Origin of the sequence: Streptomyces sp. NPDC001744, from assembly GCF_042892575.1 — a bacterium.
Classification (GTDB): domain Bacteria; phylum Actinomycetota; class Actinomycetes; order Streptomycetales; family Streptomycetaceae; genus Streptomyces.
Genome location: NZ_JBIAUG010000022.1, coordinates 54,779 through 112,269, shown reverse-complemented (window position 1 = coordinate 112,269; position 57,491 = coordinate 54,779). Strand labels below are relative to the sequence as shown.

Here is a 57,491-nt window from a genome sequence, read left to right as displayed (position 1 = left end):
CCCGACCCCTACTTCGGCGGTGCGGGTCCGTCCCGGCGGGCCTGCTCCGAGTGCGGCGAGTGCATGACCGGCTGCCGGCACGGCGCCAAGAACACCCTCAACGAGAACTACCTGTACCTCGCCGAGAAGGCGGGCGCGACCGTCCACCCCATGACGACCGTCGTCACCGTCACCGAGGACTCGCGGGGCGGCTTCGCGGTGAAGACCCTGCCCACGGACAACCGCAAGAAGGGGAAGGGCCGGACGTTCACGGCCCGCCGGGTGGTGATCGCGGCCGGCACGTACGGCACGCAGACCCTGCTCCACCGGATGAAGGACACCGGGCTGCTGCCCCGGATCTCGAACCGGCTCGGCGAGCTCACCCGCACCAACTCCGAAGGACTGGTCGGCGCGCAGACCACCGACCGCCGCTACCGGAAGAAGCACGGCGCGGAGAAGGCCGACTTCACCCGGGGCGTCGCCATCACCTCGTCCGTGCACCCGAACGCGAACACCCACATCGAGCCGGTGCGGTACGGCAAGGGCTCCAACTCCATGGGCAGCCTGACCGTCCTCCAGGTGCCCTACGGCGCCCACCGGGTGCGCGGCTGGTTCCTCAACCTGCTCCGTCACCCGGCGCTCGCCGCCCGCTCGCTCTCCAACCGGAAGTGGTCGGAGCGGACCATCATCGGCCTGGTCATGCAGTCCCTCGACAACTCCCTGACCACCTACCGCAAGCCCGGCGGCATCGGGAAGGGCCTGCTCACGGCCCGCCAGGGGCACGGGGCGCCGAACCCGGTGCAGATCCCGGAGGCCACGGAGGCCGCCACCCTCCTCGCCGAGGAGATCAACGGCTTCGCGGGGTCCAACGTCGGCGAGCTGATGGGCACCCCGCTCACCGCCCACTTCCTGGGCGGCTGTCCGATCGGCGCCGACGCCGGGTCCGGCGTCATCGACCCGTACCACCGGCTCTACGGCCACCCCGGGATCTCCGTCGTCGACGGAGCGGCCGTCTCCGCCAACCTCGGCGTGAACCCGTCCCTGACGATCACCGCCCAGGCGGAACGGGCCATGTCCTTCTGGCCCAACAAGGGCGAGGAGGACCCGCGCCCGGAGCAGGGCGGGGAGTACGTACGGCTCGCGGCGGTCGAACCGAAGTCCCCCGTCGTCCCGGCCGGGGCGTTCGGCGCCCTGCGGCTGCCGTTCCTGGGGATGCCGGCGGTCCCGCCCAAGCGGGCGTGACGCACGCCGTCCCGGCCGGGACGGCCCGCCCGTGCGAAAGGGCGCTGCACCCCCCTCCGAGTGCAGCGCCCTTCCAGTTTTTGGTGGTGCCGCATAGATGACCCGTGATCCCCGGGATTGGTTGTAGCGGATGCGCGGGACATGCTTGTGAGGTGAGTCACACCCGCTTCGGGTGCGAACGAGGGCCCCGTGGCGCGATTCCGGTCGCGGCACGGGGCCCTCGGGGTCGGCACCGGTGTCAGGGCAGCGGCGGTGCCGAGCGCTGCGGCGCCGGGAGGACGCGCCGCCGGGGAGGAGGAACGGGGGAGGATGCGGGACGGAGGGGACGGGCGGAGGGGACGGACGAAGGGGACGGGCGAAGGGGACGAGGGCGCGGGACGGGGTTCCGTACGGGCTCGGGGCTCCGTGCGGGCTCGGCGGTTCCGTGCGGTGCCGGAGCCGTCGGGGTGCGGCCGGGAAGCCGGTTGCGGTCGGTCCCGGGCGTCCCCGGGACCGACCGCCCTTTCTTGGCGACCGGACCGCTGTCCCCTGCTGCCCGGTCACACGCGCTGGTGCGAGGTCCCACGACGTACCGGAGGCACGCCACACGCCCCAGCGAAGCCACGCGTGGTTTTCTTCGGGCCCGCCCCTGGCTGGCACGGACACCCGGACCAACGAAGCCCCCGCGGAGCCGGTCACGCGCCGTACGGGTGAGAGCGGGCCCGAACGCAGATGCGGGCACCCACCCCGTCCGTCCGCTCGCCCGCCTGTCCGTCTGTCCGGTCGCCCGTGCCGCGCCCGTGCCTCAGACGCGTCCCCGGCACAGCTCCAGCACCGTCATCGCGAGGGTCGTGCCCGGCTTGCCCAGGGCGTCCCGGTAGTGACCGAGGACCTCCATCTCGCGGGCGAGGTTCACCCGACGCCCGCCGGAGGAGATCCGGGCCTCCTGGATGACGGCCGAGACGGCCATCCGCTCCTGGACGAGGCCGATGATCCGGTCGTCCAGGGCGTCGATGCGCTCCCGGGCGTTCCCGATCAGCGCCACCGCCTCGTCGGTGCGGGCGCCGGTCCTCTCGGCGCCGGTCTTCCGGAGGGCGGCCTTTCCGGCGGTGGTCTCTCCGGCGGTGGTCTTCTCGCCGGTGGTGGTGTGCGTCGTCATGAGGGGGCTCCTGTACGGGATCGGTCGCCCCGGAGCGGCACGGCCCGGAGACAAGCAGAACGCCCCGGGCCTTGTCGGCCCGGGGCGCCTGGGAAGTCGCTTGTCAGTTGCTCAAGCAGCACGACCATGGCAGCCGGTGGGCCGGTTGCCATAGGTAAAGACGAAGGTCGGGTGCTCGCGCATGCCCCCAGTATGGACCCCGTCGCGGCGCCGGGGACAACCCGGGCCCGGATGGTGAGACGAAAGGTTCGTCCGGCACGCCGGTAGAATCGACAAATAGCACCCCTTGCAACAGCCCCCCTTTCGAGGGACTCCCTCCTACCGCCGGAAGGCCGCCGTAGTGTCATCAGCGACCCCCGCTGCCGCGCCCGACGTCACCAACCCGGACGTAGTCCTCGTTGTCGACTTCGGCGCCCAGTACGCCCAGCTCATCGCCCGCCGCGTCCGTGAGGCCCGGGTCTACAGCGAGATCGTCCCGTCCACCATGCCGGTGGCCGAGATGCTGGCCAAGAACCCGAAGGCGATCATCCTCTCCGGCGGTCCGTCCTCCGTGTACGCGGAGGGCGCCCCCCGCCTCGACCGCGCGATCTTCGAGGCGGGTGTCCCCGTCTTCGGCATGTGCTACGGCTTCCAGCTGATGGCGACGACCCTCGGCGGCACCGTCGACAACACCGGCGCCCGCGAGTACGGCCGCACCCCGCTGTACGTCTCCCGTGCCGGCTCCACCCTCTTCGAGGGCACCCCCGTCGAGCAGTCGGTGTGGATGTCGCACGGCGACGCCTGCTCCGCCGCCCCCGAGGGCTTCGCCGTCACCGCCTCCACGGACGTCGTGCCGGTCGCCGCCTTCGAGAACGACGAGAAGAAGCTGTACGGCGTCCAGTACCACCCCGAGGTGCTGCACTCCACGCACGGCCAGCAGATCCTGGAGCACTTCCTCTACCGGGGCGCCGGCATCGAGCCGAGCTGGACCACCGGCAACGTGATCGAGGAGCAGGTCGCGGCCATCCGCGCCCAGGTCGGCACCAAGCGCGCCATCTGCGGGCTCTCCGGCGGCGTCGACTCCGCCGTGGCCGCCGCCCTCGTGCAGAAGGCCATCGGCTCGCAGCTCACCTGTGTGTACGTCGACCACGGTCTGATGCGCAAGGGCGAGACCGAGCAGGTCGAGAAGGACTTCGTGGCCGCCACCGGCGTCCAGCTGAAGGTCGTGGACGCGCAGGAGCGCTTCCTCACCGCCCTCGCCGGGGTCTCCGACCCGGAGACCAAGCGGAAGATCATCGGCCGCGAGTTCATCCGCGTCTTCGAACAGGCCCAGGCCGAGATCGTGGCCGAGGGCGCCGCCGACGGCGAGGAGGTCGCCTTCCTCGTCCAGGGCACGCTCTACCCGGACATCGTAGAGTCCGGCGGCGGCACCGGCACCGCCAACATCAAGTCCCACCACAACGTGGGCGGCCTCCCCGAGGACCTGGAGTTCGAGCTCGTCGAGCCGCTGCGCCAGCTCTTCAAGGACGAGGTCCGCATGGTCGGCCAGGAGCTCGGCCTGCCCGACGAGATCGTCCAGCGCCAGCCCTTCCCCGGCCCCGGCCTCGGCATCCGCATCGTCGGCGAGGTCACCAAGGAGCGCCTGGACCTGCTGCGCGAGGCCGACGCCATCGCCCGCGAGGAGCTGACGGCCGCCGGTCTCGACCGCGACATCTGGCAGTGCCCGGTCGTCCTGCTCGCCGACGTGCGCTCCGTGGGCGTCCAGGGCGACGGCCGCACCTACGGCCACCCGATCGTGCTGCGTCCCGTCTCCTCCGAGGACGCCATGACGGCCGACTGGTCGCGTCTGCCCTACGACGTGCTCGCCAAGATCTCGACCCGCATCACCAACGAGGTCGCCGACGTGAACCGCGTCGTCCTCGACGTCACCAGCAAGCCCCCGGGCACCATCGAGTGGGAGTGACCCCTCCCCTCCCGCCGGTCGCCGAAGCCGTCGTCCCGTGCCCACCCGCACGAGACGGCGGCTTCGCCGCGTCCGGACCCCGCTGACTCACCGGCCCACCGGCCCACCGGCCCACCGGCCCACCGGCCCACCGGTCCACCGGTCCACCGGTCCACCGGCCCACCAGTCCACTGACCCGTCGGTCCGTCGGCCAGTGGACTGGTGGGCCGGTCCGCCGGCTCATCGCCCCATCGACCCACCGGCTCATCGACCCACCGGACGGAACTCCTTCCGTCACACCATCGCCTCACCTTTCCGTACGTCAATGTGACGACCCGGCAATCACTCCCCGGCGGGGCGCGGACGGCGGACGAGAGGGTCCCCGGTACGGCACAATTCCGTGGAGCCAATGGCTTGTTGGCTCTTCGGGACGCGGCGGAACGTGTCGTGGAGCGAACTCGGGGAGTGACCACCGTGGCGGTTCGAGAGGCGCGACAGTACGACAACCATGCGACGGCCTGCGCCGACCGCGCCCACTGCGCCCACAGTGGACGGGCCGGTCACCGACGCGCCGTCGCCGCCTTCCTCGCCCGGCGCGACGAACTCGCCGCCGGTCACGGCGTCCCCGCGGCCGTCGCCCACTCACCGGTCGCCGCCCGCCAGTGGGTCTCCGACGAACTCGCCCAGACCGCCCGCGCGGTCGCCGCGCACGGCCGGGAGGCCGAGACCGCCCGGCTCGACCGGGTACGGCGCGGAAGCCTCTTCACCGTCTGGGGCACCGTCCTCGCCCTCCTCCTCGGTCAAGCCCTCACGGCGATCGGGACCGGCTGGACCGGTGCCCGCACGGCCGGCCTCTGCGCCGCCCTGACCCTTGCCGTCCTCCTCAGCGCCGCCGCCCACGCCCACCGGGCACGCGGCGGCCTCCTCGCGCCCCTGACCGGCGAGGACAACAGGCTCTCCACCCCCCCCATGCCGTCGCCGCCGCCTGGCTCCTGCTTCTCACCTTCTCCCTCCTCTCCCCGGCCTTCCTGCTGCTCCGGTCACCGGTCGCGACCGCCTTCGGCCTGTCCCGGGGTGCCGGCCTGCTCACCGCCCTCGCCCTGGTGGCGGCCGTCGTCGTCACCGTCCGCCCCGTCACCACCGCCGGGATCGCGGCGGGCCGCCTCCAGAAGGTGCGCGCCGACCGCCCGCGCGCCGCCGACCTGCTCTGCGACGACAGCGGCCGGGCCGCCCTCGCCGACGTCCAGTACCTCCTGGTCTCCGGCGCGGTCCTGGTCCCGGCGGCCGTGGGGCTCGCCCACGACCCCGCCCGGCTCCCCGCGGTGCCCTGGTCCCTCGTGCTCCTCCTCGGTGTCTCGGCCGCCTGGTACCTCGCCGCGAAGCGCACCGAGGGCGTCCGCCCCGTGATCCACTCCGTGGTCCGGTCCCGGGAAGCGGGTGACCTCGACGCCCCCATCCGCACCGGTGACGACATCGAGATCCGTGGCCGGGGCTTCGTCCCGCCCGGTGCGAACGCCCCCGACTCCCTGACCCGCCTGGTCGTCCGCATCGGCCCCGTCCACGCGCACGTCCCTCTGGTCCCGGTTCCGGGCGGCTTCGCCAACCCCACCGACACCGTGCTGACCGTCCCCCTTCCCGCGGACGTGGAACCGGGCCGGGTGGAGGTCTCGGTCGTGACGGCGGCGGGCGTGGAGACCGGCAAGGTCACCATCGACATCGTGGACTGAGCGTCCTGCCACCCTCCCGCACCCCGGAGCGACGGCGCCCCGGGGCGGCGAGGCCGACGGTGCCGCCGGAGCGGCTGTGGGACCGAAGCGGCAGTGGGAGGAGAATCGTTCGCGGACAGTCGCGCGGGTGTGGAGAGGTGACCGACGATGACGGGAAAGACGGGCCGGACCGACGGACCGCCCCACGGCGCGGACGGCGGAAACAGGACGGTCGGTCCCGGTGGAGACGGCGCAAGCGGTGCTGAGGGCGCGGGTGGGGCAGGCGGATCCGGTGACGCCACGGACAGCGCGGGTGGCCTCGGTGGGTGGGGGAAGGCGGTCGCCTCCCGTTGTGCTCTCCTTCCGTTGCGGATCTTCCTCGGGATCACGTTCCTCTACGCCGGACTCGACAAACTCGCCGATCCCTCCTTCCTCGCCGCCACCGGTGACGGCTCCCTCGGCGAGACCATGCGCGGGGTTCGGGACAGTTCCGCGCTCCCCGCCCTCGTCGATCTCGCCCTCAAGAGTCCCGTCGGCTTCGGGTACGCCATCGCCTTCGGAGAACTCGCCGTCGGGATCGGGACCCTCTTCGGCCTCTTCGCCCGGGTGGCGGCGCTCGGCGGTGCGCTGATCTCGCTGAGTCTCTGGCTGACCGTGAGCTGGCAGGTGCACCCGTACTACCTCGGCAACGACCTCGTCTACCTGATGGCCTGGCTCCCGTTGCTGCTGGCCGGAGCGCCGGTGCTCTCGCTGGACCGGCTCCTGGCCGAACGGCGCCGTATTCGATAGGCGACCCAGGTCGCGAGGACGGCCGTCCCCAGGCCGCCGCAGAGCACCGGGACCACCGCGTACCACGGTGTCGTCCAGGCTCCTGAGGCGTCCCCCGCGTACAGGGCGGCCAGAACGAGGGCGGTGAGGCCGACGAGGAGCCGGCCGGGACGGAACTCATGAAGCAGCACGGGTGACCTCCACCTGTCCGAGTGCGACCTCCAACGAGAGGTCCAGGGTGCCCGCCGGGGTGGTCCCGGCCGGCGGAGCGAGCGTGCGGATCTCCTCGCGGTCCTGCGCGATGTCGATGTCGTGAGGGGGCTGCCCCGGCAGCTGAAGGTCGCCCAGCGCCACCTTGACGTGCACCTTCACGACCGTGTTCTTCGGGACGATCACCATGAGCCGTCCGGCACCCACTTCGGCGCCGGTGGTGACCGTCGTGCCCGGGGGCACCGGGAGCCGTGACAGGTCGAGCGTGCCGACTCCGGCTCCCAGCTCGTAGCGCGGCTGCACGGCGCCCGCCGATGCCGGTGTCCACGTCTCACGGGCCCACTCCGTGCTGATCCGTTGGGGCAGCGCCGTCGCCAGGGCGAGCAGTCCCGCCGTGACCACGGTCAGGAAGACCGTGCCGAACCCGGTCCGCCCGAGGAAACTGCTGACGACCAGCCCCAGCCCGAACACCGCGAGGGCGGCGGCCAGACCGATCTGCAGACTGGTGCCCAGCGGCTCGGTTTTCCAGGTCAGAGCTGTTCCGAGGCCGCCCGCCACCAGCGCGAGCAGGAAGACGAGGCCGCCGATGGAGAGCGGGCTCCGCCGGACGGAAGGCGTCGGGCGTCCGGACTCCCGGGGCGCGGGACCCCACTGGCTGCCGGGTTTCGGCACCTTGCCGTCGACCTTGCCGTCCTCGTCCAGGACACCGTGCGGGCCCCACAGGTAACCGATGGCCAGTCTGCCCGTCGAGCCGTCCTTGACGATCGGGTCCTTCCACCACGAGGTGTACTCGATCAACGGCGGAGCTTTCGTCTCCGGCGGGGCCTCGGCCACGGCGAGCGCGGCCGCCGTGTCCGTTCTGCCCTCGGTCTCGACCGCGCCGGTCTGTCGGCGCCGCGACCAGACCGCCGCCCCGCACACCGCGAACGCCACCATCAGCGAGGAGCCCAGCATCGGTCCGCTGTGCAGCATCGACAGAAAGAGTCCACAGCCGATCAGCGCCATCAGCAGAGCGGCGAGGGAAGACCCGGAGACCCGGCCGGTCAGCAGCCTTCGTCCCTCGTTCTCCTCCTCGCCCGCGAGCGGGACCAGCAGCCACGCGAAGCCGTAGAAGATCAGACCGAGGCCGCCCGTCACCGCCAGAACGGCCACCACGACGCGGAAGATCACCGGATCGAGGTCGAAGTGCCGGCCGAGACCGCCGCAGACACCGCCCACGACCTTGCTTCCGCGTGTCCGCCGCAGCGGTGCGGCGGGAACGGCCTCCGCCGTCGGCGGGGCCTCGTCCTGCGAAGGCATCGAACTCGTCATGCGTCCATGGTGACGGCCCGTGACGCCGTACGGCACCGGGACCGACCCTGGCCCGCCCCTGATATTCGGAGCCCCCTCGTCCCTGAGGCCGTACCGGGGAAGATCTCAGGGCGGACCCTGATGTCCGGGGCGGACCGAACGTGTGACGATCGGTGCATGTCCGCATCCACCCGTGTCACCGAGACCGACGAACCGCCCGTACGCAGGCTCTACCGGAGCGCCGACGGGCGGTGGCTCGGCGGTGTCGCGCGCGGTCTCGCGGGACACCTCGGCCTGCCGGTCGTCTGGGTGCGCGCGGCGTTCATGGTGCTGGCTCTGCCGGACGGCCTCGGCGCCGTGCTCTACGCGGTCTTCTGGATCGTCGTCCCGCTCGGTGTCGGCGGACGGGCCGCCCCGCGCCCCGTCTTCGAGACCACCCCGGACGGGCGCCGCAAACTGCGCAAGCCCGACCGGGGCCAGGTCTTCGCCCTGGTCGCCCTCGCCACAGGCGCGGCGGTCGTCGCGGGGAACGTCAGTTTCGACAACGAGACCGGCCGGTACGTCTGGCCCCTGCTCCTCACCGGCATCGGTGTCGTCGTCTTCTGGCGCCAGGCGGACAACGCCCGCCGCGCCAGCTGGACCGACCCGGGACCCCACAGACGCGCCTTCCAGCTCGCCCGCGGCCTCGTGGGCGTCGCCCTGGTCGGCACGGGCCTCGCGGTCTTCGTGGTGGTCCGCGGCTCCGTCGCCCAGCTCGGTACGGCCCTCACCGCCGCCGTCGCGGTCCTCACCGGCATAGCACTGCTCGCCGGCCCCTGGCTGGTGCGCATGTCGCAGGACCTCACGGAGGAGCGGACCATGCGCATCAGGGCCCAGGAAAGAGCCGAGGTCGCGGCCCACGTCCACGACTCGGTGCTGCACACCCTCACCCTGATCCAGCGCAACGCCGACGACGCGGGCGAGGTGCGCCGCCTCGCCCGGGCCCAGGAGCGAGAGCTGCGGAACTGGCTCTACAAACCGGAGGGCACGGGCAGGGACGAAGAACCCCGGACCCTCGCGGAGGCGGTGAGGAGAGCCGCGGCCGAGGTCGAGGACAAGCACGGCGTCCCGCTGGAGGTGGTCGTCGTCGGCGACTGCCCGCTCGACGAAGGACTGGTCGCGCAGATACAGGCCGCGCGCGAGGCGATGGTCAACGCCGCCAAGTACGGTGGCGAGGGCGGTGCGGTGCAGGTGTTCGCCGAGGTGGACGGCCGCACGGTCTTCGTCTCGGTGCGGGACCGGGGGCCGGGCTTCGATCTGGACGACGTGCCCGAGGACCGGATGGGCGTACGAGAATCGATCATCGGTCGGATGCAGCGCAACGGCGGTACGGCCCGGTTGCGGTCACCGCAGGGCGGCGGCACCGAAGTGGAGCTTGAGATGGAGAGGGCGGACGGATGAGCGACGAGACCGGAGCGACGGCCGGGACCGGTGCGGGGGCGGCGCCGTCGGACGGGGGGCGCCGGGTCCGCGTGGTGCTCGTGGACGACCACCGCATGTTCCGTACCGGGGTGCAGGCCGAGATCGGCCGGACCGAGGTCACGGGCGTCGAGGTGGTCGGCGAGGCGGCCGACGTCGACCAGGCGGTCACGGTCATCACAGCGACCCGTCCCGAGGTCGTTCTGCTGGACGTGCACCTCCCGGGTGGCGGCGGGGTCGAGGTGCTGCGGCGCTGCGCGAGCCTGCTGGGGGCGCCCGAGAACCCGGTCCGCTTTCTGGCCCTGTCGGTCTCGGACGCGGCCGAGGACGTGATCGGGGTGATCCGGGGCGGGGCCCGCGGCTACGTCACCAAGACGATCACCGGCACCGATCTCGTCGACTCGATCTTCCGGGTCCAGGAGGGCGACGCCGTCTTCTCCCCCCGGCTCGCCGGCTTCGTCCTGGACGCCTTCGCCTCGACGGACGCGCCCCCGGTGGACGAGGACCTGGACCGTCTCACCCAGCGGGAGCGGGAGGTGCTCCGGTTGATCGCCCGTGGATACGCGTACAAGGAGATCGCCAAGCAGCTCTACATCTCGGTGAAGACGGTCGAGTCGCACGTGTCGGCGGTCCTGCGGAAGCTCCAGCTCTCCAACCGCCACGAGTTGACCCGCTGGGCCACCGCCCGCCGCCTGGTCTGAGACCGCCGCCCGGTCCGAACGCGTCGTACGAGCCCGACGTGTTCGGACCGGACGTGTCCGGCCGGGTCAGCCCACCCGGGTCGCCCCGGCGAAGGGCATCTCGTCGATCGGGGCGATCCGGATCGGGGCGCCCGGACGGGGGGCGTGGATCATCCGGCCGCCGCCGATGTAGAGACCGACGTGGCTGATCCCGGAATAGAAGAAGACGAGGTCACCGGGGGCGAGCTGGGAGCGGGAGACTCGCCGGCCGGCGTTGATCTGGGTGTACGTGGTGCGGGGCAGGGAGACGCCGGCCGCGCGCCAGGCTGCCTGGGTGAGGCCCGAGCAGTCGTACCCGGAAGGGCCCGTCGCCCCCCACACGTACGGTTTGCCGAGTTGGGCGTGGGCGAAGGAGACGGCCTGGGCGGCCCGGGCGTTCGGGGCGGTCACCGGTCCGCGCCGGTCGGCGCCCGACGAGCGGTCGGCCCGAACGGGGGCGGAGTCACCGGAGGAACCGGTCGTGACCGTTCGCGCCGAGGCGTCGGGACCGGAGCCGTTCCGGACGGTGGCGGCCGCTTCGTACCGCGCCCGTTCCTCCGCGGTCAGCCGGTCGAGCAGGGTCCTGGCCGCCGCCAGCTTGCCGAGTACGGTCGCCTTCTGCCGCCTCAGCTCCGCCTCGTGCCCGCGCAGGGCGGCCAGGCGGCCCGCCGACTCGTCGCGCAGCTGCTCGATCGCGCCGATTTCGCGCCGCACGGTCCGGATCGCGGCCGCCTGCCGTTCCCCGGCCTTCTCGGCGAGCGCGGCCCGCTCCAGGTACTGGTCGGGGTCGGAGGTGAGGGCGAGCCGGAGGGCGGGGTCGAGCCCTCCGGAGCGGTACTGGGCGGCGGCCACGGCCCCGAGGGCGTCCCGCGCGGTATTGAGCCTCTGGGTCCTGCGGGCGGCCTCGTCGCGCAGCCGGTCGAAGGCCGCGCGGGCCCGGTCCGCCTTCTCCTTCGCCCCGTTGTACCGCTCGGTCGCGGCCTCGGCCTCCTCGTAGAGCCGGTCGACCTTCGCCCTGGTCTGGGCGGTGGTGGGCCGGGGGTCCGCGTGTCCGGACCCTTCGAAGAGCGTCGCCGTCGCCGCGGAGGCGAGGGCGAGGGTGGCGGCGGTGCGGACCGCCTGACCGCCGAAGAGAGACTGCCTGGCTTTGCGGTGCGCTGCCACGAGGGCGGTTCACATCCTCTTTCCCTGGGGGACGGTGTCCGCCGGGTCGGCGGCGGCCCGCACAGGGAAGACGGACCGCCGCCGTTTTCAGCGGGGATGGCCGACAACCGCCGGAAGACCGGCGGCGGTGGGGAGCCGGCCACCTGGGAGAGGACGCTAGGCCCGGGGTTGCGTCCGGGCGGCCTGTTGACCGCTATTGGCGTCGGATGACGGGACGGAGATCGTTCTTTTTCGTCGGATGGCGAAGCGGGGAACGGACCGGACACCGGATCGGTGCCGGACCGGGTGCCCGGCCGGAGGACGTTCCGGTGACCGCCCGCGGACCCGGTGCCGGGGAGCCGGACCCGGCCGGAGGACGGTACCGGAGGCCCGGTTAGGCTCCGCCCCATGGACGTACTCATCAATGTCTTCGTCGCCCTGCACATCATCGGTATCGCCTCCCTGCTGGGCGGTTTCCTCACCCAGATGAAGGCGATGGGCGCCGGTACGGCCCGTTTCAGCCCCGCGATGCTGCACGGCGCGCTGACCATGCTGATCACCGGCATCGCGCTCGTCGGTCTCCACCAGGCCGAGGACCACCCCGTGAACAACCTCAAGATCGGCATCAAGCTGGCGGTGCTCGTCGTGATCCTCGCCCTCGTCTACGTCAAGCGGGACGAGGAGAAGGTCGGCAAGGGCCTCTTCGCCACCGTCGGCGCCCTGACCGTGGCGAACATCTTCATCGCGACCCTCTGGACCTGATCCGGATCGGGCCCGGGTCCGCCCCCGTCCTGTCCGGACCCGCACGGATCCGCCCTCCCGAGTCCCGCCCGGATCCGCCCCGGATCCGCCCTCCCGAGTCCCGCCCGGATCCGCCCCGGACCCACCCTCCCGAGTCCCGCCCGGAACCGCCCCGGACCCCCGCGTCCGCTCCGGACCGGCCCCGCGCCGCCGCCCTCGCCACCGGGATGTGACCCGTTCCGCAGCCCCGCGGCGAAGGCGGCTTCCGAAGGCGGGCCCGGATGTCGGTGCGGCGTCCTAGACTCGTGAGGCGATGAGCAGCCTCTTTGACGACAGTTTCCTGGCCGGCCTCCAGAACCACTCCCCGGAGGAGCCCCCGCCGCCCCCCGAGGACGACGAGCACGGCTCCCCGGCTCCGGAGGAGGTCCCGCACGACCTCTTCGGAGGGCGCTTCGACGCGCCCCCGCCCGCCCGGGACACCCACTACCGCGACGGCGCCCCGCGTCCCGTCGTGGACGCCGCCGCGCTCCTGGAGGGGCTGAACGAGCAGCAGCGCGCCGCCGTCGTCCACACCGGCACTCCGCTGCTCATCGTCGCCGGCGCCGGTTCCGGCAAGACCCGGGTGCTCACCCACCGCATCGCCCACCTCCTGGCCACCCGGCACGTCCACCCCGGCCAGGTACTGGCGATCACCTTCACGAACAAGGCCGCCGGCGAGATGAAGGAGCGCGTCGAGCAGCTGGTCGGCCCGCGCGCCCACGCCATGTGGGTCATGACCTTCCACAGCGCCTGCGTCCGCATCCTGCGCCGCGAGTCGAAGAGGCTCGGCTTCACCTCCTCCTTCTCGATCTACGACGCCGCCGACTCCAAGCGCCTGATGGCGCTGGTCTGCCGCGACCTGGACCTCGACCCGAAGAAGTTCCCGCCGAAGTCGTTCAGCGCCAAGATCTCGAACCTCAAGAACGAGCTGATCGACGAGGAGACCTTCGCCGACCAGGCCGCCGACGGCTTCGAGAAGACGCTCGCCGAGGCGTACCGGATGTACCAGGCGCGGCTGCGCGAGGCCAACGCCCTGGACTTCGACGACATCATCATGACGACGGTCCACCTGCTCCAGGCGTTCCCCGACGTCGCCGAGCACTACCGCCGCCGCTTCCGCCACGTCCTCGTCGACGAGTACCAGGACACCAACCACGCCCAGTACACGCTCGTGCGGGAGCTCGTCGGGGCCGGTTACGACGACCTCGGCCCGGCCGAGCTGTGCGTCGTCGGCGACGCCGACCAGTCGATCTACGCCTTCCGCGGCGCGACGATCCGCAACATCCTCCAGTTCGAGGAGGACTACCCGGACGCGACGACGATCCTCCTGGAGCAGAACTACCGCTCCACGCAGACGATCCTCTCGGCCGCCAACGCCGTCATCGAGCGCAACGAGTCCCGCCGCCCCAAGAACCTGTGGACCAACGCGGGCGAGGGCGCGCGGATCACCGGCTACGTCGCGGACACCGAGCACGACGAGGCCCAGTTCGTCGCCGACGAGATCGACCGGCTCACGGACGCGGGCGAGGCGAAGGCTGGGGACGTCGCCGTCTTCTACCGGACCAACGCCCAGTCCCGCGTCTTCGAGGAGATCTTCATCCGCGTCGGGCTGCCCTACAAGGTCGTCGGCGGTGTGCGCTTCTACGAGCGCAAGGAGGTCCGGGACGTCCTCGCGTACCTCCGCGTCCTCGCCAACCCCGAGGACAACGTCCCGCTGCGCCGCATCCTCAACGTCCCCAAGCGGGGCATCGGCGAGCGGGCCGAGGCGATGATCGACGCCCTCTCGCTCCGCGAGAAGATCACCTTCCCGCAGGCCCTCCGGCGGGTGGACGAGGCGTACGGCATGGCCGCGCGCTCCGCGAACGCCGTCAAGCGCTTCAACGCGCTCATGGACGAGCTGCGCACCGTCGTGGAGTCCGGCGCCGGTCCCGCCGTCGTCCTGGAGGCCGTCCTGGAGCGGACCGGTTACCTGGCCGAACTCCAGGCGTCGACCGACCCGCAGGACGAGACCCGGATCGAGAACCTCCAGGAACTCGCCGCCGTGGCCCTGGAGTTCGAGCAGGAGCGCGGCGAGGAGCCCGCGACCCTCGCGGAGTTCCTGGAGCAGGTGGCCCTCGTCGCCGACTCCGACCAGATCCCCGACGAGGACGAGGAGGGCAGGGGCGTCATCACCCTGATGACCCTGCACACCGCCAAGGGCCTCGAGTTCCCGGTGGTGTTCCTCACCGGCATGGAGGACGGCGTCTTCCCGCACATGCGCGCCCTCGGCCAGACGAAGGAGCTGGAGGAGGAGCGCCGTCTCGCGTACGTGGGCATCACGCGCGCCCGCGAGCGGCTCTACCTCACCCGTTCGGCGATGCGCAGCGCCTGGGGTCAGCCCTCGTACAACCCGGCGTCGCGCTTCCTGGAGGAGATTCCGGCCACGCACCTGGAGTGGAAGCGGACCGGTCCGATGGCGAAGCCCGCCGGGCCGACCTCGGGGATCACCTCCTCGCTCTCCTCCTCGCGCTCGCGTTCCGGCCCCTCCGGGTTCGCCACCCGGCGCGCCGGCGAGAAGCCGGTGGTCTCGCTCCAGGTGGGGGACCGGGTCACGCACGACCAGTTCGGCCTCGGCACGGTCATGGCGGTGACCGGCGCGGGTGCGGACGCCCAGGCGACGGTCGACTTCGGCGACGAGAAGCCGAAGCGGCTGCTGCTGCGGTACGCACCGGTCGAGAAGCTGTAAGGACGTACGCGCACGGAGGAGGGCCCCGGCTCCGGCCGGGGCCCTCCTCCGTGCGCGCGGGGAAGCGGTGGGCTCAGCCGGCGGTCGGGTCGAGGCCGTGGCTGCGGAACCAGGCGAGCGGGTCGATCGCGTAACCGCCGTTCGGCCGCACCTCGAAGTGGAGGTGGGGGCCGGTGGAGTTGCCGGAATCGCCGGAGTACGCGATGACGTCGCCGGCCTTCACGTGGCCGGAGCGGATCTTGGCGCTGCTGAGGTGGCAGTACCAGGTCTCGGTGCCGTCCGGGGCGGTCACGATCACCATGTTGCCGTAGGCGCTGTTCAGCTGGGTGCGGACGGTGCCGTCCGTCGCGGCCATCACGGGCGTGCCGCCGAACACGGGGAAGTCGATGCCGGTGTGCACGGACATCCAGTTGAGGCCCGCCTGGCCGAACCGCGCGCTGAGCCGGTGGAGCTTCACGGGCAGCGCGTACTTGGGACGCAGCGCCTCCTTGCGGGCCGCCTCCTCCTCGCGCTTCTTCTTGTCGGCCGCCTGGCGGACCCGCAGGTCGATGCGCTCCTGGGTGCGGCTGGCGCGGGCGCCGAAGTCGCGGGCGTCCTCGCTGAGCGCGGCGAGCTGGGTGTCGAGGGCCTTGTTGGCGGCGACCTGTTCGGCCGGGACGGTGTCGGCGGCGGCGAGCGCGGTCGTGCCGCCCTTCTGCTCGCCCTCCGCGCCGGAGCCGGTGAGTCCTCCGACGGAGGCGGCGGCGATGCCGGCGGCCCCCACGACACAGGCGGAGGGGACGGCGACGGTCAGCAGCGCGGACCGCTTGGCGGGGGTGCGGCGGCGGCTGCGGCCTCCGGCGGAGGAGCGGCGCGCGGGGCGGCCGGCGGCGGGAGGCGCGGTACGGAGTTCCGCGGCGGGGCCTTCGTGGGGGGCCTCGGCGCAGTCGTAGGGGTCTTCGCCGGACACGTCGGCCTCGTCGTCCCCGAAGGGGGCTTCGGCGCCGTCGGTCTCCGCGGTCCCGTCGGAGGGGAGGTCCGCGTACGCCTCCGTCTCGGGGTCGTACGGGAAGGCGAACTCGGCGGTGTGCTCGACCGGGCTCTCGGCCGGGTGCTCGGCCCGGCCCTCGGTCCGCGGGGCGTACTGGTGGGGGACGACCGGTCCGGACTCCGGAGCGGCGTGGTTCCACGCGGTCGCGTCGTAGGCGCCGGTCTCGGTCGCGAAGGCGGGCGCGGCCCACTGGCCGGTGGTGCTGTAGGTCTCGTAGCCGTACGCCCCCTGGGCGGCGTACGCGCCGGAGTGGAGGGTCTCGTACTGCCCGGTGTGCTGGGCCTCGGTCCAGGCGGAGGCGTCCCACTGGCCGGTCGTGTCGTACGGCGCCGCGGCGGTCGCGTACGAACCGGTCGCGTCGTGGGGGAGGGCGACGTTCCACTGACCGGTGGTGGCCCACTGGCCCGTGGCGTCCCACTGCCCGGTCGTGTCGTACGACCCGGTGCCGTGCTGTCCGGTGTCGTACTGCCCCGTCGTGTCGTACGTGCCGGTGGCGGCGTGCGGGCCGAGGTCCCACTGGCCGCTGTGGTCGGCGTGGCCGTCGGGGTAGGCGCCGAACAGCGGGTCTACGGCGAAGCTGCCAGTGGTGTGGGCGTCGTCTCCGACGTACCCGGCGTGGGGGTGCTGGTCGTTCACCAACGTCTCTCTCGCCTCGGCAGCAGGACCAGTCCGGGGCGGGCCCGACGAGGGGTGTCCCGGGGGTAAGCAGTGGCGCGACTGTACCCGGCGGTATGCGCGGCGGACAATCTTCGGAGGGGTTTGCGCCCGCAGGAAACGGGCAATCGGTCGTGTTTCGCCAGCTCACGGAGAGAGCCTTGGCCTTGTGTTCGAGAAAAGTTCGAACGGGAGTGTCGCGCGGTCAGGCGACGGAGGACGTCCCGGGCTCCTCCCGCCCGGCCGGGACGTCGGCCCCGTCGGCGTCGAGCGCCTCGCGGACCCCGGCGGCCACCGCCGGATGCACGGGCAGCGCGAGGTGGCCGATGCCGCTGACGCGCACGTTGTGCGCGGACAGATCGGGGTGGTCGAGGCGCGCGGTCTCCACCGGCACCATCACCCGGTCGAGGTCGCTCCAGAAGCTCACGAACCTGGTCCGGCAGCCGGGCGCGGGTCCGGCCAGGTCCCGCAGCACCTCCGAACCGGGGCGCATCTGCCGTACCAGCGGGTGGGCGTCGGCGAGCCGGGCCACCGTGGTGCCGGAGTGCGGGGTGCCGAGCGTGACCAGGGTGCGCACCCGGCGGTCGCCGCCGAGACGCTGTACGTAATAACGGGCGATCAGCCCGCCCAGGCTGTGGCCCACGAGATCGACCTCGTCGTGTCCCGTACGGGCGCGGATCTCCTCCACCCGGCGGCCGAGGAGGGCGGCGGCGGCCCGCAGGTCGCAGGTGAGCGGCGAGTAGTTGAGCGAGACGATCCCGTCACGGCCGTGACGGACGAGGGAGCGGCGCAGCAGGACGAAGACGGAGCGGTTGTCGGCGAAGCCGTGCAGGAGGACGACGGGGCGGCGGTTCCCGGTGATCCCGGCGGGAGGATCGGCGGCGGTGGCGGGGGAGAGGCGCTCGGCCACGATTCCGGTGGGATACAGGACGAGGTGGCCGGTGAGGATCGCGCACTCCAGCGCGGTGGCCTTCATCAGGGCGGTGGCCCTGGTGAACTCCGCCGTGACCCTGCCCAGCTCCGCCGTGACCCTGGTGAATTCCATGACCGGCCTCCCGGGCGGCGCGCGGGGCCGGACGGAAATGCCGGCGCACCGCGTTCCCCGCACCGCGGGCGGCGGTGCGGAGACACGACGGCCACGTCGCGGCTCCCTTCGCGACCGGCCCCGCCTGCGGCTGGTGGGCCCGGGAGGGCCCGGAGGCGGGGGACGGCGCGGAGCGAACATGTCCCACGTGTGATTTCCCCCTCTGTCGCCGCCGCGAAACAGCCGCTTGCGGGATGCTGGGGATAACGTTCGTTCACCTCCCCGGCAAAGAGGCGCGGGGGTCGCATGTGGAGGCAGTGATGGGTGTGACCGGTCCGATCCGCGTGGTGGTGGCCAAGCCGGGTCTCGACGGCCACGATCGCGGGGCCAAGGTGATCGCGCGGGCCCTCCGGGACGCCGGCATGGAGGTCATCTACACCGGGCTCCACCAGACGCCCGAGCAGATCGTCGACACCGCGATCCAGGAGGACGCCGACGCGATCGGCCTCTCGATCCTCTCCGGGGCGCACAACACGCTCTTCGCGAAGGTCCTGGAGCTGCTCAGGGACCGTGACGCGGAGGACATCAAGGTCTTCGGCGGCGGCATCATCCCGGAGGCGGACATCGCGCCGCTGAAGGAGAAGGGTGTGGCGGAGATCTTCACGCCGGGCGCCACCACGACGTCCATCGTCGACTGGGTGAACGCGAACGTCCGCGTCGCCGCCTGACCCGCGCCGCGTTCCGCCCCTCGCCGCCAGGGCCCTCCCCCCGGGAGGGCCCTTCGCCGTTCCACGTTCCACCACCGTCCTCCGGCCGTTCCCTGCGGACCGCCCCGGACGGTTCAGGGGGGCGGTCGGTTCAAGGGGACGGACGGGTCACGGGGGCCGGTCGGGGCGCGGAGTCCGGCCGGCGGGGCGGGGCAGGTGCCGGAGGCGCCGGTTCGGGGGTTCCGCGGGGTGGTTCGCAGGCGCCGGGAGGCGTCAGTTCGGCGCGTATCGCCGCGCGCAGACGGAGAGTGGAGACCAGGCGCCGGAACGCCTCCGCCCAGTAGCCGTCCGCGCCGGGGACGATGTCCTCCGCCCCGTCCGGCCGGGCGGCCAGGGGTTCGAGCCGCCGGGCCGCCTCCGGATCGAGGCAGCGCTCCGCCAGTCCCATCACCCCGCTGAAGCTCCAGGGGTAGCCGCCCGCCTCGCGCGCGGCGTCGAGGGCGTCGACGACCGCCCGGCCGAGTGGTTCCGCCCACGGCACGGCACAGGCACCCAGTAGCTGGAACGCCTCCGGCAGTCCGTGCGCCGCGACGAACCGGGCGACCCAGAGGGCCCGCTCCTCCGGGGGCAGCAGCGACAGGAGCTGGGCCCGTTCCGCGAGCGACGGGGTGCCGGGGCCCGTGGCGGGCGGGACCTCGGGCGGACCGAGCAGGGCGCGCGACCAGGCCGCGTCCCGCTGCCGTACGGCCGCCCTGCACCAGGCCGCGTGCAGTTCGTCCCGCCAGCCGTCGGCGACCGGCAGGGCCACGATCTCCTCCGGGCCGCGCCCGCCGAACCTGGCCGGCCAGCAGGAGAGCGGGGCGGACTCGACGAGCCGGCCCAGCCACCAGGACCGCTCGCCCCGGCCCGCCGGAGGGATCTCCACGACGCCGTCGCGCCGCATCGCCGCGTCGCACTCGTGCGGGGCCTCGACGCCGATCGTCGGCGTGTCCGCCGTCCGGTCGGGGCCGACGCAGGCCACGGCCCGTGCCGCCATCCGGTCCGCGAAGGCGGAGGCCGGCAGCGCGGAGAGCAGTTCGGCGGCGGTGGCCCGGACGTTCCGGCTGCGGTCGCCGAGGGCCTCCTCCAGGAACGCCTCGTCCGCGTCGGAGAGCCCGGTCCGCAGCGAGTCCAGGAACATCAACCGGTCCTCCGCCCGCTCGGTGGTCCAGGTGGAGGCGAGCAGGGCGAGACCGGCGGCCGGATCCTCGGTCCGTACGGCGGTGAGCAGGGCGACCCGTTCGGCGAACAGGCCCTCGCCCCACAGGGCCCGCACCCCCTCCGCGTCCCGGGGGGACGGAAGGCCGCCGCCCGCCCCCGTACCGCGGAGGGCGAACTTCCACTCGGGGTTGAGCCGGGCCAGCCACAGGCCGCGCGGCCCGGCGAGGCGGAGGGCGTGGGGCCGCAGGTCGGTACGGGCCCGGGCCGCGTCGAGCAGGGCGGGCAGAACGGCGGGCGGCGCCTTGTACCCGTGCCGGTTGGCGAGGACCAGCCACTGCGGGAGCAGTTCGGCCAGGTCGGGATCGGTCCCGCGCCGCCCGGTGGGCGCGGTCCGTCCGGCGAGCAGCAGCCCGAGGCGCCGCCGGGCCGCCTCGGGCAGCGGTTCGCGCGGGTCCTCCGGCGCGGGCCCGGGCGGCGGCACGGCGGGACCGGGGCGCAGGCCGGCCCTGCGCCGCACGGTGTGCAGCGCGGCGGCGTCGAGCAGCGCGTGCGCCGCCGCCTCCCCGTCCGCCGTCCCGCGCGCGAGCCCTGCGGGCGTCCGCCGGTCCGTCCCGAGCAGCGCCGCGGTGACCAGCTCCTCCCAGGCCGTCGCGGTGGTGTCCCCGCCGGGGGCGGGGGAGTCGGTGGTCGTGGTGGTGTCCATCAGGCTCCTCCGGGCGGTCGGTGGTGCGGTGGGCGGTGCCGCGCCCGTGGGCCGGCGGTCGGCGGGCGGCGGGCGGGGGACGTCATACGAGGGGGACCGTCTCGGCCGGGGCCTCCGGCGACCAGGCGGCGAGCGGGGTGAAGCCCCGGTGCCCGCACTCCCCGAAGACGGTCACCGGAGCACCGCCCGACAGCGCGACGAGGCGCCAGAGTCCCGGCCGGGACTGGGCGGCGGGCGTCAGGGGCAGGGCCTCGCGGCCGTCCGCGTCGGCGAGCTGCCAGCCGTACTCGGCCCGTGCCGGTACGACCCCGCTCAGCGTCACGGGCCACGCCTCCAGCCACGGGTCCTCGCGCAGCGCGCGCCCGTAGGCGTCCAGTCCCTCGCCGACCGGGCCGCCCGGCGGCGGTCCGGCGGGACCGGCGACCGGGACGAAGCGCTCGCCCGGCTCCGCCCGCAGCTGTCCGGAACCGGCGTGCGGGGTCAGCTCGCCGTCGAGTACCGCGCCCACCGGGAGTTCCAGCCGGGGCGTCCGGCCCGCCGCCCCGTAGGAGAGCAGGAGCGCCGTGCGTCCGCCGGTCGTGCCGTGCAGCCAGGTGCGCCGGGTGATCAGCCGGGTGTCTCCCGTGTCGTACCGCGCGAGGACCAGCCAGTGGTCGCGCACCGGGGCGCCGGCGACCGGGGCGGGGAGGCCGATCCGGGTCCGCACGGTCGTCGCGAAGGGCGCGGGCAGCCGGTCGGCGGCCGGCCAGGCCCGGCCGAGGAGGTGGGTCAGCGCGCTCTCCTCCAGGAGCCGCACGGGCCAGCCGGGACCGGACCCCGGTATCGCCCCCAACTCCCTCGCCCTGCTCGCCAGTCCGGGGGCCTGGGCGTCGACCATGCGGGCGGCCGTCTCCTCCCACGGCCCGGCCCCCGCCCGCTCGGCCGTCGCCAGGCCGCCGCGTATCAGGTCGGCGAGCCGTTGCTCCAGCTCCCGCGCGCCCGAGGTGATCCGGGCCGCCCTCCGCTCGGCCCGGCGGCGGGCGGCCGCCGGGTCCGCCGTGTCTCCGGTGGATTCCCCGGCGTCCCGGGCCGCGTTTCCGGGGTGTTCGCGCCGCTCCTCCCGCCACCGCTCCACCCAGTCGGGCGCGGCGGCCTTCCCGAACGCGGTCCCGTCCGACGCCAGGAGCCGGAGCAGGCCCAGAACGTGTCCGCACGGGGACGTGCGGCCGGGGCAGTCGCACGCGTACGAGGAGCCCGTGGTGTCGGCGGCCGTCCGGTACGCCGGACCGCCGCCGTCCCGGCACACGCCCCACACGGCACCGTCGCCGCGCCCCGTGTCCGACCACGGCCCGGCCGTGCCGAACTCGCTCTCCGCTCCGCGTGAAACCTCGTCAGGAGCCGGTTCCAGCACCTGATCGACCGCCCGACGCACCCCCATGCCATCCATGTCCACGACGTTAGGGGGCACCACTGACAACGGCCCCGGTCCCGGCCCCGATTCCGGCCCCTGCCCCTGCCCCGGCCCCGGCCACGATTCCGATTCCGGCCCCGGCTCCAGCCCGGACCCCACCCCGCCCCGGTCTCGATTCCGGCCCCGATCCCTTCCCCGGCTCGGGAGTTCGGGCGGACGGAAGGCCCGGAGGAATTTGACTTTGCCATTTCTTTACGGTTCTCTGCGCGGGACGTACCTCGTTTCCGCATCCAGGGGGATCCTCGTGAAGCGCACCGCCCGCACTGCCCGCACCGCCGTCCCGGCCCTCGTCGTCACCGGCCTCGTCCTCGCCCTCGGCGCCTGTTCGGCAGCCGCCGAGAAGGCCGTCGACCAGGTCGACAAATCCGTGAACGAGACCTACGAGATCACCTACGAGGTCACGGGCAAGGGGATCGAGTCCATCGAGTACCACGCCGGCGGCGGCACCGCGATGAAGCCGGAACTCGCGTCGGAGAAGAAGCCCGTCACCCCGTGGAAGAAGACGGTGACGCTGAAGGGCCTCATGCCGCCGGCCGTCATGCCGGTCTCGCTCGACCCCACCGACCTCACCTGCAAGGTCCTCCACGACGGCAAGGTCATCAAGGAGGCCAGGGGCGAGCGGGCGATGGCGGGCGGCTGCGTCGCCGTCTCCCCCGTCGCCGGCTGACCTCCCGTCACCCCGGGCGGCCCTCCCACCCCTTCCACCCCTTCCGACCAGTGACGACGCCTCACTGTCAGTGCCATGGTGCACGGTGGATCGCACAGCAGGTCGAACGATCTGGAGGGGGAGTCATGCCCGTGCCCGAAACCATCGCGCAGCCCGGTTCCGGTGTCGAGACGGACGCCGGGGCGGGACGGCCGCAGGTCTCCGCCGAAGTCCTGCGTCCGCACGCGGAGCACGCCTTCGCCGGTGAACTCGCGGCGCTCGCCGCGGCCGACGACCGGCCGAGGCCCGCCCGCTGGCGCCTCTCGCCCTGGGCCGTCGCCACCTACCTCCTCGGCGGCACGCTTCCCGACGGGACCGTCGTCACACCCAAGTACGTCGGTCCGCGCCGCATCGTGGAAGTCGCCGTCACCACGCTCGCCACCGACCGGGCGCTGCTGCTCCTCGGTGTGCCCGGCACCGCCAAGACCTGGGTCTCGGAACACCTCGCCGCCGCCGTCAGCGGCGACTCCACCCTCCTCGTCCAGGGCACCGCGGGCACCCCCGAGGAGGCGATCCGGTACGGCTGGAACTACGCCCGGCTCCTCGCCCACGGCCCCGACCGCGACGCGCTCGTGCCGAGCCCCGTCATGCGCGCGATGGCGCGGGGCATGACGGCCCGCGTGGAGGAACTCACCCGCATCCCCGCCGACGTGCAGGACACGCTCATCACGATCCTGTCCGAGAAGACCCTGCCCGTCCCCGAACTCGGGGAGGAGGTGCAGGCCGTCCCCGGCTTCAACCTCATCGCCACGGCCAACGACCGCGACCGGGGCGTCAACGAACTCTCCGGAGCGCTGCGCCGCCGCTTCAACACGGTCGTGCTGCCGCTGCCCGCGACCCCCGAGGAAGAGGTCGACATCGTCGCCCGGCGCGTCGAACAGCTGGGACGTTCCCTGGAACTGCCGGTCCCGCCGGACGGCGCGGACGAGATCCGCCGGGTCGTCACCGTCTTCCGCGAACTGCGCGACGGGGTCACCACCGACGGGCGCACCAAGGTCAAGTCCCCCTCGGGGACGCTCTCCACGGCCGAGGCCATCTCCGTCGTCACGGGCGGCCTCGCCCTCGCCGCCCACTTCGGCGACGGCGTCCTGCGCCCCGCGGACATCGCCGCCGGCGTCCTCGGCGCCGTCGTCCGCGACCCGGCCGCCGACCGGGTCGTCTGGCGGGAGTACCTGGAGACGGTCGTCCGGGAGAGAGACGGCTGGAAGGACTTCTACCGCGCCTGCCACGAGGTGACCGCATGACCCCGCCCACCGCCGGGACCCGGGCCCCCGGCCGGACGGACGGCCCCCTCCTGCTCGGCGTACGGCACCACGGGCCCGGGTCCGCGCGGGGGGTGCGGGCCGCGCTGGAGGCGGCGGAGCCCGCCGCCGTGCTGATCGAGGGACCCGCCGAGGGCGACGCGCTCGTGGCGCTCGCGGGGGAGCCGGGCATGCGGCCGCCGGTCGCGCTGCTCGCCCACGCCGTGGACGATCCCGGACGGGCGGCGTTCTGGCCCATGGCCGAGTTCTCGCCCGAGTGGGTCGCGATCCGCTGGGCCCTGGACCGGGGCGCCGCCGTCCGCTTCATCGACCTGCCCGCCGCGCACACCCTCGCCGCCTCCGACCCCACCTGGGGCGACGGCGAGAGCGAGGAGGACCAGGTCGCCGGGGACGGACCCCCGTGCGCCTCCGCCGCTCCCGGACACGCCTCCGGTCCCGCTGCGGAAGGACGGGGGGACGGGTCCGGAGCAGGCACCGGTACCGGCCCCGGAGCCGCCGGACCCGGACCCGCCGGACCCGGACTCCCCGCCGCCCCCGCCACCGGGGTCGGCGGGGGCGGTCCCGGGCCCCGGGCCGATCCCCGGATCGACCCCGTCGCCGAGCTCGCCCGGGCCGCCGGGTACGAGGACGCCGAGCGCTGGTGGGAGGACGCCGTCGAGCTGCGCGGCCACGGCGACCCCGCCGCGCCCTTCCAGGCCCTCGCGGAGGCCATGGGCGCCCTGCGGGAGGCGTACGGGCACGGCGGGTACCCCCGCGACCTCGTCCGCGAGGCGCACATGAGGCTCCGGATCCGGGCCGCGAGGAAGGAGTTCGGGGACTCCGTCGCCGTCGTCTGCGGCGCCTGGCACGTCCCCGCCCTCGCCCGGCGCACCACCGTCGCCGCCGACCGGGCCCTGCTCAGGGGCCTGCCCAGGGTGAGGACCGAGACGACCTGGGTCCCCTGGACCCACCGCAGGCTCGCCCGCCGCTCCGGTTACGGCGCGGGCATCGACGCGCCCGGCTGGTACGCGCACCTGTTCACCGCCCCCGACCGGCCCGTCGAGCGCTGGATGACCCGGGTCGCCGGGCTCCTCAGGGCCGAGGACCACCCGGTCTCCACCGCCCACGTCATCGAGGCCGTCCGGCTCGCCGACACCCTCGCCGCCCTGCGCGGCCGCCCGGGTCCCGGCCTCGAAGAGACCACCGACGCCGTCCGGGCCGTCCTCTGCGAGGGCTCCGACGTGCCCCTCGACCTGATCCGCGACCGTCTCGTCGTCGGTGACGTGCTCGGCGAGGTCCCGGCGGGCGCCCCCGCCGTCCCCCTCCAGCGCGACCTGGGCCGACGGCAGCGCGCCCTGCGCCTCAAGCCCGCGGCGGAGGAGCGCGAACTCGCGCTCGACCTGCGCAAGCGGACGGACGGCGACCGCAGCCGCCTTCTGCACCGGCTGCGGCTCCTCGGCGTCCACTGGGGCGAGCCGGCCACCGGCCGGACCGGCACCGGCACCTTCCGGGAGACCTGGCGGCTGCGCTGGGAGCCCGAACTGCACGTCCGGGTCGCCGAGGCCGGCGTCTGGGGCACCACCGTCGAGTCCGCCGCCACCGCCAGGGCCGGGTCCCGGGCCCTGGCGGCCACCGCCCTCACCGACGTCACCGCCCTCGCCGAGGACTGCCTCCTCGCCGGGCTCACCGACGCCCTCCCCGTCGTCATGCGGGCGCTCGCGGACCGGGCCGCGCTCGACACCGACGTCGTCCACCTCGCCCGGGCCCTCCCGGCCCTCGCCCGCGCCCTGCGCTACGGCGACGTCCGGGGCACCGACACCGCGGCCCTCGGCGAGGTCGCCGCCGGCCTCGCGGAGCGGATCTGCGTCGGCCTGCCGCCCGCCTGCGCCGGACTCGCCCCCGACGCCGCCGCGCCCCTGCGCGAACGGATCGACGAGGTCCACCGGGCCCTCGGCCTGCTGCCCGGCGCGGCCGGGCTGCGCGACCGCTGGGCCGGGGTCCTGCGCGGGCTCGCCGCGCACGACCGGGTGCCCGGTGTCCTCCGGGGCCGGGCCGCCCGGATCCTCCTGGACGAGGGGCGGCTCCCCGGCGACGAGGCCGCCCCCCTCATGAGCCGCGCCCTCTCGCCCGCCGCCCCGCCGCCCGACGCCGCCGCCTGGATCGAGGGCTTCGCCGGCGGCGCCTCCGGCGGCGGGCTGCTCCTCGTCCACGACGAGCGCCTCCGCGGCCTCTTCGACGCCTGGCTCGCCTCCGTACCGGCCGAGGCGTTCACCGACGTCCTGCCCCTGCTGCGCCGCACCTTCTCGGCGTACGAGCCGGGGGTCCGCCGCACCCTCGGCGAACTGGCCGCCCGGGGCCCGGGAGCCGGCGGTCCGGGCCCCGCCGCGCCCGGCGTGCCCGGCTTCGCCTCCTCGCCCGACCGGGAGCGCGCGGACGCCGTCCTGCCCCTCCTCCACCTCGTCCTCGGTACGGAGGTCCCCGCATGAGCACGCCCCCGACCGCCCCCGCCTCCCCGCACCCCGCCCCCGCCCCGCACCGTCCCCCGGACCCCGCCGACGAGCGGCTGCGCCGCTGGCGCCTCGTCCTCGGCGGCGACGCCGACGGCACCGGCCGCGCGCTCGCCGGAACCGACGCCGCCGTGGACAGGACCCTCACCGCCCTCTACGGCGGAAGCCCCGGCGACCGCGCCGGACTCGGCCGCACGGCCGGACTCGGCGCCTCCGCCCCCTCCGTCGCCCGCTGGCTCGGCGACATCCGCGCGTACTTCCCCAGCAGCGTCGTCCAGGTCATGCAGCGCGACGCGATCGACCGGCTCGGCCTCGACGCCCTCCTCCTGGAACCGGAGACGCTGGCGGCCGTCGAGGCCGACGTGCACCTCGTCGGCGCTCTCCTCTCCCTCCGCGGGGCCATGCCCGAGACGACCAGGGAGACCGCCCGCGCCGTCGTGCGCAAGGTCGTGGACGACCTGGAGAAGCGCCTCGCCACCCGTACCCGGGCCGTCCTCACCGGCGCGCTCGACCGGTCCGCCCGGACCGGCCGCCCCCGCCACCGGGACATCGACTGGAACCGCACCGTCCGCGCCAACCTCGAAAACTACCTGCCCGCACACCGCACGGTCGTCCCCGAGCGGCTCGTCGGCCACGGCCGCGCCTCCCGGGGGGTGCGGAAGGAGGTCGTCCTCTGCGTCGACCAGTCCGGCTCCATGGCGGCCTCCGTCGTCCACGCCGCCGTCTTCGGGGCGGTACTCGCCTCGATGCGGACGATCGCCACCCGGCTCGTCGTCTTCGACACCTCCGTCGTCGACCTGACCGACCGCGTCGAGGACCCGGTGGACGTCCTCTTCGGCACCCGCCTCGGCGGCGGCACCGACATCAACCGCGCCCTCGCCCACTGCCAGTCGCGGATCACCCGCCCCGCCGACACCGTCGTCGTCCTCGTCAGCGATCTGTACGAGGGGGGCATCCGCGACGAGATGCTGAAGCGGGTCGCGGCGATGAAGGCGTCCGGCGTCCAGTTCGTGGCGCTGCTCGCCCTCTCCGACGAGGGCACCCCCGCCTACGACCGCGACCACGCGGCGGCGCTGGCCGCGCTCGGCGTCCCGGCCTTCGCGTGCACCCCGGACCTGTTCCCGGAGGTCATGGCGGCCGCCCTGGAGAAGCGGCCCCTGCCGATACCCGCCGCCTGACCGCGCCCGGGCCCCGGGCGGTCGGACACCCGGACTCCGGGTGATCGGGTGCCCGGCCCCCGATCACCCGGTTCGCGGTCCGTCCGTCGTCCGTCCGCCCCGGGCGGCGCCTGCGGAATCCGTCGCGTGACCCGTCCGCACGAGCGTCCGAGGGGCGACTGAGTTCCTTGTCACAGGGGCCTCCGGACGCCCCCCGCCCCGTCCCTCCGCGCGGGGCGGGCGGTCGGGAGGCCGGGCCCCGCCTGGGGCGACCGCCGGAACCGGCCGCCCGGGGGCCCCGGGGACCGCCCTTCCGCCCCCACGGCCTGTGACCCGTATCACCGCTCTCGCGCGATCCGCGATTTAGGGACCCACGGCCCACGGCGATAACCTGCGAGACGGACATGCCGCGTCCACGGACACCGTGTACGCCTCCCTTGTGACAGAGCAGTCACGTTGCCCTTCGCGGCACGCCCACGCAGACAACGAACCGCGATCATCAGAAAAGGGACGGACGCGCGTGGACCTGTTCGAGTACCAGGCGAGGGACCTCTTCGCCAAGCACGGTGTACCGGTGCTGGCCGGTGAAGTCATCGACACGCCTGAGGCGGCGCGCGAGGCCACCGAGCGTCTTGGCGGCAAGTCGGTCGTCAAGGCGCAGGTGAAGGTCGGCGGCCGCGGCAAGGCCGGCGGCGTCAAGCTGGCCGCCACCCCGGACGAGGCCGTCGCCCGCGCGACGGACATCCTCGGGATGGACATCAAGGGCCACACGGTCCACAAGGTGATGATCGCGGAGACCGCTCCGGAGATCGTCGAGGAGTACTACGTCTCGTACCTCCTCGACCGCACCAACCGCACCTTCCTGGCGATGGCCTCCGTCGCCGGCGGCATGGACATCGAGGAGGTCGCCGCGACGACCCCCGAGAAGCTCGCCAAGGTGCCGGTCGACTCCAACAAGGGCGTCGACATCGTGAAGGCCCGCGAGATCGTGGCCCTGGCGCAGTTCCCGGCCGACGTGGCCGAGAAGGTCGCCGAGGTCCTCGTGACCCTGTGGGACACCTTCGTCGCCGAGGACGCGCTCCTCGTCGAGGTCAACCCGCTGGCCAAGGTCGCCTCCGGCGACATCCTGGCCCTCGACGGCAAGGTCTCCCTCGACGAGAACGCCGACTTCCGCCAGCCGGAGCACGAGGCCCTGGAGGACAAGGCGGCGGCCAACCCGCTGGAGGCCGCGGCCAAGGCCAAGGGCCTCAACTACGTCAAGCTCGACGGCGAGGTCGGCATCATCGGCAACGGCGCCGGCCTGGTCATGTCGACCCTGGACGTCGTCGCGTACGCCGGTGAGAACCACGGCGGCGTGAAGCCGGCCAACTTCCTCGACATCGGCGGCGGCGCCTCCGCCGAGGTCATGGCGAACGGCCTGGAGATCATCCTGGGCGACCCGGACGTCAAGTCCGTGTTCGTCAACGTCTTCGGCGGCATCACCGCCTGCGACGAGGTCGCCAACGGCATCGTCCAGGCCCTGGAGCTCCTCGCCTCCAAGGGCGAGGAGGTCACCAAGCCGCTGGTCGTGCGCCTCGACGGCAACAACGCCGAGCTGGGTCGCAAGATCCTGTCGGACGCCAACCACCCGCTGGTGCAGCGCGTGGACACCATGGACGGAGCGGCCGACAAGGCCGCCGAGCTCGCGGCTGCGAAGTAAGGGACGAGGGACACCAGAGCCATGGCTATCTTCCTCAACAAGGACAGCAAGGTCATCGTCCAGGGCATGACCGGTGCCACGGGCATGAAGCACACCAAGCTCATGCTGGGTGACGGCACCAACATCGTCGGCGGCGTGAACCCGCGCAAGGCCGGCACGACCGTCGACTTCGACGGCACCGAGATCCCGGTCTTCGGTTCCGTCGCCGAGGCCATGAAGGAGACCGGCGCCAACGTCTCGGTCCTCTTCGTGCCGCCGGCCTTCGCGAAGGCCGCCGTCGTCGAGGCCATCGACGCCGAGATCCCCCTCGCGGTCGTCATCACCGAGGGCATCGCCGTCCACGACTCCGCCGCGTTCTACGCGTACGCCGTGGAGAAGGGCAACAAGACCCGCCTCATCGGCCCGAACTGCCCCGGTCTCATCACCCCGGGCCAGTCCAACGCCGGCATCATCCCGGGCGACATCACGAAGCCGGGCCGCATCGGCCTGGTCTCGAAGTCCGGCACGCTGACGTACCAGATGATGTACGAGCTCCGTGACATCGGCTTCTCGTCCGCCGTCGGCATCGGTGGCGACCCGGTCATCGGCACCACGCACATCGACGCCCTGGCGGCCTTCGAGGCCGACCCGGAGACCGACCTGATCGTCATGATCGGCGAGATCGGCGGCGACGCCGAGGAGCGTGCGGCCGACTTCATCAAGGCCAACGTCACCAAGCCGGTCGTCGGCTACGTCGCGGGCTTCACCGCGCCCGAGGGCAAGACCATGGGCCACGCCGGCGCCATCGTCTCCGGCTCCTCCGGCACCGCCCAGGCGAAGAAGGAGGCCCTGGAGGCCGCGGGCGTCAAGGTCGGCAAGACGCCGACCGAGACGGCCAAGCTGGCGCGCGCGATCCTCGCGGGCTGACGCCGCCGCACCGCACAGCGAGTGGGCCCCGCCCCTCCCGGCCCGTCCGGGCGGAGGGCGGGGCCCACTCGCGTGTCCGTACCACGGCGGGCGCCCCGCGACGGCCGTCCCGCCGCCGGGGCCCGCCCGCGCCCGCGGCGGCTACCCGGGCACCGGGACCAGCCGTTCGGGGCCGGGGTGGGGCTCGGAGCGCAGCTTGTCGCGGAGCTCCAGGTCCTCCGGACGGAGCTTCTCCGGGCCGCCGCGCACCGGCACGCCGCCGACGCTCTCGCCGGGGGCGTTCACGGGGATGTACCGGGTCGGCGCGGTCACCACGGTGAAGCCGGTCATCGCGACGAGGACCGCCGTCGCGCAGACCACCGCGCGCGTCCAGGCGCGGGCCCGGTGCTCCCCGCCGGTCCGGACCGAGCGGGCCGCCGGGAGCTCCGCCGTCGGCGCCTCCGTGACCGGCGCGCTCAGCCGCCGGTGCAGGTCCTCCGGCCCGGCGAGCCCGGGGACCCGCTTCCCGAGGACCGTACGGGCGTGCAGCAGCCGGTGGGCGGCGGCGGGGGTGCTCGCCTCCGTCTCGGCCGCGGTGTCCGGCAGGTCGAGTCCGAGTCCGTCGTAGAGCAACACGGTGCGGCGGTACGGCGGCGGCAGTTCGAGGAGGGCGGAGAGCAGCGCCCGGCGGTCCGCCCCGGCCGGCGGCGTGTCGGGGTGCCGGTGGGCGCGGCGCAGCCGGTGCCAGGGGGAGAGGGCGTACTCGTGCGCCGCCGCCCGCACCCAGCCCACCGGATCGGGATCGACGGCGACCTCGGGCCAGCGCTGCCACGCCTGCTGGAAGGCGCGCTCGACGGACTCGCGGGAGAGCGCGCGACGGCCGGTGAGCAGGTACGTCTGGTGGGCGAGGGCGGGCGCGGCGTACGCGTAGAGCGCGTCGAACGCCTCCTCGGGGGTGAGGGCGGGCACGGCGGGGCTCCCGCCCGGCTCCGGGGCGGGGGCTTCCGGGGGCGCCGCTTCGGGGACCGCCGGTCCCGGGCCGGCCGTTTCCGGGGTCGCCGTTTCCGGGGCAGCCGGTTCCGAGTTCGCCGTCTCCGGGGTCTCCGTCTCCGGCGCCGCCGGTTTCAGGCGTTCCGACGGGGCGAGGACGGCGTCCCGCGCGGACCCGGAGAAGGGCCCCGGAGCGGGCCCGGAGGCGGAGACGGCCCCGGGCGTGGCGGAAACGGACGCGGAAGCGACCCCGGGCGCGGCCCCGGAAGTGTCCCCCGGCGTGGGCCCGGAAACGGACGCGGAAGCGACCCCGGGCGCGGACCCGGAAACGGGCGCGGAAGCGGAGACGGAGGCGCCGGCCGGAAGAGAAGTCGGCGGGGTGGGGCCCGAAGGGGTGAGGACCGCCCCCTGGAGTGCCGTCTCCGCCTCCCGGGTCTCCGGGCGCGCGTCCGGCCGCGCTCCCGGCTCTCCGCCCCCGACGGGGCGGGAGAGGGGGCGGGGGCCGCCGGACCCGCACGCGCCGAGCAGCCTCGCGTACGCCTCGCGTTTGCGGCCCCGGGGCGCCGAACGCCCCGTCTCCCACGCCTTCACCGTGGCTTTGGTGACGCCCACGGCCTCGGCGACCTGCTCCTCGCTCAGGGCGAGGGCCTCGCGCAGCCTGCGCCGCTCCTTGGGGGGCGGCAGGGCGGCGGGAGGAGGGGAATCCGCGGTGCTCCGGCTCATGGGCGCTTACCTCCCGCAGAGCTTTTCTGGGCGGAAAAGAACATAAACGTATATTGAGCGACACCACGGTTGTTTGCCTGTTACGCGGAGAAAGCGCGTGTCGTTGGCAGCATGTCCCCCGTGACCCATGCGACCGATCACCCCCTGGTCCAGGGCGGCCGCTCCGCCGCGCTCGCCACCGCCTGCGTCCGGGGCGGGGTCGCCGCCGGACTCGGTCTCGGCGTCCTCGCGGTCCTGGTGGTCGCGGCCTGGATCAGCTCCCCGTTCCCCGACGGCGGTCCCGGCGGGGCCCTCCACGTGGCCGCCGGGCTCTGGCTGCTCGCCCACGGGGTGGAGCTGGTCCGTACGGACACCCTGTCCGGCGTGCCCGCGCCCCTGGGCGTCGCCCCCCTGCTCCTGACCGTCCTGCCCGTCTGGTTCGTCCACCGGGCCGCCCGCGACACCCTCGACACGACCCGCGACCGGGACCGGCCGCGTCCCTCGCCGAGCGGCGCGGTCGCCTCGGTGGCCGGGGGATACCTGCTGGTCGCGGCCGTGGTGGTGGTCTACAGCGAGAGCGGCCCGCTGCCCGCCGAGCTGATCACGGCCGGACTCCGGCTGCCCGCCGTGGCGGTCGGCGCGGCCGGGGCGGGGGCCTGGACGGCGCTCGGCCGCCCGCTGCCCGGGGTGCGGCAGGCGGTCGCCCTGCGCGCGGCGGGACTCGGCCTCCTGACGCTGTTCTGCGGCGGCGCGGCGGCCGCGGCGGTCTCGCTGGTCTGGCACGCGGGCCGGGCGCAGGCGTCGTTCCTGGGCCTCGCGGGGGAGTGGTCGGGGCGGGCGGCGCTCGCGCTGCTCGTCCTGGCGCTGCTGCCGAACGCGGCCGTGTGGGGTGCCGCGTACGGCCTCGGCCCCGGATTCGCCGTCGGTACGGCCGCGCTCGCGACCCCGCTGGGCCTGACCGGGGACCCGGCCGTACCGCCCTTCCCGCTCCTGGCCGCGCTGCCCGCCGAGGGCCGGGGCGTGTGGTTCCACTGGGCGGTCGCGGCGGCCCCGGCCGCCGCCGCCGTGGTGCTGGGCCACCGGGTGGGCCGGGCGGCGCGGGCCTGGACGGTCCGGGACGCGGTGCTGACGGTTCTGGGCGCGGCCGCGCTGTACGGGACGGCCGTGGCCGTTCTCGCGACCGCGGCGGGCGGTCCGCTCGGCTCCGGCCGGCTGTCCGCGTTCGGCCCGGTGTGGTGGCGGGCGGGAGCGGCGGCGGTGGTGTGGGCGCTCTGCGCGGGCACGCCGACGGCCCTCGGGGTACGGGCCTGGGTCCGCCGGACGCCCCGCGCGGAACGCGGGGCGGCCCGCGCGTCCTCGCCCGTGCCCGTCCCCGCCCCGGACGCCCCGGAGACGGGGCGGCAGCCCTCCGGGGCGTGGAGCCCGCTCCGTACCCGGAACCGGGCGGAGGCACGGAGCCGGGCGGGAACGTGGTTCCGGGCCCGTTCCGGGCGCCGGGGCCCGGACCCGGAGCCCGGCCGGGAGCCCGACCGGGACACCGGCCGGTGGACCGGGACGGACTCCGGGTCCCGCCCCGCCGCCCCCGGTCTCCGAGCCGTCTCCGGGCTCCGGTCCTTCCTCGGGTTCGGGTCGCTCCCCCGGGCGAGGACCGGGGCCGCGCCCGGAGCCGGCCCCCGGGTCCCCGGCGCCGGCCCGGGGCCCGAAGACGAGGCGTACGACGATCTGTACGGCGATCCCTTCGACGGGCCCGGCTACGAGCCGTACGACTACCTCCCGGCCGCCTGGGAGCCCTCCCGGGAACCGGGACCGGGCCCGAAGGCGACCCCGGAGCCGGCTCCGGACCGGGCTGCGGACCCGCGCCCGGAACCGGACGCGACCCCGACCCCGACCTCGAAGCCGAAGCCGGACACGGCCCCGGCCCCGAAGCCGACCCCGGACATCACCCCCGGTCCGGGCCCCACCGCCTAGCCGAAGGACCTACTCCCGGACCCCGAGGCCCGCCCGCAGCGGCTTCGGCAGGAGGTCGTTGCAGGCCAGCCGGCCCGCGTGGGTGAGGGCGTCGTCGCGGCACTCGTAGAAGTCGCGGTAGACGAGCTGGAAGGTGAAGCCGGCCGCGACGACGCCCAGGGCCACGACCGACGCGACCAGTCCGCTGATCGCGGCCGTCCGCATCGTCCGCAGCGGAACGGCCGCACCGGGAGCGTCCCGCTCCGGTCCCGTCCGCCGCCCCGGGTCCGCCGGCCGGGACGCCTCCTGTGACGCCGGCGCCTCCCCGTCCCGCTTCGGCCCGGTGCGCAGGGAGCTGATCCCCCAGTAGAGACCGAGGGCACCGAGGAGCAGGGCCGGTTCCGGGAACCCGAAGAGGGCGAAGAAGAAGCCCCACATGCCGGCGAGGATCGCGTACCGCGCCCGCCGCTGCGCCGGGTCCGTCGGGTCCCAGCGGAGCCCCGGGCCGCGCTTCGGCCCGCCCTGGCCCGGACCGCCCTCGGGGTCGCCCCGGCGTTCCGGGCCGCGGCCGAAGCCGTCCTGGGAGGGACCCGGCTGACGCGGGCTCCACCGGCCGTCGGACGGGCCCGGCGAGTCCGGGTCCCCGGACGCGTCGTCGTCCGGGCCCTCCGGTCGCCGCGGCTGCCACGGCTGGTCCGGCCTGCCCTCGGGCGGCGGCGCGAACGGGTTGTTGTCGTCCGTGGACTGGCGTTCCGGCATCTGCTGAACGTCTTCCCTCTGTCGTCTCGACCACGACCGCACCCGTGGTCTCCGCTGCTGTCTCGTACGCCGCGCGTCCGTCGCCCCGGCGTCGTCTCCGGCCGGTACGCCCCACCGTGCGCTCCGGCGTCGGACCCTGACGCTACCGCCCGGCTCCGCCCCCGTCCCGTGGGGGCCGTCCCGTGTGCCGGTATCGTTGCTGCCGGTCGAGCCATTCGTAGGGTTCCCCGTACCGAGCGATGCGATTCGTTCGTACGACCGCACAAACACCACGGAAAGAGTGACCCAGTGGCTGCCGCCCGCCTCGTCGTCCTGGTCTCCGGGTCCGGTACCAACCTGCAGGCCCTGCTCGACGCCATCGCCGCCGACCCCGAGGGGTACGGGGCGGAGGTCGTCGCCGTCGGTGCCGACCGCGACGGGACCGTCGGCCTGGAGCGCGCCGGGCGCGCCGGGCTGCCGACCTTCGTGTGCCGGGTGAAGGACCACGCGAGCCGCGAGGAGTGGGACCGCGCCCTGACGGAGGCGACCGCCGCGTACGAGCCGGACCTCGTCGTCTCGGCGGGCTTCATGAAGATCGTCGGCAAGGAGTTCCTCGCCCGCTTCGGCGGCCGGGTCGTCAACACCCACCCGGCCCTGCTCCCCAGTTTTCCCGGTGCCCACGGGGTGCGTGACGCCCTCGCCTACGGCGCGAAGGTCACCGGGTGCACCGTCCACTTCGTCGACGACGGCGTCGACACCGGCCCGATCATCGCCCAGGGCGTGGTCGAGGTGCGGGAGACGGACGATGAAGCCGCTCTGCACGAGCGCATCAAGGAAGTCGAGCGCTCGCTGCTCGTCGACGTCGTGGGGCGTCTCGCCCGGCACGGCTACCGCATTGAGGGACGAAAGGTTCATGTCGGTGAACACGGACACCGTTAAGCCCATCCGCCGCGCGCTGGTCAGCGTCTACGACAAGACGGGACTCGAAGACCTGGCCCGCGGCCTGCACGAGGCCGGTGTCGAGCTCGTCTCCACCGGCTCCACGGCCGGGAGGATCGCCGCGGCGGGCGTTCCCGTCACCAGGGTCGAGGAGCTGACCGGCTTCCCCGAGTGCCTGGACGGGCGCGTCAAGACCCTCCACCCGCGCGTGCACGCCGGCATCCTCGCCGACCTGCGCCTGGAGTCGCACCGCGAGCAGCTCGCCGAGCTGGGCGTGGAGCCCTTCGACCTGGTCGTGGTGAACCTCTACCCGTTCCGCGAGACGGTCGCCTCCGGCGCCACCCCGGACGAGTGCGTCGAGCAGATCGACATCGGCGGCCCCTCCATGGTCCGCGCCGCCGCGAAGAACCACCCGTCCGTGGCGATCGTGACCAGCCCCGAGCGGTACGCCGACGTGCTCGCCGCCGTCCGGTCCGGCGGCTTCGACCTGACCGCCCGCAAGCGGCTCGCGGGCGAGGCGTTCCGGCACACCGCCGCGTACGACGTGGCCGTGGCCTCCTGGTTCGCCGATGGCTATGCCGCCGCCGACGACAGCGGCTTCCCGGGCTTCCTGGGCGCCACGTACGAGCGGAAGAACGTCCTGCGGTACGGCGAGAACCCGCACCAGGGCGCCGCGCTCTACGTCGACGGGACGGGCGGCCTCGCCGAGGCCGAGCAGTTCCACGGCAAGGAGATGTCGTACAACAACTACACGGACACCGACGCCGCGCGCCGGGCCGCGTACGACCACGACGAGCCCTGCGTCGCGATCATCAAGCACGCCAACCCGTGCGGCATCGCGATCGGCGCCGACGTCGCCGAGGCCCACCGCAAGGCGCACGCCTGCGACCCGCTGTCGGCGTTCGGCGGCGTCATCGCCGTCAACCGCCCGGTGACGGTCGAGCTGGCCGAGCAGGTCGCGGAGATCTTCACCGAGGTCATCGTCGCCCCGGCGTACGAGGACGGCGCCGTCGAGATCCTCGCCCGGAAGAAGAACATCCGCGTGCTGCGCGCCGAGGGCGCCCCGGCCAACCCGGTCGAGGTCAGGCCGGTCGACGGCGGTGCCCTCCTCCAGGTCGCCGACCGCCTCCAGGCCGACGGCGACGACCCGGCGCACTGGACCCTCGCGACCGGCGACGCCCTCTCCGCCGAGGAGCTGGCCGAGCTGGCCTTCGCCTGGAGGGCGTGCCGCGCGGTCAAGTCCAACGCGATCCTGCTCGCCAAGGACGGCGCCTCGGTCGGCGTCGGCATGGGCCAGGTCAACCGCGTCGACTCCGCGAAGCTGGCCGTCGAGCGGGCGGGCGAGGAGCGGGCACGCGGCTCCTACGCCGCCTCCGACGCCTTCTTCCCCTTCCCCGACGGCCTGGAGATCCTCACGGCGGCCGGCGTGAAGGCGGTCGTGCAGCCCGGCGGCTCGGTCCGCGACGAGCTGGTCGTCGAGGCCGCGAAGAAGGCGGGCGTGACGATGTACTTCACGGGGACGCGTCACTTCTTCCACTGAGCCGCCGGCAGGCGATCGGGCGTGAACGGACGGCCCGCCGGTTCCCCGGAACCGGCGGGCCGTCCGCGTCGGTGCCCCGGCGGGCGCATCCGCCGATCGGGTGGTCTCTGTTCTAATGGGTTGCTCTTTTGTCGACCACTGGTGGTGGGGGCGTGGTGTTGGACGTACAGAACAGGTCCGCCGGGGAGGCCGTCACCGGCGCTCCCGGGGCCGCGGCCACCGAGCCCCCGGAGCGGCCCGCCTCCGTCCCGCTCCGTCCGTACCTGATCCTCGCGGCCGTCCTGTGTGCCCTCTTCTTCCTGTACTCCTGGGTGCAGTACGCGCAGTTCCGCACCCCCTCCTGGGACCTCGGGATCTTCGGACAGTCCGTCCGGGCGTACGCCGAGTTCCGGGCCCCGGTCGTCGACATCAAGGGTCCGGGCTTCCCCATACTCGGGGACCACTTCAGCCCGGTCACCGCCCTGCTGGCGCCGCTGTACTGGATCTGGCCCTCGCCGGTCGCCCTGCTCTTCGCGCAGGCCGCGCTCTTCGCCGCCTCCGCCGTGGTCGTCGGCCGCACCACGCAGGAGGTCCTCGGCAGCCGCGCCGCGGGCATCGCCCTCACGGTCGCGTACGGGCTCTCCTGGGGACTCCAGGAGGCGGTGCGGTCCGACTTCCACGAGATCGCCTTCGCCGTCCCGCTGCTCGCCCTGGTCTGCCGGGCCCTGCTCCTCGGCCGCTGGACGGCGGCCGCCGCCTGGTCCGCCCCGCTCGTCCTGGTCAAGGAGGACATGGGGCTCACCGTCGCCATGGTCGGCGCGGTCCTCTTCCTCAAGGGGAGCAGGCGGCTCGGCGCCGCCCTGGCCGGCTTCGGCACCGCCGCCTTCGCCCTCACCGTCCTCGTCCTGATCCCGGCGGCCAGCAGCCTCGGCCGGTACGACTACTGGTCCAAGATCGAGAAGACCGGGGAGGGGGCCGACACCTCCTTCGGGCAGCTCGTCGCCGGCGCCCTCGCCTCGGGCGAGCGCTGGGAGATGGTCCTCCACCTCCTGGCGATCACCGGCTTCCTGGCCCTGCGCTCCCCGCTGGTCCTGCTCGTCCTGCCGACCCTGGGCTGGCGCTTCCTCTCCCAGGACCCCAACCACTGGGGCATGCACTGGCACTACAGCGCCATCCTCATGCCGATCGTCCTCGCGGCGCTCGTGGACGGCGTCCGCGCGGTGCGCACCTCGCCGCGCGCCTGGCTCGCCTCGTACGGGAGGGTCGCCGTCCCGGTGGCGACCACGGTCGCGCTGGTCCTCGCCGTGAACCTCCCGCTGCGCGACCTGCTGAAGCCGGAGACGTACCGGACGGACGTCCGGGCCGGGCAGGCGCGGGCGGCGGTGGACGCGGTCCCGGAGGGGGTGAGCGTGGAGGCGGACGTCTCGCTCCTCGCCCACCTCACGGCGGACCGCCGGGTCTACTGGACGGGCTCCTCGCAGGAGGTCGATCCGGACTACCTCGCCTACGACCTGCGGGGCTGGTCGCAGCAGATCTCGGACCCGGCCGAGCTGGCCGCGCAGCTCCACCCGGGCGCGCGGTACGAGATCACGCACCGTTCGGAAGGTTTCGCGGTCCTGCGGCGGAGGTGATCCCGGGGCCGGGGGAAATCCCGGTCCGGAGGGAAGCCCGGTCCGGAGAGAAACCCGGTCCGGAGGGAAGCCCGGTGGTTCCGGGAGGAATTCCGGGGCCCGGGGAAAACCTCCCGGACCCCGGGGAGATCCCGGAGGTACCGGGGGAACGGCCGAGGGCCGCCCGGCGGTGTGCCGGACGGCCCTCGGAGCGGCGGGGAACCCGCCGGGGGCGCTACTTCTTGACGACGAGCGTGCCGGCGGCACGGTCGTGCCAGCCCTGCAGCTTGCCCGAGTTGTCGAAGAACGGCGACAGGTAGACCAGGAGCTGGCCGATGCCGCAGAGGACCGCGCCGACCATCGGGATGATCCAGCGGATGAAGCCGCCGCCGACACCCGGCTTGCCGCCCGTGGCCTCCTTGACGACCCGCAGCCCCAGCGCCATCTTGCCGAGGGTGGCGCCGACGAAGGCGATCATCAGCCACTCGTAGAGCATGGTGGCGATGAAGATCAGGAAGAGGAAGCCGAAGAAGGCGGCGAATATGCCACCCGCGGCGGCGGCCTGGTCGTTGATGCAGGTCTGGTAGGCCGGGGTCATCGGGTCGAGCTTCGCGCAGTCCTCGATGGACTTGGCCGCGCCCATCACGCCGGCCAGGCCGACCAGCGACAGGATCCACGAGATGACGCCGATGGCCACGCCGTCGATCAGGCGCGCGGCGAACCGCAGACCCATCGAGGCGACCTGCACGGTGCCGAGACCGTGCAGGTTGATGTAACCGTTGTTGGCCTGGAGCGTGCCCGGAGCCTGCGGGTACGCGCCCGGCTGCTGGGGGTACCCGTAACCCTGCTGCGGGACGCCCTGGGGCGCCTGCTGGGGGTAGCCGTAGCCGGGCTGCTGACCCTGACCCTGGTCCTGGGGCTGTCCGTAGGGGTTGTTCGGGTCGCCGAAACTCATCGCGCGATTCCTCCGTGATTTTTCTGTGCGGGGACGACGCGGCCCGCGCGGAGGACCTTCACGACTATCGAGCGGATTTCCCCCCGGCACTTTCCGCGGTAGTACGCCGGTCATCGTCGTCGCAACCTCGACTTTTTGTCCAGTCGTCACGAGACGGAGTTGTACGAGTGCAACCTTTCGCCCGTACCGCCCGCCGTCCGGCGACCGCGAATTGGAACATGACGGGTGGCATCCGGGAAGATGGCCCCATGAGCGCCCAGATTCTCGATGGCAAGGCCACCGCGGCCGCGATCAAGTCCGACCTGACCGTCCGTGTGGCGGCCCTCAAGGAGAAGGGCGTCACGCCCGGACTCGGCACCCTCCTGGTCGGTGACGACCCGGCGAGCCAGAAGTACGTGGCCGGAAAGCACCGTGACTGCGCGCAGGTGGGACTCGCCTCCATCCAGCGCACCCTGCCCGCCACCGCCACCCAGGAGGAGATCGAGGCGGTCGTCCGGGAACTCAACGAGGACCCGGAGTGCACGGGTTACATCGTCCAGCTCCCGCTGCCCAGGGGCATCGACGAGAACCGCGTCCTGGAGCTGATGGACCCGGTCAAGGACGCGGACGGCCTGCACCCCACCAACCTCGGCCGCCTCGTGCTCAACGAGCCCGCCCCGCTGCCCTGCACGCCCAACGGCATCATCACCCTGCTGCGCCGCCACGGCGTGAAGATCGACGGCGCCGAGGTCGTGGTCGTCGGGCGCGGCGTCACCATCGGGCGTCCGATGCCGCTGCTGCTCACCCGCCGGTCCGAGAACGCGACCGTGACCCAGTGCCACACCGGCACCCGGGACCTCTCGGCGCACCTGCGCAACGCCGACATCGTCATCGCGGCGGCGGGCGTGCCGCACCTGATCAGGCCGGAGGACGTGAAGCCGGGCGCGGCCGTCCTCGACGTCGGCGTCTCGCGCAACGCCGAGGGCAAGATCCTCGGTGACGTGCACCCCGGCGTCGCCGACGTGGCCGCCTGGATCTCCCCCAACCCGGGCGGCGTCGGACCGATGACCCGGGCCCAGCTCCTCGTCAACGTCGTCGAGGCCGCCGAGCGCGCGGCCGCGGCGCTCTGACATGGGCTCCGGGAACCCGGAGCCGACCGGCGACCGGCCCGGGACGAGGCGCGGCGTACGGCGGCCCCCGCCCACCGTCGTCACCGCCGGCACCGCGCGCCCCGAGGGCGGCGGCCGGGCCGCCGCCGGCGACGCGCCCGCGCCCGCGCGCCAGTGGCCGCTGCTCGTGGTCCTCTGCCTCGCCGGGGCGGGGCTCCTCGTGGTGGGCACGGACGCGTTCCCGCAGTCCTTCCGGGTGGGGGCGATCCTGGTCGGGGCCGCGCTCCTGGCGGGCGCCGTGATGCGGCGCGTGGTGCCCTCCGTGGGCATGCTGGCGGTCCGGTCCCGCTTCACGGACATGATCACGTACGGGGTGATGGGCGGCCTCATCGTGCTGCTCGCGCTCATGGTGCAGCCGGGTCCCTGGCTGCGGATCCCGTTCCTGGAGGACGTCCTCCACCTGACGGTGACGTAGGGCGTGTGTCGAAAGTGCCGTCTGCCCGGCGGCGCCCGGCACGCACGCTCACCGCGTTGTCGGGATCGCCCCGATACACCCGGTATCGGGGCGACCCTCCGCCGTGCGATCGCACGCACCGGACACCGCCGGGCCCGCCCTCCGGGCGGACGACGCCCCTTTCGACACACGCCCCGGGTCCCGCCCTCCGGTTCGCGAGGTGTGCGGCGCCCGCCCTCTCCCCCGTGGGAGGGCGGGCGCCGACGCGATCAAGGGTCATGTACGTGCCAACACCGGGACAAGGCCCGTCGGCGCGCTGTGGCACGGAAGTGACCATTCCGCTACGTCGGCCGCGCATCCGGGGCGCGCGCCGTCCCGGAAGCTGCCATCCTTCGACGTGGCGGGCGGAGCAGGGGACGAGGAACGGCGAACAGAGGGCGAGGGGACGGCACATGCCTGGCTGGAAGGCGCTTCCGGACGGACTCGACCCGGAGACGCGCGCGCTCACCGAGCGGATGCGTCGCCTGATCGACCGCAGCGGCCTCGGCGTCATGGCCGTCGCCGAACGCACCGGACGCGAACGCTCCCAGTGGGACGCCTACTTGAGCGCCCGCCGGCCCGTGCCGCGAACGGCCGTGGCCGCCCTCGCGGAGGTCACCGGCGCCGACGCGGGGGAGCTCGCGGCCCAGTGGGAGCGCGCCGAACGGGCGAGGGGCCGTTCCGCTTCCGCCCCGGGCCCGGACGGTGGGGTACCGGACGGCGGAGGGCGGCTGGGCGAAGGCCCGGACGTCGGACACCCGGCCCCCGGGGGGCGGCTGGGCGAAGGCCCGGACGTCGGACACCCGGCCCCCGGAGGGAAGTCCGGTGAAAATCCGGCCGGCGAATCCCCGGGCGCCGCAAGGCGGTTCGACGGGCCCCCGGGCGCCGTGAGGCCCGTCGCCGGAGCCCCCGTCGTCGGAGAACCGTGGGGCGCGGCGGGTTCCGGTGGTCACGACGACCGCACCCTGCGGATCCGGCACCTCGGCGGCCCGGTTCCGCAGGAGCCATCGGGCCCCGCACCCGGGCGCGTACCCCCGCCCCCCTCCGGGCCCGTCGCGTCGCCCCCGACCGGAGCCGCGTCCCCGCCCCCGCCCCCGCCCGGCGAAGCCGCACCCCCGTCCGCCCCCGCACCCCGCCGCCGGGCCGCGACCGTGCTCCTCCGCGCGGCCGGGGGCCTCGGCGCCCTGCTCGTCGTCGCCGCCGCCCTCCTCCTCGTGGACCTGGGCGGCGGCGGGACCGACGGCGCGGACGGACGCGCGGCCGCCCCGTCCACCACCCCGCCCCCGAGCCCCACGCGCCGTACGGACCTCCCGGCGGGGGTGGAGTGCTCCGGTGCCGACTGCGCGGGCCGGGACCCCGAGGCGATGGGCTGCGGCGGCCCCCTCGCCACCACCGTCGCCCGCGCCCGCGTCGGCACCGCCCGGGTCGAGGTCCGCCACAGCGCCGTCTGCGCGGCCTCCTGGGCCCGGATCACCGGCGCCGCCCCCGGCGACAGCGTCACCGTCGAGGTCGGGGGCGCCGTCCGGAGCGCCATCGTCCCGGAGGCCGCCGACGGGGCGACGGCGCGGACCGACGCGTACACCCCGATGCTCCCCGACGCCCCCGGTGCGGCCGTGCGGGCCTGCGGTGCCCTCGCGGACGGCAGCGAGGGCTGCGCGAAGGGCCGTTGAGGAACCCGCCCGCGCCCCGGCCGCCTTCCGCGCCCCGCCGGCCGGCCCGCCGGCGGAGCGCCGCCCACTTCACCGCGCCCCGCCGGCCGGCCCCGGGCGAACCGCGCGCGGACGGGTGGCAGTGAGCCGGACCACAAGGAGGTGGGGGTTCAGGGGGGCCGGGGTCGGATAGCCTGACCGCTGGATATCTCTTCACATCGAGACACCGATCGATCAAGAGGGGTATCCCGCACCAGGGGCAGGGACCCCCACCGCCAGCTGTCTTACGGAGATCGCCATGACCCGCACTCCCGTGAATGTCACCGTGACCGGCGCGGCCGGCCAGATCGGCTACGCGCTGCTCTTCCGCATCGCCTCCGGCCACCTGCTCGGCGCGGACGTGCCGGTCAAGCTGCGCCTCCTCGAGATCCCGCAGGGCGTCAAGGCCGCCGAGGGCACCGCCATGGAGCTCGACGACTGCGCCTTCCCGCTGCTCAAGGGCATCGACATCTTCGACGACCCGAACCAGGGCTTCGAGGGCGCCAACGTCGCGCTGCTCGTCGGCGCCCGCCCCCGCACCAAGGGCATGGAGCGCGGCGACCTGCTCTCCGCCAACGGCGGCATCTTCAAGCCGCAGGGCAAGGCCATCAACGACCACGCGGCGGACGACATCAAGGTCCTCGTCGTCGGCAACCCGGCCAACACCAACGCCCTGATCGCCCAGGCCGCCGCCCCGGACGTGCCGGCCGAGCGCTTCACCGCGATGACCCGCCTGGACCACAACCGCGCGCTCAGCCAGCTCGCGCAGAAGACCGGCGCGTCGGTCGAGGACATCAAGCGCCTCACCATCTGGGGCAACCACTCCGCGACCCAGTACCCGGACATCTTCCACGCGGAGATCGCCGGCAAGAACGCCGCCGAGGTCGTCAACGACGAGGCGTGGCTGGCCGACACCTTCATCCCGACCGTCGCCAAGCGCGGCGCCGCGATCATCGAGGCCCGTGGCGCGTCCTCCGCCGCCTCCGCCGCGAACGCCGCCATCGACCACGTCCACACCTGGGTCAACGGCACCGCCGAGGGCGACTGGGTCTCCATGGGCATCCCGTCGGACGGCTCCTACGGCGTCCCCGAGGGCCTCATCTCGTCCTTCCCCGTCACCTGCAAGGACGGCGCGTACGAGATCGTCCAGGGCCTGGAGATCAACGACTTCTCCCGCGCCCGCATCGACGCCTCCGTGCAGGAGCTCGCCGAGGAGCGCGACGCGGTCCGCGAGCTCGGCCTCATCTGAGCCCGGCGCCTCCCGGCTCCGCGATTCCGGCGCCCCCGGCCCGTACGACCGACCGTACGGGCCGGGGGCGCCGTTTTCCCTTCGGCGGAAGGCTCCGGCCTCCCCTATGCTGTGCCCCCGGCGCCGGCCGAACCGGCCAGTGAACAGGGACAGTTGCGTACCATCGGGGGAGTTTTGGCACAGTCGTCCGTACCCCATCAGCCCGGCCGGCCGCCGGACGTCCCGCCGTCCGGCGACCCCCCGGCCGCCGATCCGCGCCGCGCGCCGGCCGCCAGCGAGGCGACCCGGCTGCTCTGCGCCGGCACGTACCTCGACGAGGGCTTCCGCGACGCGGTCATCGAGGAGCTGTACGTCCACGAGGAGCGGTTCGCCGCCCCCTCCCTCGGCTACGACGCCGCCCGCGTCCTCGCCCACGCGCTGCGCGCCCGCCGCGTCGAACTCGGCTGGGCCGCCTGCGTCCTGGCCCTCTGGATCGTCGCGCTCCCGCTCACCAAGGGGCTGGTCCTCCTCCTCGTCGTCCCCTTCCTGGTGCTCGGCCTCGCCCGCCGGGTCCGCGGCCGGACCGCCGCCGCCCCCGTCCACCGCGTCGTCGCCGCCTTCCTCCTGCGCTGGTACGGGCGGCTCATGCTCCTCCAGTCGGCGCTGCTGCTCCTCCTCCTGGCCCTGGCCACCGAGGAGGCCCGCTGGGAACTCCTCGGCGACCTCTCCGAGGCGGGCGAGATCCTGAACCTCGCCGCCGTCCTGGTGGCGGGCGGACTGCCGGGCATCGGCGCGGCGGAGGTGTGGATCACGCTCGCCGTGCCGTTCCTCGTGGCCTGGGCGGTGGCCGGGCGGCGCGGCCAGTTCGCCCGCGCGCTCACCCAGGAACTCTCCCGGGAACGCTTCCCCGACCTGCGCGCCGACCCGGCCGAACGGGCCGAGGGGGCCCGCTTCCGCCGGCTGCGCGACCGCATCCGGATCGAGCAGCACGCGCGGCTCGTCCTGTACGGGGCCGACGACCCGTTCTGCGGCGCCGGCGAGCCGTACGAGCCCTGGTCGCTCTCCATCGAGCTGCGCCCGCGCCGGGACCTGGACGGCGGGGCGCCCGAACCGCTCGACAACAGCGCCGTCATGCGGCACGTCGTCCCGCTCGTGGAGGCGCTGCGCGTCCCCTCCCCGCACGGCTCGCCGCGGCTCCGGGACGCCGTACGGGACCGGTTGCGCGAACTGGAGATCGACGAGGTCGTCTTCCTGCCCGTCGACGGCCTCCCGGCCCGCACCGCGGCCCCGTACACCCCGGAGGGGTTCGAGGCGCACCGGTCGGGCTCCATCGAGGAGGGCGGCGAGACCCGCCGCCACTTCCTCCGCGTCCGGGTCGGCGGCTGGGGCGAGGAGATCGTCACGACCGTCTTCGTCCGCGTCCACACGCAGGGCGGCATGCTGATGCTGGAGGTCGCCCCGCACGTCCTGCGGCCCGTGAAGCCGCTCTACCGGCACGCCGACCGGATCGCCCACCGCTACCGGCACAACCACCGCTTCGGCAAGGCCGTCTGGGCCCTCGGCCGGACCCCGCGCTCCGCCGGGGACGCCGTGGTCACGCTCTGGCGCGGACTCGTCCACCTCTGGCAGGTGCTCACCGGCGGCCACACCCGCGCGCTGCCCGAGGGGCCGGTGGCCTCGGTCCGCGAACTCGGCTCCGACGACGACGCCTCGCTGTTCCAGGAGATGGACATCAGCCGCTACCTGAAGAGCGTGCAGGACCGGGTCGCGAACGGCGTGACCGCCGCCCTCCGCGAAGCGGGGTACGAGACCGCCGAGTTCGAGCAGAAGATCGTCCACGTCGCCGAGGGCGGCACGTTCATCGAGAACTCCAGGGGCAACGTCACCCTGGGCCACCACAACACCGTCACCAGCAGGACCTTCACCACCGCGACGACCGGAGGCGACCGTGGCTGACCACGACAACTCCCCCCGACCCGGGGGCATCCACGTCACCAACACCGATGGCAACGTCACCATCGGCGACCACAACACCGTCATCAGCACCGTGGCCGGCGGCCGGCCGGCCCGCGACCCCGGCCAGGAGGAGCTGCTCCGCGCCGTCCGCAGGCTCCGCGCCGACCTGGGGGGCGTCGTCCCCTCCGAGGGGACGGCCGCCCTGGACGCCGAACTCTCCGATGTCCAGGACGAGATCGAGGGCACCGGCCGTGCGGACACCGGCCGCCTGACCCGGCTGCGCCGCGCCCTCGCGGACGCCGGGGCCGTCACCGGCGTGCTCGCCTCGGGCGTGGCCGTGACGCAGGCCGTCGCCGCCCTGCTCGGAGGATGAGATGAGCGGCCACGGGGGCGGCGGGGCGGACGGGCTCCGCTGGAACGACGAGACGCAGCGCTGGGAGACGGGGAACGGCCCCGGCGCACCCGTGACCGGGAACGGCCCCGGCGCACCGGCGACCGGGAACGGGGCCGGGAGCGGTGGCGGGTCCGGCCCGGTCGTCCCGCCGCAGCCGCCGCCACCGGAGTACCCGCCCGCGTACGGGCCGGAGTACGGGCCGGAGGGCGGACCGGCGTACGCGCCCGCGTACGGGCCGGAGTACACCCCGGTCCACGGGCCGGGCGCGGACGGCCGGCCGTACGCCCCGGTCCTCCCGCCCCCGCCCTCCCGTCCCCGTCCGCGGGCCGCGCTCGCCGCCGGGGTGGCCGTGGCCGTCCTGGCGGCGGGTTCCGCCGGTACCTGGCTGGTCTGGGGGAGGGACGACGGGAAGCCCCCGGCGGCGGGTCCGCCCGTCTCCGCCACCGCGGCGACGGAGGAGCCTCCGCCCGGTTCGACCGGGGACACGCCGTCGCCCTCCGTCTCCGCCACGTCCACCCCTTCGGACGACGTCCCCCCGCCCGGCTACCGCGCCGTGAAGGACCTCAAGAGCTTCACGATCGCGATCCCCGAGGGCTGGAACCGCACCGAGTCCGACCAGGGCGTCTTCTACAACGCGCCGGACGGCCGGAGCCTGCTCCAGGTCTTCGTCGTCACCGAGCGGGGCCTGACGCCGTACGAGGCCCTGCGCGCGGTCTCCGAGAACAGCAGGACCGCCAAGCCCGGCTACGAGGAGATCGGCCTCGAACGGGTCACCGGCGATCCGGACGCCCCGGCCGACGCCGCCGAGCTGGTGTACGCGTACTCCCGCGAGGGAGGGCGCCGCAAGGTGGTGGACCGGGCGTTCACGGCGGAGGACGGCAACCACTACGCGATCCTGGCCGCCGGCCCGGAGGCGGACTGGCCGAAACAGCGCGAAGTGCTCCGCGTGGCCCTGGACTTCTTCCGGCCGGGCCCGTACTGATCCGGGCCGGGCCCGTACGGCTCCGGCCGGGCCCGGGCCCGTCGGCCCCCTCGCGGGAGCCGGCGGGCCCCCGGGGGCCCTACGCGGAGCGCGGGGCGTAGTGGCCGGGCGCCATCCGTGTGGTGACGCCGATCCGGTTCCAGGCGTTGATGGTGACGACGGCGGCGATGACCCGGGCCAGCTCGGTCTCGTCGAAGTGGGCGGCGGCCCGCGCGTACACCTCGTCGGGGACGAAGCCGTCGGTGAGGACGGTGACGGCCTCGGTCAGGGCGAGCGCCGCCAGCTCCCGGTCGGTGTAGAAGTGCCGCGACTCCTCCCAGGCGGAGAGCTGCACGATCCTCTCCACGCTCTCGCCCTCCGCCAGCGCGTCCTTGCTGTGCATGTCCACGCAGAACGCGCAGTGGTTGATCTGCGAGGCCCGGATCTTGATCAGGTGGTACAGGACGGGGTCGATGTCCTTCGCGGCCGCCGCCTCCAGGCGGGTCATCGCCCGGTAGAAGTCGGGGACCCGCTCGGCGAGGAGGAGCCGGGGCGCGTGCTCGTGGGCGGTTCCGGCCCGCCCGGCCGGCGCGGCAGACTGTCTCGTGGTCGTCATGGTTTCACGGTAGGAGCCGGGTGGCGCAGGGGTATGGTCCATTTCCATGGCGAACGACTGGTCCACTTTCGGGGCCGACCTCCATCTGGAGCTGCGGGGGCCGCGCCTGCGCGCGGGCCTCACGGACGCCCTGCGGGAGGCGGTGCGCGGCGGACGCCTGGAGGCGGGCACCCGGCTGCCGTCCTCCCGCTCGCTCGCCGCCGACCTCGGCATCGCCCGCAACACCGTCGCCGACGCGTACGCGGAGCTGGTCGCCGAGGGCTGGCTGACCGCCCGGCAGGGTTCCGGCACCCGGGTCGCCCACCGCACCGCCCCGCGCGCCCCGGCGCCCCGGTCCCGGACGCGCGCCCCCCGGCCCGCCGCCCCCGCCCACGACCTCAAGGCCGGCACCCCCGACCTCGCCTCCTTCCCCCGCGCCGACTGGCTCAAGGCGTACCGGCGCGCCCTCACCGCCGCCCCCCACGCCGCCTTCGGGTACGGGGACCCGCGCGGCCGGGACGAACTGCGCACCGCGCTCGCCGGATACCTCGCCCGCGCGCGGGGCGTGCACGCCCGGCCCGAACGGATCGTGGTCTGCGCGGGGTTCACGCACGGCCTGTCGCTGCTCGGGCAGGTGCTGCGGGCCCGGGGCGCGCGGGCCGCGGCCGTGGAGTCGTACGGACTCGGGCTCCACGCCGACGCCCTCGGCCGGGCGGGGCTCGGCACCCCCGTCCTGCCCTTCGACGAGGCCGGCACGAGCGTCCGGGAGCCGGCGGACCTCGACGGCTGCGGGGCGGTCCTCATGACGGCGGCCCACCAGTTCCCGCTCGGCGGCGCCCTGCCGCCGGACCGGCGCGCGGCCGTGGTCGACTGGGCGCGCGGAGCGGGCGGCTTCGTCCTGGAGGACGACTACGACGGGGAGTTCCGCTACGACCGGCAGCCGGTGGGCGCCCTCCAGGGCCTCGACCCCGAACGGGTCGTTTACCTTGGGACCGCCAGCAAGTCCCTCGCGCCCGCCCTCCGCCTCGCCTGGATGGTCCTGCCGGAGGGCCTGGTGGACGAGGTGGTGGAGGCGAAGCGGGCCGCCGACCAGGTGTCCGCGGCGCCGGACCAGCTGGCGTTCGCGGAGTTCCTGGGGTCGGGGGCGTACGACCGGCACGTGCGGGCGATGCGGCTGCGCTACCGGCGCCGCCGCGACCAGCTCGTGGCGGCGGTGGCCGCCCGCTCCCCGGAGACCCGGATCGGCGGGATCGCGGCCGGCCTGCACGCCGTCCTCGTCCTCCCGCCGGGCACCGAACGGGAGACCCTGCGCTCCGCCGCCTGGCACGGGCTCGCCGTCCGGGGCCTGGACGACTACCGCCGCCCCGGCGCGTCCCGGGCGGCGGACGGCCTCGTCGTCGGCTACGCCACCCCGTCGGACAGCGCGTGGCCGGGAGCCCTGGAGGCCCTTCTCCGCACGCTCCCCCTCCGCGCCGGGTAGCGGGCGGACCCGGGCCCGGGGCCTGGTCGGAACGGGCGGCCGGGCGGACGCGCGCCGTCCCGGGGGCGCGGAACGGCTCCGGTCGGCGGGGCCGGGAACCACCGGCCTACACTGTGCGGTCGCGAGCGGCGCGAGCGCGCCGGCCGCGAGCGCGAAGGGGAGGGCGTCGGACATGCGGAGGCTGAGGTCGAGCACGGTGGTGCTCGGGGGGATGGGTGTGCTGGCGGCGGCGATCACCTCGTGCGGCAGCGAACCGGACAAGCGGTGCGTGGACCCGGTGACCCGGGAGGAGCTGCCCAACTACCGGTGCGACGGCGGCGGGCGGGGCGACGACGATGACGACGGCGGCACCCGCGGCTCGTACTACTACGGCGGTTCCGTCCGCGACAGGAAGGTCGGCGGCGGCAGCTTCGACAAGACCGCCGTCGACACCGGCGGATTCGGCTGCTCCGGCTCCAGCGGCGGCTGAGGCGGACCCGGCACCGTGGAACGCCACACCATCGAACCCCGCCCCGACTGGCAGCGGACCGTCGAGGAGCAGGGGCTCGTCTACCCGCTGACCCGCCACCCCGACGGCTCGCTGCGCCCGTACTGGGACGAGAGCGCGTACTACTCCTTCTCGCTGCCCGAGGTCGAGGCGCTGGAGGAGACCGTCGAGGAGCTGCACGGGATGTGCCTCGCGGCGGCCGCGCACATCGTCGAGCGGGAACGTTTCGCCGACCTCGGCATCACCGATCCCGCGCTGGCGGCTCTGGTCGCCGAGTCCTGGCGGCGCCGCGCCGAACTGCCCACCATCTACGGCCGGTTCGACCTGCACTACGACGGCACGGGCCCGGCCAGGATGCTGGAGTACAACGCCGACACCCCCACCTCGCTCGTGGAGGCCGCCGGCCCGCAGTGGTTCTGGATGGAGGAGCGGTTCCCCGGCGCCGACCAGTGGAACTCCCTCCACGAACGGCTCGTGGACGCCTGGAGGCGACAGGCCCACCTCCTGCCGCCCGGCCCCGTCCACTTCGCCCACTCGGACGGCGACGAGCTGGGCGAGGACCTGATGACGGTCGCGTACCTGCGCGAGACCGCCCAGCAGGCCGGCCTGGAGACCGAGGCGCTCTCCGTCGAGCGGATCGGCTGGGACCGGCTCTCGCGCCGCTTCGTGGACGACCGGCTCCGCTTCCTCCGCAGCTGCTTCAAGCTCTACCCGTGGGAGTGGCTGACCACCGACCGCTTCGGCCCGCACGTCCTGGACACCCTCGACAACGGCGGCGGCACCGGCACCACCTGCTGGATCGAGCCCGCCTGGAAGATGCTGCTCTCCAACAAGGCGCTCCTCGCGATCCTGTGGGAGCTGTACCCGGGCCACCCCAACCTGCTGCCCTCCTACCTCGACGGCCCGCGCGAACTCGCCGCCACCACGGGCTGGGCCGCCAAACCGCTGCTCGGCCGCGAGGGCGCGGGCGTCACCCTCCACGAGGCCGGCACGGAACCCTTCGTGCGGGACGGGGAGGCGTGCTGCTACCAGGCCCTGGCCCCGCTCCCCGACTTCGACGGCAACCGGGTGGTGCTCGGCGCGTGGGTGGTCCGGGACGAGGCGGCGGGCCTCGGCATCCGCGAGTCGGCCGGGCCCGTCACCGACGAGTACGCCCGCTTCCTGCCGCACGTGATCCTGTGACGGGGCGGGCGGACCGGACCGGCCGCCCCGCCCGCCCCGGGAGCGCGGATCAGGCCGACAGCACCTCCCGCAGCTGTTCGAGACCCCAGTCCAGGTCCTCCTTCGAGACGACCAGCGGCGGGGCGATCCGGATCGTGGAGCCGTGGGTGTCCTTCACCAGGACCCCGCGCTCCAGCAGCCGCTCCGAGATCTCCCGGCCCGTCCCCCGCGCCGGGTCGACGTCCACCCCGGCCCACAGCCCGCGCCCGCGCACCGCCCGCACCGCGCCGCCGCCCACGAGCAGCCCCAGCTCGGCGTGGAGGTGCTCGCCGAGCACCGCCGCCCGCTCCTGGTACTCGCCCGTCCGCAGCATCGCGATCACCTCCAGGGCCACCGCGCAGGCCAGCGGGTTCCCGCCGAAGGTCGAACCGTGCTCGCCCGGCCGGAAGACCCCGAGCACGTCGCGGTCCGCGACCACCGCCGACACCGGCACCACCCCGCCCCCCAGCGCCTTCCCGAGCAGGTACACGTCCGGGACCACCCCCTCGTGCTCGCACGCGAACGTCCTCCCCGTGCGGCCGAGGCCCGACTGGATCTCGTCCGCCACGAACAGCACGTTCCGCCGGCGCGTCAGCTCCCGCACCCCCGGCAGGTAGCCGGCCGGGGGGACCAGGACCCCCGCCTCGCCCTGGATCGGTTCGAGGAGCACCGCCACCGTGTTCTCGGTGACCGCCGCCTCCATGGCCGTCAGGTCCCCGTACGGCACGATCTCGAACCCCGGCGTGTACGGCCCGTAGTGGTCCCGCGCCTCGTGGTCCGTGGAGAAGCTCACGATCGTCGTCGTCCGGCCGTGGAAGTTGTTCGCCGCCACCACGATCTTCGCGTGCCCGTCCGGCACGCCCTTCACCTCGTACCCCCACTTCCGGGCCGTCTTCACCGCCGTCTCCACCGCCTCCGCGCCGGTGTTCATCGGCAGCACCGCCTCCTTGCCGCACAGCTCCGCGAGCCGCGCGCAGAAGTCGGCGAACCGGTCGTGGTGGAAGGCGCGCGAGGTCAGCGTCACCCGCTCCAGCTGGGCCTTCGCCGCGCCGATCAGACGCCGGTTGCCGTGCCCGAAGTTGAGCGCCGAGTACCCGGCGAGCAGGTCGAGGTACCGGCGGCCCTCGACGTCGGTCATCCAGGCGCCGTCCGCCGAGGCGACGACGACCGGAAGGGGGTGGTAGTTGTGGGCGCTGTGCGCCTCCGCCGAAGCGATCGCGTCTGCTGTCCTCGACACGGGGTCTCCGTTCGTCCTGCGGCCCGGGGCGGGTGTGGCCCCTTTTTCTATCGTCGGTCGGATGCCGGACGCGGAAACCTCGGCCGCGGCGCGCCCGCTACTCTGTCGGCACGCGCGGCGACTGGCGCACGGGGAAGCGACCCCGGGGGAGCCGCGCGCGGCAGACCGCACGAGACGCCGCCCGCCCGGGCGTCCCGGGACCGACGTCCCGGCGGCGCCGCGCCCCGGGACCCCGCACACGCCCGGAGGACGCCACCGTGACCGTCACCACCAGCGAAACCGCCACCGCCGCCCGCCCCGCGCCCGCCGCAGCCGGAACCGCCGCCCACCCCGCGCTCGCCGCCGCCGACCCCGAACTCGCCGCCCTCGTCGGCGCCGAGGAGGAGCTCCAGGCCGAGACCCTGCGCCTCATCCCCAGCGAGAACTACGTCTCCGCCGCCGTCCTCGAAGCCTCAGGCACCGTCCTCCAGAACAAGTACAGCGAGGGCTACCCCGGCCGCCGCTACTACGAGGGCCAGCAGAACATCGACAGGATCGAGGCCCTGGCCGTCGAACGCGCCAAGGCCCTCTTCGGCGTCGAACACGCCAACGTCCAGCCCTACTCGGGCTCCCCCGCCAACCTCGCCGTGTACCTCGCCTTCGCCGAGCCCGGCGACACCGTCATGGGCATGGCCCTGCCCATGGGCGGCCACCTCACCCACGGCTGGGGCGTCTCCGCGACCGGCTCGTGGTTCCGGGGCGTCCAGTACGGCGTACGCCGCGACAACGGGCTCGTCGACCTCGACGAGGTCCGCGAGACCGCCCTCAGGGAGCGCCCGAAGGTGATCTTCTGCGGCGGCACCGCGCTGCCCCGCACCGTCGACTTCGCCGCCTTCGGCGAGATCGCCCGCGAGGCCGGCGCCGTGCTCGTCGCCGACATCGCCCACGTCGCGGGCCTGATCGCGGGCGGTGCCCACCCCTCCCCGGCCGGACACGCGGACGTGATCTCCACGACCACCCACAAGACCCTGCGCGGCCCGCGCGGCGCCATGCTCCTGTCCCGCGAGGAGCACGCGAGGGCCCTCGACCGGGCCGTCTTCCCCGGCCTCCAGGGCGGCCCCCACAACCAGACCACCGCCGCCGTCGCCGTCGCCCTGCGCGAGGCCGCCCTGCCCTCCTTCCGCACCTACGCCCACGCCGTCGTCGCCAACGCGAAGGCCCTCGCCGACGCCCTCCTCGCCCGCGGTTTCGACCTGGTCTCCGGCGGCACCGACACCCACCTGATCCTGATGGACCTCACCTCCAGGGGCGTCCCGGGCAAGACCGCCGCGAAGGCCCTCGACCGGGCGGGCGTCGTCGTCAACCACAACACCGTCCCCCACGACCCCCGGAAGCCCTTCGACCCCTCCGGCCTCCGCATCGGCACCCCCGCCCTCACCTCCCGCGGCCTCGGCACGGAGCACATGGACCGGGTCGCGGACTGGATCGACCGGGGCGTCGCGGCGGCCCGCCGGGGCGACGAGGAGGCCCTCGCCGCGATCCGCCGCGAGGTCGCCGACCTGATGGCCGCCTTCCCGGCCCCGGGCCTCCCGGTCTGACCCCCCGGCGGGACCGGGCGGGGGCGCCGCGCGCCGCGCCCCCCCCCGGCCCCGCCCCCGCTCCCGCCCCGCCCGGGACACCGGCAGTCCGGGGCACCCTCCGTACCTGAGAGAATGATGTGCATGGCCTTTGACAGCCCGCCCGTCGCCCACCACCACCCCCAGGGGAATGGCTCCGCCATGCAGCATCGTCCGCGCGTGCTCTCCGGAATCCAGCCCACCGCAGGCTCGTTCCACCTCGGCAACTACCTCGGCGCCGTGCGCCAGTGGGTCGCCCTGCAGGAGACGCACGACGCCTTCTACATGGTCGTCGACCTCCACGCGATCACGGTCCCGCAGGACCCCGCCGAGCTGCGCGCCAACACCCGGCTCGCCGCCGCCCAGCTCCTCGCCGCCGGCCTCGACCCGGAGCGCTGCACCCTCTTCGTCCAGAGCCACGTGCCCGAGCACGCCCAGCTCGGCTGGGTCATGAACTGCCTCACCGGCTTCGGCGAGGCGTCCCGCATGACCCAGTTCAAGGACAAGTCCGCCAAGCAGGGCGCCGACCGCGCCACCGTCGGCCTCTTCACGTACCCGGTGCTCCAGGTCGCGGACATCCTGCTCTACCAGGCGAACGAGGTCCCGGTCGGCGAGGACCAGCGCCAGCACATCGAGCTGACCCGCGACCTCGCGGAGCGGTTCAACGGGCGCTTCGGCGACACCTTCACGATCCCCTCGCCGTACATCCTGAAGGAGACGGCGAAGATCTACGACCTCCAGGACCCCTCGGTCAAGATGAGCAAGTCGGCCTCCACGCCGAAGGGCCTCATCAACCTCCTGGACGAGCCGAAGGCCACCGCGAAGAAGGTGAAGAGCGCCGTCACCGACACCGACACGGTGATCCGCTTCGACCCGGAGAACAAGGCCGGCGTCTCCAACCTCCTCACCATCATGTCCACCCTCACCGGGACGGCCGTCGCCGACCTGGAGAAGAGCTACGAGGGCAAGATGTACGGCGCGCTGAAGACGGACCTCGCCGAGGTGATGGTGGACTTCGTCACGCCGTTCCGGACCCGCACCCAGGAATACCTGGACGACCCGGAGACGCTGGACTCGGTCCTGGCCAAGGGCGCGGAGAAGGCCCGCGCGGTCGCCGCCGAGACGCTCGCGCAGACGTACGAGCGCATCGGCTTCCTGCCCGCCAAGCACTGAGTCCGGGGACGCTGGCCACGAAGGCGGTGCAGGCCGCACACTGGCGGCTGCACCACCGCACACGAGTCGCCCCGGGGCGACGGACGACGGAGGAGAACGACGTGGGGACCGTAACGCTCGGCGTTTCGATCGCGGTCCCGGAGCCCTACGGCAGCCTGCTCCAGGAGCGGCGCGCCGGCTTCGGGGACCGGGCGGCGCACGGCATCCCCACCCACGTCACCCTCGTCCCGCCGACCGAGGTCCCGGGGGAGCGGCTGCCGGAGATCGAGGCGCACCTCGCGCGCGTCGCCGCGGGCTACCAGCCCTTCCCGGTCCGCCTGAGGGGCACCGGGACCTTCCGGCCGCTCTCCCCGGTGGTCTACGTGAAGCTGGAGGAGGGCGTCGCCCCCTGCGACCGGCTCCAGCAGCGGATCAGGGACGAGTCGGGGCCGCTCGTGCGCGAGCTCCAGTTCCCGTACCACCCGCACGTCACCGTGGCGCACGGCATCTCCGAGGAGGGGATGGACCGGGCGTTCGAGGAGCTGGCCGGGTACGAGGCGGCCTGGACCTGCCGCTCCTTCGCGCTGTACGAGCAGGGCGCGGACGGGGTGTGGCGGAAGCTGTACGACTACGAGTTCGGCAGCGGCCACTCGATCCGCGCCGTCCCGGCGCAGGGCGGCAGCCCGGTGGACGCCCCGACGACGACACCGGCGGCCGGCTGAGCGTCCCCGCCCCCCCCGGGGGGGGCGCCCCCCACAGGGGCCCCGTGAGGGAAGCCCTCCTCACACCGGCAGCCGCCGGAACAGCGGTCTCGGGACGTGCCGGACCGCCGCCATCACCGGCCGCAGCACCCCCGGCACCCACACCGTCTCCGCGCGCCGCCGCAGCCCCCGCTCGATCGCCGTCGCGACCTCCTCCGGAGTGCTCGCGAACGGCTCCCCGGGACGCCCGCCCGCCCTCCCCGGCCGGACGGGACCGGGCCGCACCACCATCACGTGCACCCCGGTGCCGTGCAGCGCGTCCCCGAGGCCCTGGGCGAAGGCGTCGAGTCCCGCCTTCGAGGAGCCGTAGATGAAGTCGGCGCGCCGGGCCCGCTCGGCCGCCACCGAGGAGAGCACCACGAGCGAGCCGTGCCCCTGCGCCTGGAGCGCGCCCGCGCACACCAGGCCCGCCGAGACGGCGCCGGTGTAGTTGGTCCCGGCGACCCGGACGGCGGCGGCCGGGTCGGTCTCGTCGCGGGCCTGGTCGCCCGGGACGCCGAAGGCGAGGAGCACCATGTCGACGGGCCCCTCGGCGAAGACCCCGCCGAGCCGTTCCCCGTGCGACGCGGGGTCGAGCGCGTCGAAGGGGACCGTGCGCACCTCGGCGCCGAGCGCGCGCAGCGAGCCGGCGGCGGCCGTGAGCGCGGGGGAGGGGCGGCCGGCCAGCCGGACCGTACGGGTGCGCCGGGCGATCAGCCGGCGGGCGGTGGCGAGCCCGATCCCGGAGGTGCCGCCGAGGACGAGCAGGGACTGCGGCGCGCGGAAGACGTCCTGCACGGTGAACTCCTCCTGGGGTCCGGGACGGCGGGAAGGGCCCGGACGGAACGGCCCCGGCCGGTGACCGCCGCGCGGTCGCCGCCCCGGGCACGGGTCCCGACGGCCATGAAGGCGACCGTATATCCGCTGGTGCGGCTTATGTCGGTATTGCCGGGCGGTTCGGCGAAACGGGTGATGAACCGATCGAAGGACCATCGGAAGACAATCCCCGCCCCCTCGCCATGTCGGTCGCGCATACACGGACCGGAGCGGGGGATTCTCGTACTCCGGTCAACCCGCGGCGCACGGATCGAGGGGAACACGCACGACATGGACTGGCTGACCACGCTCCCCGTCATCGGCCCCTGGGTCGCCCGCCTCATGCGCACCCACGCCTGGCGCTCCTACGAGACCCTCGACAGGGCCCACTGGACCCGGCTCGCGGCCGCCCTCACCTTCCTCTCCTTCCTCGCCCTCTTCCCGCTCATCACCGTCGGCGCCGCGATCGGGGCCGCGCTCCTGAGCGACGGACAGCTCGACCGGATCGAGGAGAAGCTCGGCGAGCAGGTGCCCGGCATCTCCGACCAGCTCGACATCGGCGGGCTGGTCGCCAACGCGGGCACCGTCGGGGTCGTCGCCGGCGCCGTCCTCCTCTTCACCGGCATCAGCTGGATCGGCTCCATGCGGGAGTGCCTGCGCGCGGTGTGGGGCCTCGACGACGTCGAGGGCAACCCGATCGTGCTCAAGGGGAAGGACGCCGTCGTCCTCGTCGGGCTCGGCGGCGTCGCCCTCGGTTCGTTCGCCGCTTCCTGGCTCGGCTCCACCGCGATCGGCTGGAGCGCCGAGCGGCTCGGCATCTCCGAGGGCGGGGCGGGCGGCGTCCTCCTCCAGACCGCCGCCGTCCTCGTCGCCGCCGTCGCCGACTTCCTGATCCTGCTCTACGTCCTGACGCTGCTGCCCGGCGTGGAACCGCCCCGC

The 57,491-nt window shown here is 74.3% G+C and carries 45 protein-coding genes and 2 pseudogenes (2 of these 47 running past the window's edge); 33 read left to right on the top strand and 14 right to left on the bottom strand.

The window, feature by feature from the left end:
- Positions 1-1,221, top strand: the 3' portion of a protein-coding gene (locus tag ACFYZY_RS24410; protein WP_388697796.1) for a GMC oxidoreductase. Its footprint begins 594 nt before the window's first position; the window shows 1,221 of its 1,815 coding nt (coding positions 595-1,815); its start codon lies off the left edge, out of view; its stop codon occupies positions 1,219-1,221.
- A 784-nt stretch (positions 1,222-2,005) separates the two neighbouring features.
- Here the strand turns inward: ACFYZY_RS24410 and ACFYZY_RS24405 are convergent.
- The gene (locus ACFYZY_RS24405) at positions 2,006-2,359 is read right to left on the bottom strand and encodes a chorismate mutase (protein WP_388697793.1); all 354 of its coding nucleotides are present in this window, start codon (positions 2,357-2,359) and stop codon (positions 2,006-2,008) included.
- Positions 2,360-2,699: 340 nt separating this feature from the next.
- On the opposite strand from ACFYZY_RS24405, the gene guaA reads away from it, so the two are divergent.
- The 3 genes and pseudogenes from guaA to ACFYZY_RS24390 all read left to right on the top strand — a co-directional run bounded on the left by guaA (position 2,700) and on the right by ACFYZY_RS24390 (position 6,775).
- Entirely contained in the window at positions 2,700-4,301 is a 1,602-nt protein-coding gene (guaA, locus tag ACFYZY_RS24400) for a glutamine-hydrolyzing GMP synthase (protein WP_388697790.1), read from the top strand.
- A gap of 453 nt (positions 4,302-4,754) precedes the next feature.
- Positions 4,755-6,007 (top strand): annotated as a pseudogene (locus ACFYZY_RS24395) (hypothetical protein).
- 147 nt (positions 6,008-6,154) lie between these two features.
- Entirely contained in the window at positions 6,155-6,775 is a 621-nt protein-coding gene (locus ACFYZY_RS24390; protein WP_388697787.1) for a DoxX family protein, read from the top strand.
- Positions 6,776-6,931: 156 nt separating this feature from the next.
- Here the strand turns inward: ACFYZY_RS24390 and ACFYZY_RS24385 are convergent, their stop codons facing one another.
- A complete protein-coding gene (locus tag ACFYZY_RS24385; RefSeq protein ID WP_388697785.1) occupies positions 6,932-8,275 on the bottom strand; it encodes a PspC domain-containing protein in 1,344 nt (447 codons plus the stop codon).
- A gap of 156 nt (positions 8,276-8,431) precedes the next feature.
- Between ACFYZY_RS24385 and ACFYZY_RS24380 the strand changes: the two genes are divergently transcribed.
- On the top strand, positions 8,432-9,694 hold the full coding sequence (locus ACFYZY_RS24380) for a PspC domain-containing protein (protein WP_388697783.1): 1,263 nt from the start codon (positions 8,432-8,434) through the stop codon (positions 9,692-9,694).
- Entirely contained in the window at positions 9,691-10,413 is a 723-nt protein-coding gene (locus ACFYZY_RS24375) for a LuxR C-terminal-related transcriptional regulator (RefSeq protein ID WP_388697780.1), read from the top strand. The genes ACFYZY_RS24380 and ACFYZY_RS24375 overlap by 4 nt, the downstream gene beginning before the upstream one ends.
- 66 nt (positions 10,414-10,479) lie before the next feature.
- On the opposite strand, the gene ACFYZY_RS24370 is transcribed toward ACFYZY_RS24375, so the two are convergent.
- Positions 10,480-11,595, bottom strand: a complete 1,116-nt coding sequence (locus ACFYZY_RS24370; protein WP_388697777.1) for an NlpC/P60 family protein — start codon at positions 11,593-11,595, stop codon at positions 10,480-10,482.
- Positions 11,596-11,982: 387 nt separating this feature from the next.
- Here ACFYZY_RS24370 and ACFYZY_RS24365 point away from each other — a divergent pair, with 387 nt between their 5' ends.
- Positions 11,983-12,336, top strand: a complete 354-nt coding sequence (locus ACFYZY_RS24365; protein WP_388697774.1) for a hypothetical protein — start codon at positions 11,983-11,985, stop codon at positions 12,334-12,336.
- Between the two features lie 292 nt (positions 12,337-12,628).
- Positions 12,629-15,079, top strand: a complete 2,451-nt coding sequence (gene pcrA, locus ACFYZY_RS24360; protein ID WP_388697773.1) for a DNA helicase PcrA — start codon at positions 12,629-12,631, stop codon at positions 15,077-15,079.
- 73 nt (positions 15,080-15,152) lie between these two features.
- On the opposite strand, the gene ACFYZY_RS24355 is transcribed toward pcrA, so the two are convergent.
- Together ACFYZY_RS24355 and ACFYZY_RS24350 are read right to left on the bottom strand one after the other, a co-directional pair.
- Entirely contained in the window at positions 15,153-16,745 is a 1,593-nt protein-coding gene (locus ACFYZY_RS24355) for a peptidoglycan DD-metalloendopeptidase family protein (protein WP_388697772.1), read from the bottom strand.
- A gap of 223 nt (positions 16,746-16,968) precedes the next feature.
- Complete coding sequence (locus tag ACFYZY_RS24350; protein WP_388697824.1) at positions 16,969-17,739, bottom strand: esterase/lipase family protein; 771 nt, start codon at positions 17,737-17,739, stop codon at positions 16,969-16,971.
- A 368-nt stretch (positions 17,740-18,107) separates the two neighbouring features.
- On the opposite strand from ACFYZY_RS24350, the gene ACFYZY_RS24345 reads away from it, so the two are divergent.
- Positions 18,108-18,515: a cobalamin B12-binding domain-containing protein gene (locus tag ACFYZY_RS24345; RefSeq protein ID WP_388697770.1), complete on the top strand. Its 408-nt coding sequence runs from the start codon at positions 18,108-18,110 to the stop codon at positions 18,513-18,515.
- Positions 18,516-18,645: 130 nt separating this feature from the next.
- Here ACFYZY_RS24345 and ACFYZY_RS24340 read toward each other — a convergent pair whose 3' ends face one another.
- Positions 18,646-20,397 (bottom strand): DUF5691 domain-containing protein, encoded by a 1,752-nt coding sequence (locus ACFYZY_RS24340; RefSeq protein WP_388697769.1) that lies wholly within the window; start codon positions 20,395-20,397, stop codon positions 18,646-18,648.
- 82 nt (positions 20,398-20,479) lie between these two features.
- Positions 20,480-21,823 (bottom strand): SWIM zinc finger family protein, encoded by a 1,344-nt coding sequence (locus tag ACFYZY_RS24335; RefSeq protein ID WP_388697767.1) that lies wholly within the window; start codon positions 21,821-21,823, stop codon positions 20,480-20,482.
- Positions 21,824-22,091: 268 nt separating this feature from the next.
- Between ACFYZY_RS24335 and ACFYZY_RS24330 the strand changes: the two genes are divergently transcribed.
- The 6 genes from ACFYZY_RS24330 to sucD all read left to right on the top strand — a co-directional run bounded on the left by ACFYZY_RS24330 (position 22,092) and on the right by sucD (position 30,063).
- The gene (locus ACFYZY_RS24330; RefSeq protein ID WP_388697765.1) at positions 22,092-22,514 is read left to right on the top strand and encodes a hypothetical protein; all 423 of its coding nucleotides are present in this window, start codon (positions 22,092-22,094) and stop codon (positions 22,512-22,514) included.
- Positions 22,515-22,639: 125 nt separating this feature from the next.
- Positions 22,640-23,797 (top strand): AAA family ATPase, encoded by a 1,158-nt coding sequence (locus ACFYZY_RS24325; RefSeq protein ID WP_388697762.1) that lies wholly within the window; start codon positions 22,640-22,642, stop codon positions 23,795-23,797.
- A complete protein-coding gene (locus tag ACFYZY_RS24320; RefSeq protein WP_388697759.1) occupies positions 23,794-26,280 on the top strand; it encodes a DUF5682 family protein in 2,487 nt (828 codons plus the stop codon). Before ACFYZY_RS24325 ends, ACFYZY_RS24320 begins: the two co-directional genes overlap by 4 nt.
- Entirely contained in the window at positions 26,277-27,479 is a 1,203-nt protein-coding gene (locus ACFYZY_RS24315; RefSeq protein ID WP_388697756.1) for a VWA domain-containing protein, read from the top strand. The genes ACFYZY_RS24320 and ACFYZY_RS24315 overlap by 4 nt, the downstream gene beginning before the upstream one ends.
- A gap of 499 nt (positions 27,480-27,978) precedes the next feature.
- Complete coding sequence (sucC, locus tag ACFYZY_RS24310; protein ID WP_388697754.1) at positions 27,979-29,157, top strand: ADP-forming succinate--CoA ligase subunit beta; 1,179 nt, start codon at positions 27,979-27,981, stop codon at positions 29,155-29,157.
- 21 nt (positions 29,158-29,178) lie between these two features.
- Positions 29,179-30,063, top strand: a complete 885-nt coding sequence (gene sucD, locus ACFYZY_RS24305; RefSeq protein WP_132912553.1) for a succinate--CoA ligase subunit alpha — start codon at positions 29,179-29,181, stop codon at positions 30,061-30,063.
- A gap of 141 nt (positions 30,064-30,204) precedes the next feature.
- Here the strand turns inward: sucD and ACFYZY_RS24300 are convergent, their stop codons facing one another.
- Positions 30,205-31,011 carry a sigma factor-like helix-turn-helix DNA-binding protein gene (locus tag ACFYZY_RS24300; protein WP_388697821.1) on the bottom strand — a complete coding sequence of 269 codons (807 nt, stop codon included), beginning with the start codon at positions 31,009-31,011 and terminating at the stop codon, positions 30,205-30,207.
- Positions 31,012-31,608: 597 nt separating this feature from the next.
- Positions 31,609-31,755, bottom strand: a pseudogene (locus tag ACFYZY_RS24295) (helix-turn-helix domain-containing protein); the annotation flags it as partial.
- A 120-nt stretch (positions 31,756-31,875) separates the two neighbouring features.
- Between ACFYZY_RS24295 and ACFYZY_RS24290 the strand changes: the two are divergent.
- Positions 31,876-33,702 (top strand): DUF6350 family protein, encoded by a 1,827-nt coding sequence (locus ACFYZY_RS24290; RefSeq protein ID WP_388697751.1) that lies wholly within the window; start codon positions 31,876-31,878, stop codon positions 33,700-33,702.
- Between the two features lie 9 nt (positions 33,703-33,711).
- Here the strand turns inward: ACFYZY_RS24290 and ACFYZY_RS24285 are convergent, their stop codons facing one another.
- Positions 33,712-34,440, bottom strand: coding sequence for a hypothetical protein (locus ACFYZY_RS24285; protein ID WP_388697748.1), 729 nt, complete (start codon positions 34,438-34,440; stop codon positions 33,712-33,714).
- Positions 34,441-34,728: 288 nt separating this feature from the next.
- On the opposite strand from ACFYZY_RS24285, the gene purN reads away from it, so the two are divergent.
- From purN to ACFYZY_RS24270, 3 genes are all read left to right on the top strand, one after another.
- On the top strand, positions 34,729-35,358 hold the full coding sequence (purN, locus tag ACFYZY_RS24280; RefSeq protein WP_388697745.1) for a phosphoribosylglycinamide formyltransferase: 630 nt from the start codon (positions 34,729-34,731) through the stop codon (positions 35,356-35,358).
- Positions 35,333-36,898: a bifunctional phosphoribosylaminoimidazolecarboxamide formyltransferase/IMP cyclohydrolase gene (purH, locus tag ACFYZY_RS24275; protein WP_388697742.1), complete on the top strand. Its 1,566-nt coding sequence runs from the start codon at positions 35,333-35,335 to the stop codon at positions 36,896-36,898. Before purN ends, purH begins: the two co-directional genes overlap by 26 nt.
- A 155-nt stretch (positions 36,899-37,053) precedes the next feature.
- Positions 37,054-38,508, top strand: a complete 1,455-nt coding sequence (locus tag ACFYZY_RS24270) for a DUF2079 domain-containing protein (protein ID WP_388697819.1) — start codon at positions 37,054-37,056, stop codon at positions 38,506-38,508.
- A gap of 214 nt (positions 38,509-38,722) precedes the next feature.
- On the opposite strand, the gene ACFYZY_RS24265 is transcribed toward ACFYZY_RS24270, so the two are convergent.
- Positions 38,723-39,442: an RDD family protein gene (locus ACFYZY_RS24265; RefSeq protein WP_388697740.1), complete on the bottom strand. Its 720-nt coding sequence runs from the start codon at positions 39,440-39,442 to the stop codon at positions 38,723-38,725.
- A gap of 248 nt (positions 39,443-39,690) precedes the next feature.
- On the opposite strand from ACFYZY_RS24265, the gene ACFYZY_RS24260 reads away from it, so the two are divergent.
- The 7 genes from ACFYZY_RS24260 to ACFYZY_RS24230 all read left to right on the top strand — a co-directional run bounded on the left by ACFYZY_RS24260 (position 39,691) and on the right by ACFYZY_RS24230 (position 47,271).
- The gene (locus ACFYZY_RS24260; protein ID WP_388697738.1) at positions 39,691-40,551 is read left to right on the top strand and encodes a bifunctional methylenetetrahydrofolate dehydrogenase/methenyltetrahydrofolate cyclohydrolase; all 861 of its coding nucleotides are present in this window, start codon (positions 39,691-39,693) and stop codon (positions 40,549-40,551) included.
- 1 nt (position 40,552) lies between these two features.
- Positions 40,553-41,005: a DUF3017 domain-containing protein gene (locus tag ACFYZY_RS24255; RefSeq protein ID WP_388697735.1), complete on the top strand. Its 453-nt coding sequence runs from the start codon at positions 40,553-40,555 to the stop codon at positions 41,003-41,005.
- A 431-nt stretch (positions 41,006-41,436) separates the two neighbouring features.
- Positions 41,437-42,693 carry a DUF2690 domain-containing protein gene (locus tag ACFYZY_RS24250; protein WP_388697733.1) on the top strand — a complete coding sequence of 419 codons (1,257 nt, stop codon included), beginning with the start codon at positions 41,437-41,439 and terminating at the stop codon, positions 42,691-42,693.
- A gap of 277 nt (positions 42,694-42,970) precedes the next feature.
- Positions 42,971-43,960 carry a malate dehydrogenase gene (locus ACFYZY_RS24245; protein WP_388697730.1) on the top strand — a complete coding sequence of 330 codons (990 nt, stop codon included), beginning with the start codon at positions 42,971-42,973 and terminating at the stop codon, positions 43,958-43,960.
- A gap of 174 nt (positions 43,961-44,134) precedes the next feature.
- On the top strand, positions 44,135-45,895 hold the full coding sequence (locus tag ACFYZY_RS24240; protein WP_388697728.1) for a hypothetical protein: 1,761 nt from the start codon (positions 44,135-44,137) through the stop codon (positions 45,893-45,895).
- Positions 45,888-46,268 carry a hypothetical protein gene (locus tag ACFYZY_RS24235; protein WP_388697726.1) on the top strand — a complete coding sequence of 127 codons (381 nt, stop codon included), beginning with the start codon at positions 45,888-45,890 and terminating at the stop codon, positions 46,266-46,268. Before ACFYZY_RS24240 ends, ACFYZY_RS24235 begins: the two co-directional genes overlap by 8 nt.
- A 1-nt stretch (position 46,269) precedes the next feature.
- Entirely contained in the window at positions 46,270-47,271 is a 1,002-nt protein-coding gene (locus tag ACFYZY_RS24230; protein ID WP_388697724.1) for a hypothetical protein, read from the top strand.
- 79 nt (positions 47,272-47,350) lie between these two features.
- On the opposite strand, the gene ACFYZY_RS24225 is transcribed toward ACFYZY_RS24230, so the two are convergent.
- Positions 47,351-47,866 carry a carboxymuconolactone decarboxylase family protein gene (locus ACFYZY_RS24225; RefSeq protein WP_388697721.1) on the bottom strand — a complete coding sequence of 172 codons (516 nt, stop codon included), beginning with the start codon at positions 47,864-47,866 and terminating at the stop codon, positions 47,351-47,353.
- A gap of 46 nt (positions 47,867-47,912) precedes the next feature.
- Here ACFYZY_RS24225 and ACFYZY_RS24220 point away from each other — a divergent pair, with 46 nt between their 5' ends.
- The 3 genes from ACFYZY_RS24220 (at position 47,913) to ACFYZY_RS24210 (ending at position 50,994) form a co-directional block, all read left to right on the top strand.
- Positions 47,913-49,325 (top strand): PLP-dependent aminotransferase family protein, encoded by a 1,413-nt coding sequence (locus ACFYZY_RS24220; protein ID WP_388697719.1) that lies wholly within the window; start codon positions 47,913-47,915, stop codon positions 49,323-49,325.
- A gap of 172 nt (positions 49,326-49,497) precedes the next feature.
- Positions 49,498-49,794, top strand: a complete 297-nt coding sequence (locus tag ACFYZY_RS24215) for a hypothetical protein (RefSeq protein ID WP_388697716.1) — start codon at positions 49,498-49,500, stop codon at positions 49,792-49,794.
- A 15-nt stretch (positions 49,795-49,809) separates the two neighbouring features.
- Positions 49,810-50,994: a glutathionylspermidine synthase family protein gene (locus ACFYZY_RS24210; RefSeq protein ID WP_388697715.1), complete on the top strand. Its 1,185-nt coding sequence runs from the start codon at positions 49,810-49,812 to the stop codon at positions 50,992-50,994.
- A gap of 49 nt (positions 50,995-51,043) precedes the next feature.
- Here the strand turns inward: ACFYZY_RS24210 and rocD are convergent, their stop codons facing one another.
- Positions 51,044-52,249 carry an ornithine--oxo-acid transaminase gene (gene rocD / locus ACFYZY_RS24205; protein ID WP_388697712.1) on the bottom strand — a complete coding sequence of 402 codons (1,206 nt, stop codon included), beginning with the start codon at positions 52,247-52,249 and terminating at the stop codon, positions 51,044-51,046.
- Between the two features lie 257 nt (positions 52,250-52,506).
- Here rocD and glyA point away from each other — a divergent pair, with 257 nt between their 5' ends.
- From glyA to ACFYZY_RS24190, 3 genes are all read left to right on the top strand, one after another.
- Positions 52,507-53,826 carry a serine hydroxymethyltransferase gene (glyA, locus tag ACFYZY_RS24200; RefSeq protein ID WP_388697709.1) on the top strand — a complete coding sequence of 440 codons (1,320 nt, stop codon included), beginning with the start codon at positions 52,507-52,509 and terminating at the stop codon, positions 53,824-53,826.
- A gap of 180 nt (positions 53,827-54,006) precedes the next feature.
- Entirely contained in the window at positions 54,007-55,017 is a 1,011-nt protein-coding gene (gene trpS, locus ACFYZY_RS24195) for a tryptophan--tRNA ligase (RefSeq protein ID WP_388697818.1), read from the top strand.
- A 101-nt stretch (positions 55,018-55,118) separates the two neighbouring features.
- Positions 55,119-55,718 carry a 2'-5' RNA ligase family protein gene (locus ACFYZY_RS24190; RefSeq protein WP_388697707.1) on the top strand — a complete coding sequence of 200 codons (600 nt, stop codon included), beginning with the start codon at positions 55,119-55,121 and terminating at the stop codon, positions 55,716-55,718.
- A 60-nt stretch (positions 55,719-55,778) separates the two neighbouring features.
- Here ACFYZY_RS24190 and ACFYZY_RS24185 read toward each other — a convergent pair whose 3' ends face one another.
- Positions 55,779-56,534 carry an SDR family NAD(P)-dependent oxidoreductase gene (locus ACFYZY_RS24185; protein ID WP_388697704.1) on the bottom strand — a complete coding sequence of 252 codons (756 nt, stop codon included), beginning with the start codon at positions 56,532-56,534 and terminating at the stop codon, positions 55,779-55,781.
- A 309-nt stretch (positions 56,535-56,843) separates the two neighbouring features.
- Here ACFYZY_RS24185 and ACFYZY_RS24180 point away from each other — a divergent pair, with 309 nt between their 5' ends.
- Positions 56,844-57,491, top strand: partial view of a YihY/virulence factor BrkB family protein gene (locus tag ACFYZY_RS24180; RefSeq protein WP_388697702.1) — the 5' portion only. Its footprint extends 486 nt past the window's final position; only the first 648 of its 1,134 coding nucleotides appear in the window; the start codon lies at positions 56,844-56,846; its stop codon lies beyond the right edge, outside the window.

Excerpts from the sequence above, each read along its gene's own strand:
- ACFYZY_RS24405 (WP_388697793.1), bottom strand. The coding sequence starts at position 2,359 with ATGACGACGCACACCACCACCGGCGAGAAGACCACCGCCGGAGAGACC.
- ACFYZY_RS24390 (WP_388697787.1), top strand. The coding sequence starts at position 6,155 with ATGACGGGAAAGACGGGCCGGACCGACGGACCGCCCCACGGCGCGGAC.
- ACFYZY_RS24385 (WP_388697785.1), bottom strand. The coding sequence starts at position 8,275 with ATGACGAGTTCGATGCCTTCGCAGGACGAGGCCCCGCCGACGGCGGAG.
- ACFYZY_RS24380 (WP_388697783.1), top strand. The coding sequence starts at position 8,432 with ATGTCCGCATCCACCCGTGTCACCGAGACCGACGAACCGCCCGTACGC.
- ACFYZY_RS24375 (WP_388697780.1), top strand. The coding sequence starts at position 9,691 with ATGAGCGACGAGACCGGAGCGACGGCCGGGACCGGTGCGGGGGCGGCG.
- ACFYZY_RS24365 (WP_388697774.1), top strand. The coding sequence starts at position 11,983 with ATGGACGTACTCATCAATGTCTTCGTCGCCCTGCACATCATCGGTATC.
- pcrA (WP_388697773.1), top strand. The coding sequence starts at position 12,629 with ATGAGCAGCCTCTTTGACGACAGTTTCCTGGCCGGCCTCCAGAACCAC.
- ACFYZY_RS24350 (WP_388697824.1), bottom strand. The coding sequence starts at position 17,739 with ATGAAGGCCACCGCGCTGGAGTGCGCGATCCTCACCGGCCACCTCGTC.
- ACFYZY_RS24345 (WP_388697770.1), top strand. The coding sequence starts at position 18,108 with ATGGGTGTGACCGGTCCGATCCGCGTGGTGGTGGCCAAGCCGGGTCTC.
- ACFYZY_RS24340 (WP_388697769.1), bottom strand. The coding sequence starts at position 20,397 with ATGGACACCACCACGACCACCGACTCCCCCGCCCCCGGCGGGGACACC.
- ACFYZY_RS24335 (WP_388697767.1), bottom strand. The coding sequence starts at position 21,823 with ATGGATGGCATGGGGGTGCGTCGGGCGGTCGATCAGGTGCTGGAACCG.
- ACFYZY_RS24325 (WP_388697762.1), top strand. The coding sequence starts at position 22,640 with ATGCCCGTGCCCGAAACCATCGCGCAGCCCGGTTCCGGTGTCGAGACG.
- ACFYZY_RS24320 (WP_388697759.1), top strand. The coding sequence starts at position 23,794 with ATGACCCCGCCCACCGCCGGGACCCGGGCCCCCGGCCGGACGGACGGC.
- ACFYZY_RS24315 (WP_388697756.1), top strand. The coding sequence starts at position 26,277 with ATGAGCACGCCCCCGACCGCCCCCGCCTCCCCGCACCCCGCCCCCGCC.
- sucD (WP_132912553.1), top strand. The coding sequence starts at position 29,179 with ATGGCTATCTTCCTCAACAAGGACAGCAAGGTCATCGTCCAGGGCATG.
- ACFYZY_RS24285 (WP_388697748.1), bottom strand. The coding sequence starts at position 34,440 with ATGCCGGAACGCCAGTCCACGGACGACAACAACCCGTTCGCGCCGCCG.
- purH (WP_388697742.1), top strand. The coding sequence starts at position 35,333 with ATGTCGGTGAACACGGACACCGTTAAGCCCATCCGCCGCGCGCTGGTC.
- ACFYZY_RS24265 (WP_388697740.1), bottom strand. The coding sequence starts at position 39,442 with ATGAGTTTCGGCGACCCGAACAACCCCTACGGACAGCCCCAGGACCAG.
- ACFYZY_RS24260 (WP_388697738.1), top strand. The coding sequence starts at position 39,691 with ATGAGCGCCCAGATTCTCGATGGCAAGGCCACCGCGGCCGCGATCAAG.
- ACFYZY_RS24255 (WP_388697735.1), top strand. The coding sequence starts at position 40,553 with ATGGGCTCCGGGAACCCGGAGCCGACCGGCGACCGGCCCGGGACGAGG.
- ACFYZY_RS24250 (WP_388697733.1), top strand. The coding sequence starts at position 41,437 with ATGCCTGGCTGGAAGGCGCTTCCGGACGGACTCGACCCGGAGACGCGC.
- ACFYZY_RS24245 (WP_388697730.1), top strand. The coding sequence starts at position 42,971 with ATGACCCGCACTCCCGTGAATGTCACCGTGACCGGCGCGGCCGGCCAG.
- ACFYZY_RS24230 (WP_388697724.1), top strand. The coding sequence starts at position 46,270 with ATGAGCGGCCACGGGGGCGGCGGGGCGGACGGGCTCCGCTGGAACGAC.
- ACFYZY_RS24225 (WP_388697721.1), bottom strand. The coding sequence starts at position 47,866 with ATGACGACCACGAGACAGTCTGCCGCGCCGGCCGGGCGGGCCGGAACC.
- ACFYZY_RS24220 (WP_388697719.1), top strand. The coding sequence starts at position 47,913 with ATGGCGAACGACTGGTCCACTTTCGGGGCCGACCTCCATCTGGAGCTG.
- ACFYZY_RS24215 (WP_388697716.1), top strand. The coding sequence starts at position 49,498 with ATGCGGAGGCTGAGGTCGAGCACGGTGGTGCTCGGGGGGATGGGTGTG.
- trpS (WP_388697818.1), top strand. The coding sequence starts at position 54,007 with ATGCAGCATCGTCCGCGCGTGCTCTCCGGAATCCAGCCCACCGCAGGC.